The organism is Bradyrhizobium sp. 61 (assembly GCF_023073075.1).
GTDB classification, from domain to species: Bacteria; Pseudomonadota; Alphaproteobacteria; order Rhizobiales; family Xanthobacteraceae; genus Bradyrhizobium; species Bradyrhizobium barranii.
Window position 1 is genome coordinate 166,878 of sequence record NZ_JADPIU010000008.1, and the last position, 55,726, is coordinate 222,603.

Genomic DNA, 55,726 nt, shown 5'->3' on the forward strand with positions numbered 1-55,726 from the left:
GCGCGCTGGCTGATGCCGCCGACCGGCTTCGAAGCCGTCGAAGGCAAGGCCTTCACCTTCCAGACAACGCCGGGCGGCAACTGGGACGGCGTCATCCATTGCCGCGTTCTCGAAGTGATACCGAACCGGCGCCTCGTCTATGCCTGGAAGGGCGGCGACGAACGCAACACCGGCTACGGCGCGCCGCTCGATACCGTCGTGACGTGGTCCCTCACCCCGGTCGAAGCCGGCACGCGGATCCGCCTGGTGCATGCGGGCTTCGTCATGCCGAGGAACGAGTCCGCCTACACGGTCATGAGCGGCGGCTGGAAGAAGGTCGTGCGTCAGCTCGACGAGATCAGTGGCGAGAAGTGAGTGGGAGATCTTTCGATGACCAAGCCTTTTACCGGCGGCTGCGCCTGCGGCGCGATCCGCTATTCGATTCTCGGTGAGCCGCTGTTCAGCAATCACTGCCAGTGCCGGGATTGCCAGCGCGAAAGCGGTAGCGGCCACGGCTCGTACATGACCTTCGCACGCGCCGGCGTCACGGTGACGGGCGAGGCGAAGCATTGGGACATGGTCGGCGACAGCGGCAACGTGAAGACGCGCGGTTTCTGCACGCAGTGCGGCTTGCCGGTCTACATGACCTTCGCCGCAATGCCCGACATCTTCACCATCCGCGCCGCAAGCCTCGACGAGCCCGCCCGCTACAAGCCGCAGGTGGTGACCTACGCAGCACGTGGACATGGCTGGGACCACCTCGATCCGGACCTGCCGAAATTCGAGACCATGCCGCCAGCGTGAGGCACTAGAGCCACTTCCGTTCCGATGGAAGTTCCGATGGAATCGGAACGGGGCTCTAGATTCTTGTCTTGACGCGTTTTCCTTACGCGAACCGGTATCCACTTCGCTCGAAAACGCTCTAGCCAAAGTCGAGCACCATGCGGCCGTCGATCTTGCCGGCCTTCATCCGGTCGAAGACGTTATTGATCTCCGCGAGCGGCACCTTGGCTACTTCGGCCTTGACCTTGCCGTCCGCGGCGAATGCGATGGCTTCGTCGAGATCCCTGCGGGTGCCGACGATGGAGCCACGCACGGTGATACGCTTGAGCACGACATCGAAGATCGGCGTCGGGAATTCGCCCGGCGGCAGGCCGACCAAGCTGACGGTGCCCTTGCGACGCACCATCTTCAGCGCCTGCGCGAACGCCGAGGTCGAGACCGCCGTCACCAGCACACCGTGGGCCCCGCCCCCGGTTGCTGCCACAACCTTGTCCACCGCATCGGCCTCCAGCGCGTTGACCGCGAGATCGGCGCCGGTCTCGCGTGCGAGCTTGAGCTTGTCCTCGGCGATGTCGACGGCCGCGACCTTGAACCCCATCGCCTTGGCGTACTGGATCGCGACATGGCCGAGCCCGCCGACGCCGGAGATCGCGACCCACTCGCCGGGCCGAGCGTCGGTCTCCTTCAATCCCTTGTAGGTGGTGACGCCGGCACACAGGATCGGCGCGACGGCGGCGAAATCGATCGTTGCCGGGAGCTTTGCGGCGAAGGCGGCCGAGGCGATGACATATTCGGCAAAGCCGCCGTTCACGCTGTAGCCGGTGTTGTGCTGGTGCTCGCACAGCGTTTCCCAGCCGGTCTCGCAATATTCGCAAGCCATGCACGCGTCGTGCAGCCAGGCGACGCCGACGGCATCGCCGACCTTCAGATTTTTCACACCTGGCCCGAGTGCAGCGACGGTTCCCGCCACCTCATGCCCGGGAATGAAGGGCGGAACCGGCTTCACCGGCCAGTCGCCGGAAGCTGCGTGCAGATCGGTGTGGCAGACGCCGCACGCTTTCACCTTGACCAAAACCTCGCCGAGACCGGGCTGCGGCACCGGCACGTCCTCGATCACCAGCGGCTTGCCGAATTGTTTGACGATGGCGGCTTTCATGGTCGGCATGTGTCTGCTCCATTGCAATACAGAGGGCAGACTAGCGATGCCGGGCGGCGCACCCTTGATTGGAGTCAAAGAACGCAAGTTTATCCGTCGCAGGAACCATCACGACACCGCGAAGACGAGGCTGCTTGAAGTACCGCTAGCTATGGAACTTCAGACTGTCGACGATCTTGTCGATCACCTTGCGCTCGGCGCGCATCGCGATGCCGACGAGATTGAGATCGGTGCGCTCAACCGCCCTCACCGCTTCGCGGTTGGCGGCATCGCGCGTGGTCTTGAACATGTCCTCGGTGTAAAGGGCCGCCGTCACATTGCGCGAGAGCGCACGGTCGAGCGCGCGTGACAGCGCGGCACCATCGGCACCGTAGATCAGGATCGGCTGGCCGATCAGCGCGTGGTACTTCGTGCCCGAACCGTCCTCATAGGGCTCGCCGATACAGTCCGGAAAGGCCGCGGCAATTCCGCTGGTGAGAAACGACGCGACGTTGAGCTTCTGCCAGGCCTGAAGATCGGTACGGATCACGACCGCGATCTTGGTGTCGAGCTGCATGCATACCTCGAACTGTCATTCCGGGGCGCGCCGAAGGCGCGAGCCCGGAATCCATCGGGCCACAGAGTCGGTGGACGAATGGATTCCCGGTTCGATGCTACGCATCGCCCCGGAATGACAGCAAGAGAAATTCAACCCTTGGCGTCGCAGGCCCAGGCGCGGATCACGCATTCCTTGCCGCCGTATTTGTAGCATTCGCGCGTGGCGGCGTTGAGCGAGGCCGATATCTTCGGCTTGACGGCATAGCCATACGCGCCGCACGGGTTGGCCATATCGACCGACATCGCCGCGCAGGCACGCTTCATGGTCACGGTCGTGCAGTCGCCCTTGCACTGCTTCTGTGCCGCTGCACGGGCCTCGCGCTCGGCGCCGTAATCGAAGGCTTGGCCATAGGCGCCGCACTTGCCGACCGCAAACGCACCGGCAGCATGCGCATCCGTGATATAGCGAGCGCCGGCGACACAAACCGACAGCGCAAAGAAAAACATCGCGCAACGGCGCGCGACGACATTCGAAGCCATGGAAAAACCCCTCCCCCCAAGGCAGGTGGAGAGGACTCTAGGCGGTGGACGTTTCCAGATGGTGAACGAGGGGTGAAATCGAACGAATGAGAGTGCCGTAGGATGGGCAAAGGCGCAAAGCGCCGTGCCCACCATCCATCCACACCATCATTCAAAATTGGTGGGCACGCTTCCGCCTTCGCTCTACGAGCTACGGAAAAGTCGCTTTGCCCACCCTACGGCACTATCCCCGCCGTGCCGCTTCCAGCGCCTGCGGCGTGTCGATGTCGAGGAAGGCGCTCTCGCCATCCACGGGCACTTCGGCCACCGCTTCGGTGTGCTTGGCGATCAGATGGCGCGCGCCGACGTCGCCGTCGAGCGTCATCAATTCCCTAAAGAAGCGGCGCGACCACAGCACGGGATTGCCCCGGCGCCCGTCACTGACGGGCACGACGATGAGGTTGCCGCGGTCCGGCGCAAAGCCGTCGATGAGACGGTCGATCAGGCCGGCATCGATCAGTGGCATGTCGCCCAAACAGACCACGGCGCCGTCGCAAGCCTCAGGCACGGCCGCGATGCCGGCCTTGACCGAGCTCGCGATGCCGCCGGCGAAATCCGGATTGCGGACGAACTTCACCTTCAAGCCTTGCAGCGCCTGCTCGACCAGCTCGGTCTGATGGCCGGTGACGACGATCACCTCGGAGGCCTTGGAGGCCAGCGCCTGCTCGGTCGCGATCCGCACCAGCTTCTTGCCGTCGAGCTCGGCGAGCAGCTTGTTCGGTCCGCCCATCCGGGTCGAGCGGCCAGCCGCGAGCACGATGGCCGCGACCTGGCTGTTGCCCTCAATCGCGGGTTCTGCGCGCGGCTGCGGCCGCGTGACGATCTCCATCAGGAGGCCGCCGACGCCCATGCCCATCAACTCGGAACGCGTCACCTTGATGCCGGCGAGCAGCCGCATCAGCACCCAGTCAAAACCGTTCTCGACCGGCGAGCGTGCGCAGCCCGGCGCGCCCAGCACCGGCACCCCGCCGGCCCGCGCGATCAGCAGCAAATTGCCGGGATCGACCGGCATACCGAAATGCTCGATCTCGCCGCCGATCCCGGTGACGGCCGCCGGAATCACGTCGCGGCGGTCGGCGATCGCGGACGCCCCGAACACGATCACGAGCTCGGCGCCAAGCCCGAGCAATTCCTTGATCGCGGCCGACAGCGCCCGTTCCTCATGTTGCACGCGCCGCTCGGCAATGATGCTGGCGCCAGCCGGCGCGAGCCGCTCGGCGGTGACGCGCAGCGTCTTGTCGATCACCTTCGACGAGAGGCCCGGCAGCAGCGTCGAGACCACGCCGACGCGCTTGATGACGTAGGGCGCGATCTTCAGCACGTCCCTGCCCGCCGCCTTCACCGCGGCATCGCGCAAATTGCCTTCGACGCCGAACGGGATGATCTTGACGGTGCCGACCATCTCGCCCTCGACCACCGGCTTGTAGGCGGAGAGCGTCGCAAAGGTGATGGCCTCGTCGATATTGTTGATGCGGTCGACCGCGGCGCGGTCGATCACCAGCACGCCCGGGCTTGCGGCGAACAAATTGGCGCGGCCGGTGAAGGCGCGCTCGACATGAATGCCCTCGCCGCCGACGGCCAGCGCGATGCTGGCGGCGGCGACATCCTCGGAGACGTCGCCCTCCTCCATGCGCACCACCACGACGTCCTTGATGCCAGCGCGCTCCAGCGCCTCGACCTCGGCCGGGCCGATCGTCGTGCCTTTCTTCAGCACCAGCGGACCCTGGCGCAGGGTGTGGACGGTCACCCCGCCGATCGCATCCTTGGGGCTCGCCGGTCCGAATTTCATGCCGCTTCTTCTTTTTCTTTTGGAGGCAGGCGCAGCACCGCCGTGATCTCGGCCATGATCGACACCGCGATCTCGGACGGCGAGACAGCGCCGATCGCCAGCCCGATGGGGGCGTGGATGCGCGCGATGTCGCTGTCCTTGGCGCCCTGCGCGCGCAGCCGGTCGCCGCGCTTGGCATGCGTCTTCCGTGAGCCGAGCGCGCCGATATAGAAGCAGTTGCGCTCAAAGGCGTGCAGCAGCGCGGGATCGTCGATCTTCGGATCGTGCGTCACCGCGACGAAAGCCGTGTAGGCATCGACATCGAGCGGCGGCAGCGCCGTGTCGGGCCATTCGGCGACCAGGGGAATGTCAGGGAAGCGCTCCGCGCTCGCAAACGCCGTGCGGGGATCGACCACGGTGACGTCGTAGCCGAGCGAGCGCGCCAGCGGCGCCAAGGCCTGGCTGATATGGACTGCGCCAACGATGACGAGCTTTGCGGTCGGCGCATAGACGTTGAGGAACAGCTTTTTGCCGCCGGCTTCGACACTGGCGCTCTTGCCCATGCGAAGCTGCTTGTCCAGCTCAGTGCGCAGCGGGTCGTTTGCAAAATCCGCAGCTTTCACCAGGCGCTGCTCGCCGCTCTCGGTGTCGGTCACCAAAATCGCCGGCCGGCGCGCGGCGCGCTCGGCATTGAGTTCGTGCAGGATTGCGAGCTTCACGGCTAGCCGACCTTCTCGACGAAGACGCGGATGGTGCCGCCGCAGGACAGCCCGACATTCCAGGCCGTCTCATCGGCAACGCCGAACTCCAGCATCCTGGGCTTGCCGCTCTGGATCACGTCCATAGCCTCGGTGACCACGGCGCCCTCGACGCAGCCGCCGGAGACCGACCCCAGAAACGTGCCCTCATCGTTGATGACGAGGCTCGAACCCGCCGGGCGCGGCGCCGAGCCCCAGGTCTCGACAACAGTGGCCAGCGCGACGCCCCGGCCGGCCTTCTGCCAATCCTCCGCCGCCTTCAGAATATCCTCGTCGCGATCGAGCATGGCTTAACCTCTCAAGCTGCGGAACGGATCAGGCTGCGGTGATGCGGCGGCAGCGGCCGGGAGAGCGTCGTGATCAGCTCCTGGATCGAACTCAAATTATGTACCGGGCGGAATTCGTCAACGTGCGGGAGCATCATTTTGATGCCCTGGGCCTTGGCCTCGAAGCCGCCGAACCGCAGAAGCGGGTTGAGCCAGATCAGCCGCCGGCAGGACCGGTGCAGCCGGTCCATCTCGAAGGCGAGCCTGGAATCGGCCTCCCGCTCCAGCCCGTCGGAGATCAGCAGCACGATGGCGCCCTGGCTCAGCACCCGCCGCGCCCACAATTTGTTGAAGTTGTGCAGCGAGGCCGAAATCCGGGTGCCGCCGGCCCAGTCCTCGACCGAGGCCGAGCAGCTCGCCAGCGCCTCATCAGGGTCGCGCTGGCGCAGCGCCCGGGTGACGTTGGTCAGCCGGGTGCCGAACAAGAACACCGAGACGCGCTTGCGGGCGTCGCCGATGGCGTGCAGGAAATGCAGGAACAGGCGGGTGTACTCGCTCATCGAGCCCGAGATATCGAGCAGCGCGACGATCGGCGCCGGCTTCTCGATGCGCCCGAGGCGATGGATGTCGATGATGTCACCGCCGGTGCGCAAGGACGCGCGCAGCGTGCGGCGCAAATCGAGACGAAGCCCGCGGGGATCCGGCCGGTGCCGGCGCGTCAGAAGCTCGGCCTGCGGCAACCGCATCCGCTCGACGGCGCGGAGTGCTTCGGTGATCTCAGCCGCGCTCATCTGCGCAAAATCCTTCTTCTGAAGGATCTCCTTGTCAGAGACCGACAGGCGCAAATCTTGCTCCTGGTGCTGCGGCGTCTCCGTCATCCGCGGCTGCGACATCGCCTCCTGCACGCGGCGGGAGCCGGCCTGCGGCTTCTTCTTGGCCTGCTCCGGCAACGGCACCGAATCCAGCATGTGCTTCCACTCTTCCGAGGCGCGGAAGAACAGGTTGAAGGCCTGCCTGAAGATCAGCGCATGCTCGTGGCGCTTGACGAAGATCGCCTCCAGCGTGGTGAAGACGTCGGCGCGGTTGCCGATGTCGATCACCTGGAGCGCGCTCATGGCATCGATGACGGCGCCCGGCCCGACCGGCATGCTGGCTGCACGCAACGCGCGGGCGAAGCCGACGATGTTGTCGGCGAACTGCTCGGTCTGGTCGGGCGCAAGGTGGTTGATGGCCATGGTCTCGTATCCATCCCCTCGTCATTCCGGGGCGCGCCACTTGGCGCGAGCCCGGAATCCATACTCCCGATCGTGGTTATGGATTCCGGGCTCGACGCTGCGCGTCGCCCCGGAATGACCGGAGTACTAGTGGCGCAAGATCAATTCTCGCTCGTCGCTTCCTTCAGCACCTTTTGCAGGGCGTCGCCCTGCATCCGGGTGATATCGTCCTGGTACTTGAGCAGCGCGCCCAGCGTGTCGCCAACCACTTGCGGGGTCAGCGAGCGGGCGTCGAGCTCCGACAGCGCGGTGGCCCAGTCGATGGTCTCGGCGACACCCGGCGACTTGTAGAAATCCTGGTTGCGCAGCGCCTGGACGAAACGCACGACCTGCTGCGACAGCTTGGCCGAGATGCCGGGCACGCGCGTCTTGACGATCGCGAGTTCGCGTTCGGCTTCGGGATAGTCGACCCAGTGATAGAGACAGCGCCGCTTCAGCGCATCGTGGATCTCGCGGGTGCGGTTGGAGGTGATGATGACGATCGGCGGATGCGGCGCCTTCACGGTGCCGAATTCGGGAATGGTCACCTGGAAGTCGCTGAGGATTTCGAGCAGGTATGCCTCGAACGCCTCGTCGGCGCGGTCGAGTTCGTCGATCAGCAGCACCGGCGGCCCGGCGACGTCGGGCTCCAGCGCCTGAAGCAACGGCCGCTTGATCATGTAGCGGTCGGCGAAGATGTCGGACGAGAGCTGATCGCGGTCGGTGTCGCCGGCGGCTTCCGCCATCCGGATCGCGATCATCTGCGCGGCGCTGTTCCACTCGTAGACGGCGGAGGAGACGTCGAGGCCCTCGTAGCACTGCAGGCGGATCAGCTTCCGCCCCAGCGCCGCCGAGAGCACCTTGGCGATCTCGGTCTTGCCGACGCCGGCTTCGCCCTCCAGGAACAGCGGCCGGCCCATACGCAGCGACAGATAGGTCACCGTCGCCAGCGACCGCTCCGCGAGATAACCGCGCGAAGTCAAGAGTTCGAGCATCGCATCGACCGATGCCGGCAGGGCCGTGAGAGTCATGAAAAAGCCAGTCTCGCTACGCCCTCACCGGGGACAAGTTTGGGCCGAGGCGTGAGGTTCACTCACTCCTTGGCGTTGGCGGCATCGAGGGCACGCCGCGTCAGCACCCCGATGAGATGCGCACGGTATTCGGCGCTGCCGTGGATGTCGCTGTTGAGGCCTTCCGCCGGCACCTCGATGCCATCGAGCGCCTTCGCGGCGAAGCGCTTCTTCAGGGCTTCCTCGAACGCGGTGACGCGGAACACGCCTTCGGAGCCGGCACCGGTGACGGCAACGCGCACGTCCGAAGGACGCCGCGCCACGAACACGCCGACCAGCGCATAACGCGAAGCCTGATTGCGGAACTTGATGTAGGCCGCCTTCTTCGGCAGCGGGAACATCACCTTGGTGATGATCTCGTCGGCTTCGAGCGCCGTCGTGAACAGGCCCTGGAAATACTCTTCCGCCTTGAGGCGGCGCTTGTTGGTGACGATGGTGGCGCCGAGCGCGAGCACCGCGGCCGGATAGTCCGCGGTCGGATCGTTGTTGGCGAGCGAGCCGCCGATCGTGCCCTTGTGGCGCACGGCCGGGTCGCCGATCTGGCTGGCAAGATTGGCCAGCGCTGGGATCGCCTCACCGACGATCGCGGAGCTTGCGACCTCGGCATGCCTGGCGGTGGCGCCGATCACGAGCGCGCGGCCCTTCATCTCGATCGTGTTGAGCCCCTCGATATGGGAGAGGTCGACCAGATGGGGCGGGCTCGCGAGACGCTGCTTCATGACGGGAATCAGCGTGTGGCCGCCGGCGATCACCTTGGCGTCCTCGTTCTTCACCAGGAGGTTGGCCGCCTGGCGAACGGTCCCAGGGCGATGGTATTTGAATTCGTACATCTGAATGTCCTGATCGCAGAATGCGCGCGCGGTTAGGCGAGATCGGATTTCGCCATCGCCTTGGCGCCGGCGGAGATCGAAGCGACGATGTTCTGGTAGCCGGTGCAACGGCAGAGATTGCCTTCCAGCTCCTCGCGGATGGTGTGGTCGTCGAGCTCGTGGCCCTTGCGATGGACGATGTCGATCGCGGTCATGATCATGCCCGGCGTGCAGAAGCCGCACTGCAGGCCATGGTGCTCGCGGAAGGCCTCCTGCATCGGATGCAGCGGAGCGCCGTCGGCGGCCAGTCCCTCGATCGTCTTGACCTCGTGGCCGTCGGCCATCACGGCCAGCGTGGTGCAGGACTTCACGGCCTTGCCGTCGAGATGCACGACACAGGCGCCGCACTGCGAGGTGTCGCAGCCGACATGGGTGCCGGTCAGGCGCAGATTCTCGCGCAGGAACTGCACCAGAAGCGTGCGGGGATCGACGTTGGCCGTGACAGGATTGCCGTTCACGATGAGGGAGATTTTTGCCATAAGCACTCTCTATCAGCGCCCCGACGGGTCCCGTCGAAGCGGTTCTTATAATTATTCCAACCCATCATATGGGCCATTATGCCCCGGGGCAACATCGCCCCGGACGCAAGGCGCCATGCCGAAAGGCGATAGCCTTCAGCCCTGTACCGCTAGCCCTGTACCGCTTTGGCGAAGTTCGCGAAAAATTCGTCGGCCAGCTTCTTGGCGGCGCCGTTGATGAGGCGCTGGCCGAGCTGCGCCAACTTGCCGCCGATCTGCGCCTCGACCTCGTAGGCGAGCAGCGTACCGCCGTCCTTCTCCGCGAGCTTGACCACGGCGCCGCCCTTGGCGAAGCCGGCCACCCCACCCTCGCCTTCGCCAGAGATCTTGTAGCCGTTCGGCGGGTCGAGATCACTCAGTGTCACCTTGCCCTTGAAGCGCGCCGACACCGGCCCGACCTTCATTTTCGCCGTCGCGCGAAAGCCGCCGTCGTCGGTCTTCTCCAGCTCCTCGCAGCCGGGGATGCAGGCCTTCAGCACCTCGGGATTGTTGAGCTTCTCCCACACGGCCTCGCGCGGCGCCGCAAGCTGGACTTCGCCGTTCATCGTCATGGCCATGGGGTACCTCCCGGATGCTTCGCTATAATGTGCTCAAGTAACGCACGGAGGCCGCAAAGGAAAGGGCAGCCCCCGGCCACGTGCAATGCATATTCGCAACTGCAAAAAGCTTTCCGCCGATGGTTTGGGATTGGCAGAGCCGGGGCATGGTGATTAGGTCCCGCGCAACATGAGCACAGCCCTCTCCCCCCTGCTCGCGCCGATGCTGTCGAGCGCAGCCATGCGCGCGGTCTGCGACGACCGGTCGACCCTCCAGAACATGCTCGATTTCGAGGCAGCCCTGGCACGCTCCGAGGCCGCCACGGATGTGATTCCCGCATCCGCGGTCGGCCCGATCGAAGCCGCGTGCAAGGCTGATAGCTTTGACATGGCCGCCCTGGGCGAGGCCGCGACGCGATCCGGCAATCTCGCGATTCCCCTGGTCAAGGCGCTCACGGCCAATGTCGGCAAGGCCGATGCGGAGGCCGCGCGCTACGTGCATTGGGGTGCGACGAGCCAGGATGTCATCGACACCGCGACCATGCTCACGCTTCGCGCCGGCATCGATGCGCTCGATGCCGATCTCAGCCGCGCCATCAAGGGCTTTGCCGCCCTGGCACGGAGCCATCGCAACACGGCCATGGTGGCGCGGACCTGGCTCCAGCACGCCCTGCCGATGCCGTTCGGGCTCAAGGCCGCGGAATACGCATCAAGCCTCGCCCGCGCCCGCTGCCGCCTGCGGCGGCTCTCCCGCGAGGGTCTTGCGCTGCAATTCGGCGGCGCGGCCGGCACGCTCGCGGCCCTCGGCGACAAGGGGCTCGTCGTTGCAGAGCGATTGGCGCAGGAGCTCAACCTGCCGCTGCCGGAAGCGCCCTGGCACACCCATCGCGACCGGATCGCGGAAGCCGCATCATGCTTTGCGATTCTCGCCGGAAGCTGCGGCAAGATCGCGCGCGACGTCTCGCTGATGATGCAGACCGATGTTGGCGAAGCGTTCGAGCCTGCCGGCGAAGGCCGCGGTGGCTCCTCGACCATGCCGCACAAGCGCAACCCGGTCGCGGCCGCGAGCGCGCTGGGCTGCGCGACCATGGCGCCGCAGCTCGCCGCGACGATCTTTGCAGCCCAGGTGCAGGACCATGAGCGCAGCGCCGGCCCCTGGCACGCGGAATGGCCGACGCTGCCGCAATTGATGCTGGTCACCTCGGGCGCGCTCGCCGCCATCCTCGACATCGCCGAGGGCCTCGACGTCGATGCCGCGCGCATGCGCAGCAATCTCGATACGACGCATGGGCTCATCATGGCGGAAGCCGTTACGTTTGCGCTGGCCGACAAGATCGGCAAGAGCGATGCGCATCATCTGATCGAGGCCGCGAGCAAGCGCGCGGTCGCCGAAAAGAAGCATTTGCGCGAGGTTCTCGCGGCCGATTCGCAGGTCACCGCGCATCTGCCGCCGGAAAAAATTGCGGCATTGTTCGAGCCGATGGCCTATCAAGGGGCTTCCCAAGCCCTGATCGACCGGCTGCTCGACAGCCTCGAGCGAGATTAATTGTTTGAGCATGATCTTTTTCGGAAAACCGCCCCACACTTTTCCGGATCGTGCTCCAGAACGGAGACGCCCAGCATGCCCATGATCGATGCCGACGGTTGCCTGATCAACGTCTCCGTCGAGGGCCGCGACGGCGGGCCGACCCTGATGCTGTCCAATTCGCTCGGCTGCACGTTGCAGATGTGGGAGCCCCAGATGAAGGCGTTGACGCAGGTGTTCCGCGTCATCCGCTACGACCGCCGCGGCCACGGCAAGTCCAACGTTCCGCCCGCCCCCTACACGATGGAGCGCTTCGGCCGCGACGTGCTGGCGATCCTCGACGACCTCAACATCGAGAAGGTGCATTGGTGCGGCCTCTCGATGGGCGGCATGGTCGGGCAGTGGCTAGGGGCCAATGCGCCGGAGCGGTTCGGCAAGCTCATCCTCGCCAACACCTCCTGCTACTACGCCGAGCCGACCAAATGGCTGGAGCGCATCGACGCGGTGAAGAAGGGCGGCATCGCCGTGGTGGCCGATGCCGTCATCGCGGGCTGGCTGACGCAGGATTTCCGCGAGCGCGAGCCGCAGATCACGGCGAAGATGAAGTCGATGCTGCTCGCCTCCCCCATCGAAGGCTATCTCGCCTGCTGCGAGGCGCTGTCGACGCTCGACCAGCGCGAGATGCTCGCCAAGATCAAGAGCCCGACACTGGTGATCGCCGGCCGCCACGACATGGCGACGCCGATCTCGGCGGGTGAATTGATCCGCTCCAACATTCCCGGCGCAAGCATGACCATCATCGACGCCGCGCACATTTCCAATGTCGAGCAGCCGCACGCGTTCACCGACGCGGTGGTGGGCTTCTTGACGCAGCGCTAACCACGGCCGTCATTGCGAGGAGCGTAGCGACGAAGCAATCCAGACTATCGCCGCGGAGTGATACTGGATTGCTTCGCTACGCTCGCAATGACGGAGAGGAGGAAAAAAACATGGACGACCAGAAGCGCCGCGATGCCGGCATGAATGTGCGCCGAAAAGTGCTCGGCAATGCCTGGGTCGACAAGTCGATCGCGGGCCGCAACGCCTTCAACACCGACTTCCAGGACATGATCACGCGCTACGCCTGGGGCGAGATCTGGACGCGGCCGCATTTCGACGAGCGCACGCGGCGCGTGCTCGTGATCGGCACCATGGTCGCGCTGGGGCAATGGGACGAATTCCGCCTGCATGTGCGCGCGGCGCTCGCCGAGGGCGGCTTCACCCCCGACGACATCAAGGAAATCCTGCTTCAGCAGGCAATCTATTGTGGCGTGCCGGCGGCGAACCACGCCGTCAAGGAAGCCTCAGCCATTGTGCAGGAGCTCGGCCTGCTCAAGAGCTAGCGGCGCGGCGGTCTCGACGGTCTCCCGAACGTCCTTGGGCGCCGGCGCGGGCCGCTCGATCACCACCACGATGGCAGCGCCGAGCAGCAGCAGGAGCTCGGTGGCATGCAGCCGGAGCGCGGCCATCTCGCCGACCTTCGAGGCCATCAACATGCTCGTAAACGAAATGAGGCTGCCGATCGCAAGCGCAATGCCGAGCGCCTCGTCGCTGCCGCCATTCTTGCGGACGCGGGGAATGCACAGAAGCGCAAGATAGATGGCAAAGAACGCCACCACCGTCAGCCGGCCCAGCGCCAGCAGCCAGGCGGCACGCACCGTGCTCATCCCCGCCATCTGAAGATGGTCGCTGAGGAACAGCGCCACCGCGACACTCGGCCGCTCGTAGAGGCCGTGCACCGGTGCCACCATGATGTTGAAGGCCACAAGCGTCCAGGCCGGGATGAAATAGGCCGCCAGCAGGGCGCCGTTGACCGAACCGATCCGCCAATTCCTGAACATGCCGCTTCCCGCTTCGCTCGCTGCGCGCCTTCCATGGGAAGGCTTTGCCGGGGAGCTAACTCGCATCAGACCATGGCGGCAATTTAAACCCTTTGTTTACCTTAACCGGCCCGCCGGGCGTCGCGCCCACGGAAAAAGGCCCCGCCTCCGGGCGGGGCCCTCTTCACGTCTAGGCTCCGAAACTACTTGTCCTGACCGTGCTGGCCGCCCTGTTGCTGGCCGGGCTTCTCGCCCTGGCGCTGCGGATCCTGCTGCTGCTGTCCGGGTTTCTGCCCGCCACCCTGCTGCTGCCCGGGTTTCTGAGTCTGCTGGCCCGGATTCTGATCTTGCTGCTTCGACATTTGGGGGAACTCCCTAGTTGGACCTCAGAGGAGAGACAACGGCCGGGATTCAGTTTGGTTGCTTTGCGGAACCCGGTTCCTCGCACCTGCGGAACCGAAATGACATCCGTAGCGAAATGACCTCTGTACAAGCCTTTGTGTCGAGGCATGGCCAGTTGCAGCCACCAGTTCCCTCCTGTTACAAAACGGGAAGAATGCTTAGGGGCTGCCGGGGCCCGAGAAGAAACTCAATCACACTTTCTCTCGAAGAGCTCCCTTTGAGCCGCGTCAGGTTTGGTAACGGCAGCCCATGGATTATTTCGCCCAGCAGCTCATCAACGGTCTCGTTCTGGGCTCGATCTACGGCCTGATCGCCATCGGCTATACGATGGTCTACGGCATCGTCGGCATGATCAATTTCGCCCATGGCGATGTCTTCATGATCGGCGGCTTCATCGCCCTGATCACCTTCCTGATCCTGATCTCGCTCGGCCTGACCGCGATCCCGGTGATCCTGCTGGTGGTGCTGCTGGTGTCGATGGCGATCACCGCGCTCTATGGCTGGACCATCGAACGCATCGCCTACCGGCCCCTGCGCCATTCCTTCCGCCTCGCCCCGATGCTGTCGGCGATCGGCATGTCCTTCGTGCTGACCAATTACTCGCAGGTCGCGCAGGGCGCCCGCGTCAAGCCGATTCCACCCTTCATCACCGGCGGCTATACGCTGCACGAAAGCGCGGACGGCTTTGTGATCCAGCTCTCCAACATCCAGATCATGGTGGTTCTCACCACCATCGTGCTGCTTGGGATCTTCACCTGGCTGGTCTCGCGCACCCGGCTCGGCCGCGACATGCGGGCCTGCGAGCAGGACCAGACCATGGCGGCGCTGCTCGGCGTCAACGTCGACCGCACCATCTCCATGACCTTCGTGATCGGCGCCGCACTCGCCGCGGTCGCGGGCCTGATGTACCTGCTCTATTACGGCCTGGTGGATTTCTTCATGGGCTTCGTCGCCGGCATCAAGGCGTTCACCGCGGCGGTGCTCGGCGGCATCGGCTCGCTGCCTGGCGCCATGCTGGGCGGTCTCGCGATCGGCCTGATCGAGACGTTCTGGTCGGCCTATTTCTCGGTCGAGTACAAGGACGTCGCGGCGTTCTCGATCCTGATCGTCGTGCTGATCTTCATGCCGACCGGCCTGCTTGGCCGTCCCGAAGTCGAAAAAGTCTGACGGTCGCCGCGTGACAATTCTCTCGAGCAACACGACCAAACCTGCAACGGACATCCCCGCTCTGCTGAAGACGGCCTTCGTCAACGCCCTGATCGCGCTGGTGCTGTTCTCGCTGATGGTCGGCGTCCGCACCGAAGCGGGTTCCGACGGCCAGCTCACCTATTGGACCCGCTTCGGCGAGGTCGCCTCCCTCGTTGCCGCCGTGTTCGGCGGCTCGATCGTGCTCGGGCTGTTGCGACAGTGGATCGGTTCCAGCGGCACCGACAAGCTGGTGCCGCCGGCTATACGCAGCGGCATGTCGTTTCTGGGCCGTTACTTGGCGCCCGCACTTCTGATCTTCACGGTGCTTGTGCCGGTGATCTTCTATGATCAGCGCTATATCCTCGACCTCGCGATCCTCGTGCTCACCTATGTCATGCTCGGCTGGGGGCTGAACGTCGTGGTCGGCCTCGCCGGCCTGCTCGACCTCGGCTACGTCGCCTTCTATGCGGTCGGCGCCTATTCCTACGCGCTGCTCGCCACCAATTTCGGCTGGTCGTTCTGGGTCTGCCTGCCGCTCGCCGGCATCCTCGCCGCGTTCTGGGGCGTGCTGCTCGGCTTCCCCGTGCTGCGCCTGCGCGGCGACTACCTCGCCATCGTGACGCTCGCCTTCGGCGAGATCATCCGCCTCGTCATCATCAACTGGCAGAGCCTCACCGGCGGCCCTAACGGCGTCTCCAGCATTCCCCGCCCCTCGTTCTTCGGCATCCCGCTGGACAACAGCGACAACGGGCTCGCCGCCAGGCTCGGCATCGAATATTCGCCGACCCAGCGCATCGTCTTCCTGTTCTACGTGATCCTGGCGCTTGCGCTGCTCACCAACTGGGTGACGATCCGGCTGCGCCGTCTGCCGATCGGCCGCGCCTGGGAGGCCTTGCGCGAGGACGAGGTCGCCTGCCGCGCGCTCGGCATCAACACCACGACCACCAAGCTCACGGCGTTCGCGACCGGCGCCATGTTCGGCGGCTTTGCCGGTGCGTTCTTCGCGACGCGCCAGGGCTTCATCAGCCCGGAATCCTTCACCTTCCAGGAATCGGCGCTGGTGCTCGCCATCGTCGTGCTCGGCGGCATGGGCTCGCAGCTCGGCGTCGCGCTCGCCGCCCTCGCCATGATCGGCGGCTTCGAGCTGTTCCGCAGCCTCGAGACCTACCGCATGCTGGTGTTCGGCATGGCCATGGTGCTGATCATGATCTGGCGGCCGCGCGGCCTGATCGGCCATCGCGCGCCGACCGTGTATCTGACCAAGGCGCAGGCGATCTCCTCCGACCTCGTCAAGGAAGGGCACGGATGAGCGGCGACAAGATTAGCGACAAGATTCTTGGCGTCGACCGGCTGACCATGCGCTTCGGCGGCATCGTCGCCGTGCAGGACCTGTCGTTTGCGGCCGAACGGAAGAAGATCACCGCGCTGATCGGACCGAACGGCGCCGGCAAGACCACCGTGTTCAACTGCATCACCGGCTTCTACAAGCCGAGCGGCGGCGCCATTCGCCTCACCCATGACGACGGCAAGGTGATTGCGCTGGAGCGGCTCAACGATTTCCGCATCGCCAAGCAGGCCAAGGTGGCGCGCACCTTCCAGAACATCCGCCTGTTTCCCGGTATGACCGCGCTGGAAAACCTGATGGTGGCGCAGCACAACGCGTTGATGCGCGCCTCCGGCTTCACCTTTCTCGGCCTCATCGGCGCGCCCGGCTACCGCGACGCCGAAAAGCGCGCGATCGACCTCGCCACCGACTGGCTGAAGCGGGTCAATCTGCTCGACCGCGCCGACGATGCCGCCGGCAATTTCGCCTATGGCGACCAGCGCAGGCTCGAGATTGCGCGCGCGATGTGCACCGAGCCCGCGCTTTTGTGCCTGGACGAGCCCGCCGCGGGTCTCAACGCGCGCGAGAGCGCCGCCCTGAGCGAGCTCCTGCTCTCGATCCGCAACGAGCTCGGCACCTCGATCCTGCTGATCGAGCACGACATGTCGGTCGTGATGGAGATCTCCGACCACATCGTGGTGATGGACCATGGCGTCAAGATCGCGGAAGGCTCTCCGCGCGAGATCCGCGACGATCCCAAGGTGATCGCCGCCTATCTCGGCACCGACGAGGAAGAGGCCGTCGCCGTGATGGAGAGCGGGTCGTGACGTCGGCGTCCACTCCCCTGCTCTCGATCCGGGGCCTTCGCGCCGCCTACGGCAAGATCGAGGCGCTGAAGGGCGTCGATGTCGAGATCAGCGCCGGCGAGATCGTCGCGCTGATCGGCGCCAACGGCGCCGGCAAGTCGACGCTGATGATGACGATCTTCGGCAAGCCGCGCGCCCGCGCCGGCCAGATCCTGTACGAAGGCCGTGACATCACCGACGTTCCCACCCATGAGATCGCCCATTTGCGCATCGCGCAATCGCCGGAAGGCCGCCGCATCTTCCCGCGCATGAGCGTGGCGGAAAACCTCCAGATGGGGGCGGACGCCACCGGATGCACCGACGCCGAACGCGAGGCCACGCTGCAACGCGTGTTCACGCTGTTCCCACGGCTGAAGGAGCGCTACGCCCAGCGCGGCGGAACGCTGTCCGGCGGCGAGCAGCAGATGCTGGCAATCGGCCGCGCCCTGATGAGCCGCCCCCGCCTGCTTCTGCTCGACGAGCCCTCGCTCGGGCTGGCGCCGCTGATCGCGCGCCAGATTTTCGATGCGATCCGCACCCTGAACCGCCAGGACGGCCTGACGGTCCTGATCGTCGAGCAGAACGCCAACCATGCGCTGAAGCTCGCCCATCGCGGTTACGTCATGGTCAACGGCCTGATCACGCTGGCCGGGACCGGCGCCGAGTTGTTGCAGCGCCCCGAGATTCGCGCCGCCTACCTGGAAGGCGGCCGGCACGGCTGAGGTTGCCCGACGGCGGAGCCCGTGCGGCCTAATGTGGCGAGATATCTCCGCCAATGCCCGTATTTTGCCGGTGACTTCTCCCGAGATTCATTCGAGAATGGCGCCGGTTTGGACCGGGCGTATCCGGCAACTTCCACAGGCGACCACCCGCGAGGTATCTCATGAAATCACTGAAGCTCATCGGTCTGGCATTCGGCGCGTCGATCGCGCTATCGAGCGCGGCGTTCGCGCAGGATGTCACCGTCGCAGTCGCAGGCCCGATGACCGGCGGAGAATCCGCCTTCGGCCGCCAGATGAAGAACGGCGCCGAGATGGCCGTGGCTGACATCAACGCCGCCGGCGGCGTCAACGGCAAGAAGCTCGCGCTCAACGTCGAGGACGACGCCTGCGACCCGAAGCAGGCGCGCTCGATCGCCGAAAAGATCGCCGGCGCGAAAATCCCGTTCGTGGCCGGGCACTATTGCTCGTCGTCGTCGATCCCCGCCTCCGAAGCCTATGCCGACGGCAACGTGCTCCAGATTACCCCCGCCTCGACCAATCCGAAGTTCACCGATAGCGGACTCTGGAACGTGGCGCGCGTCTGCGGCCGTGACGACCAGCAGGGCCTGGTCGCGGCGCAGTACATCGCCAAGAACTACAAGGGCAAGAACATCGCGATCCTCAACGACAAGACCACCTACGGCAAGGGTCTCGCCGACGAGACCAAGAAGGCGCTCAACAAGGCCGGCATCACCGAGAAGATGTACGAGTCCTACAACAAGGGCGACAAGGACTTCAACGCGATCGTCTCGCGCCTGAAGCGCGACAACATCGACCTCGTCTATGTCGGCGGCTATCATCAGGAGAGCGGCCTGATCCTGCGCCAGATGCGTGACCAGGGCCTCAAGACGATCCTGATGGCCGGCGACGCGCTCGCCGACAAGGAGTACGCCTCCATCACCGGTCCGGCCGGCGAAGGCACGCTGTTCACCTTCGGCCCCGATCCGCGCAACAAGCCGACCGCGAAGAAGATCGTCGACGCCTTCAAGGCCAAGAACATCGACCCCGAGGGCTATACGCTCTACACCTACGCGGCGATGCAGGTCTGGTCGCAGGCGGCAAAGAAGGCCGGCACCACGGATGCCAAGAAGGTCATGGCGGCGATCAAGGCCGGCAAGTGGGACACCGTGATCGGCCCGATCGAGTATGACGCCAAGGGCGACATCAAGCAGCTCGACTATGTCGTCTACAAGTGGGACGCCAAGGGCGGCTACGCCGAGATCAAGGGCAACGGCACCTGAGACAGGATGCCTGACCTTTTAATCAGATCAATCCAACGCCCCGGTTCGCCGGGGCGTTTTCTTTCGCCGTGCGGTCACACGGCTGCGGAGAGTTCGCCGCCCGCCGCAGCCTGGGCCTTGTGGAGCGCTTGCAGGAGATCGTTCGGCCGAAATGGCTTTTGCAGGCATACCACGTCGGCCAGACCAGGCGCCTCGCCCATGAAATCCAGCGCGGTCATGCCGGAGACCGCGACGATCGGGAACCCGGGAACTCGCTCGCGAATGGCCGCCATGACGTCAACGCCGCTGGTGTCGGCCAGGAAAATATCGACGATCGCGGCATCGAAAGCGCCCTCGCTGAAGGCTTTCAGGCCCGCTGCGCCGCTCTCGGCTTCGACGACGTCAAAGCGGTTGACCCGAAGCACGATCGCGACCATGGCGCGGACCTCCTTCTGGTCGTCGACAACGAGAACACGGCGCATGGGAACAACTCCCGGATACGTATCATTATTTGGTTCAATTCACCGCAAGTGCCCGGCAAGGCAGTATGGGTCTGTCCCGGTAAATCACCTCTTACCAGCTACCTGTTCCAAGTCCCACCCCAAGTTAAATAAGCTGTAACCTTCGGTTGAGTCGCATGCGCTTTCTGTCAGGATGCGCGCCCGGAGCGGGCTACCATGCGGGTAGCGGCTTCCCGGCCGGAAGAGATTGACGTAGGAGGTCATCATGCCGGCTTACGAGAGATCGACGTGCTAGCGCCTAACGACCGAAGCACATTCCTGTCGACCTTGCCGGCTACGCGAAGCGATCGCAGGGCTGCGTTGGCGATCGTCGGCATCTCCGCGATCCTGTTCGCACTGGCGGTACCGTTTGCGGGCTTGCCGCTCGCACAGGTGCCGGCCTTCGTGGCGAGCTACCAGTCGGCGCTCGCGGTCAGCGACATCATCACCGCCGTTTTGCTGCTGTCGCAGTTCGCCGTGCTGCGCAGCCGCGCGCTGCTGCTGCTGTCGATCGGCTATCTGTTCACGGCGGGCGCCGCGGTGACCCACGCCCTCACCTTCCCCGGGCTGTTCGCCCCGGCCGGATTGTTCGGTGCAGGCTCACAGACCACCGTCTGGCTCTACATGATCTGGCACGCCGGTTTCCCGCTGTTCGTGCTGGCCTATGCCTGGCTCAAGGACGGCAACGGCGGCAACAGGGTTGCGGGCGCGACGGCTCCCGCGATCGCACTTTCCGTCGCCGGCGTGGTCGTCGCGTTGACCGTCTTCGCCTGGCTGGTGACTGCGCAGCACGGCCTGCTGCCGGTCCTGCTCAAGGACGGCCACTACACCCCCACCATGATCGGCGTGGTGTCGTTCGTGTGGTCCCTGAGCTTCGCGGCGCTGGTCACGCTGTGGTTTCGCAAGCCGCACACGGTGATCGACATCTGGCTCATGGTCACGATGTGCGCCTGGCTGTTCGACATCGCGCTGTCGGCGATCGTCAACGTCGCGCGTTTCGACCTCGGCTTCTATGCCGGCCGGCTCTACGGCCTCTTTGCGTCGAGTTTCGTGCTCGCGGTGCTGCTCATCGAGAACGTGCGGCTCCAGGCCAACACGGCAGGCATGGTCGGCGCGCTGCAGCGGCAGTCGAGCTCGGAGCGGAACTATTATGCCGAGCGCGAGCGGCTGTTCAGCGCCGTCGTCGAGTCCTCCAACGACGCCATCATCACGAAGTCGCTCGACGGCACCATCACGTCCTGGAACAAGGCGGCAGAGCACGTCTTCGGCTACTCCGCCAGCGAGGCGATCGGCCGCCAGGTCGATATCATCATGCCCGAGGGGCAGCGCGAGGAAGTCGCCGAAATGCTGGCCCGCACCCGCAACGGCGAGGTCATCGACCAGCACGAGACCGTGCGGCTGCACAAGAGTGGCCAGCCGATCGACGTCCTGCTGAGCCAGGTCCCGCTGCGATCGACCGACGGCAAGATCATCGGCGCCTCCAAGGTCGCCCGCGACATCACCGAGCGGAAGCGGGCGGAATCCGCTCTCAACCGCGAGATCGAGGAGCGCCAGCGCATCTTCGAGACCTCGCAGGACCTGATCCTCGTGACGGACGGTTACGGCAATTTCATCCAGATCAGCCCGAGCGTGAAGGACATCCTCGGGTACAAGCCGGAGGACATGATCGGGCACAGCGCCATCGAGTTCATTCACCCCGATGACCTCGACAACACCCGCAGCGAGATGCGCGCGGCGCGGCGTGGCGCGGTCAAGCGCAGCTTCGAGGCGCGCTACTACCACTACGACGGTCACGAGGTGACGCTGAACTGGATGGGGACCTGGTCGGAGCCGGTGAAGCGCCATTTCTTCATCGGCCGCGACCTCACCGAGAAGCAGGCCGCGGAAGCCCAGCTCAGGCAGGTCCAGAAAATGGACTCCATCGGCCAGCTGACCGGCGGCGTCGCCCACGATTTCAACAACGTGCTGACCGTCATCACCGGCACGATCGGCATCCTCGCGGATGCGGTGGCCGACCGTCCCGAGCTCGCCGCCATCACCAAGCTGATCGACGACGCCGCCGAGCGCGGCGCGCAACTAACCAAGCACCTGCTCGCCTTTGCCCGCAAGCAGCCGCTCCAGCCGCGCGAGATCGACGTCAATGCGTTGGCGCTCGAGGCCGCCAAGCTGCTGCACCCGACCCTCGGCGAGCAGATCACCATCATGCCGCAGCTCACCGAGGATGCCTGGCCGGCGCTGGTCGACCCGGGCCAGCTTTCCACCGCGATCCTCAATCTCGCGCTGAACGCGCGCGACGCCATGCCGGACGGCGGCACGCTGGTGCTGGAGACCCGCAACATCTTCCTCGACGACGGCTATGCCAGCATGAATCCCGACGTCGTCGCCGGCAGCTATGTGATGATCGCGGTCAGCGACACCGGCACCGGCATTCCGCCGGACCTGATGGAGCGGGTGTTCGACCCGTTCTTCACCACCAAGGAGGTCGGCAAGGGCACCGGGCTCGGGCTCAGCATGGTGTTCGGCTTCGTCAAGCAGTCCGGCGGACACATCAAGATCTACAGCGAGGAAGGCCACGGCACGAGCGTGAAGATCTACCTGCCGCGCTCGAGCGGCGTGCAGGAGAGCGAGTACGAGTCGCTCCAGAACGTGCCCATCGCCGGCGGCGACGAGAAGATCCTGATCGTCGAGGACGACGCGCTGGTACGGCAATATGTCGTGACCCAGATCAAGAGCCTCGGCTATGCCGCGCTCGAAGCCGCCAATGCGGCCGAAGCCCTCACCATCATCGATGCCGACAAGGGCATCGACCTGCTCTTCACCGACATTATCATGCCCGGCCACATGAACGGCCGCCAGCTCGCGGACGAGGCGGTACGGCGGCGTCCCGACCTGAAGACGCTGTTCACCTCGGGCTACACCGAGAACGCCATCGTCCATCACGGCCGGCTCGATTCCGGCGTGCTGCTGCTGGCCAAGCCCTATCGCAAATCCGAGCTTGCCAAGATGCTCAGGACCGCGCTGGCGAGTTGAGCGCGCGGCATCGGTGCGCTATCGCTGATGCCTGAAGCGCATGGAGTGCCGGCCTTGAAAAACCTGCTTACCGATATCGCCGGCGTCCGCGTCGGCCATGCCGAGGATGCGAAAGTCGCCTCTGGCACGACAGCGATCATCTTCGATGCCCCGGCGGTCGCGGCGATCGACGTGCGCGGCGGCGGGCCCGGCACGCGCGAGGATGCGCTGCTCGATCTTGCCAGCACGGTCGAGCGCATCGACGCGATCGCGCTGTCCGGCGGCTCCGCCTTTGGCATCGAGACCGGCGGCGGCGTCCAGGCCTGGCTTGCCGAACAGGGCCGCGGTTTCCGGATTCGCGAGGCGGTGATCCCGATCGTGCCGGGCGCCATCGTGTTCGACCTGCTCAACGGCGGCGACAAGGCCTGGGGTCGCTTCGCGCCCTATCGCGATCTCGGTTACGCGGCAGCTGTGGCCGCGGGCCACGACTTCGCGCTGGGCAGCGTCGGCGCAGGCCTCGGCTGTACCACCGCGACCTTCAAGGGCGGGCTCGGCTCGGCTTCAGCGGTCCTGCCCAACGGCATCAAGGTGGCCGCCATCATGGTCGTCAACGCGGTCGGCAGCGCAACCGTCGGCGAGGGACCGTGGTTCTGGGCGGCGCCGTTCGAGGAGAACGGCGAGTTCGGCGGGCGCGGCCTACCATCCAAATTCACGCCTGACATGCTGGCGATGCGCATCAAGGGCGGCCCGGCCGCGAGCGCGCGCGAGAACACCACGATCGGCCTCGTCGTCACCGATGCCACGCTGACCAAGGCCCAGGCCAAGCGGCTTGCGATGATCGCGCACACCGGATTTGCCCGCGCCATCTATCCCGTGCATGCCCCGACCGACGGCGACGTGCTGTTTGCGGCTGCGACCTGTGAGAAGCCGATCGAGCCGCTGGTCGGCCTCACCGAGCTCGGCACGGTCGCCGCCAACGTGGTCGCGCGCGCGATCGCGCGCGGCGTGTACAGCGCAACCGCGCTGCCGTTTGCGGGAGCATTACCGGCGTGGAAGGACCGCTTCGGCGCGTAAGGGGCACGCGCCTCTCACCGTATATCGCGCGTCATCGGCCGGCGAAGACCGGGCGATCCAGTATCCCAGAGACAGTTGTGATTGAACCGAGAAGCCGCGGCGTACCGGATGCCCCGGTCCCGGCTCCGCCAAGGCTACGCCGGGGCCACAAGGGTGCTCGGCCGCCGAAGCTTTAGCGAAGGCGGCAAGCCGGGGCATGACAGCGAGTGGGCGTCAGACGCTCATCGACATCGACGAGCCGGCGGTCGCTGAGGCGCCTTGGCCCTGCCCGCCTTGCCGCTGCATCAACTGCGCGAACAGATCGTAGGCCGAATTGCGAGAGGAGCTGGAGGCGCCCGGGACGGTCGTCGACATCTTGAAGCCGTCGGCATAGGTGACGGTGGTGGTGGTCGAGCCGTCGGCAGCGGTCGTCGTGGTCGAGGTCGACCCGCCGCTCGACTTCGAGGCGGAATCCGATCCATCGCCGGAGCCGCTGGCACCGTGGGCATGGCCGTGATGGCCGCTCTTCAGCGCCTTCGACATCTCATCCAGGCTGACGCTGCCGTCGGAATTCGTATCCATCTTCGAGAACACGTCATCGGCCTGCGCGAGGTTGGTGCCGCCGGCCCCGAGCGCGTTCTCGAATTCGGACTTGGTGATCTTGCCGTCGCCGTCCCCGTCGATCTGGGAGAACAAGTCCTTCAGCGCGGCGTCGCGGCTCGTCGAGGTCGAAGACGTCGAGCTCGACGAGGTCGAGCTGGCCGTGCTGCCGGTGCCGCTGGACGACTGGCTCTGCGCGGCGAACAGCGCGTTCATGGTCTCCGGCGAGATTTGCGGAGTTTTGCCGGCATTGACCGGCGAGGTCGCGCCGCTGGTCGTGCTGCTGCCGCTGTCGATCGCGAACGGATTGATCGGCGCGTTCTGCGAAGACCCCGTGTTCTGGGTCGACGAGGACGATTTCGACTTCGTCAGCGACTGGATCGCGTCGAGCGCGCTCGATACGGCACCAAGGGCAAACAACATTGCACAACTCCAACCGATGCGGCACGCCGCAGCCAATGTTCTGGCGGTGATGTCAGCAAGCGTCGTGCCAGCGCAAAAAGCTCAATGAAATCCGCCTTCGCGACGCCTGGCGCGGCTCCGGAACACCGGCAATTCATGCCGGTCGCGGCAGAAATTTCCGCCCACAGGAAGCACGCCACCCCTGCATTGCCCGGCTGAGAGGCCCATGTTAGGCGAGCATCATCTTTCACGGCCGCCACGGGACACCGCGCCATGACCCAAGCCTTCACTCCCCGCCCCCTGGCCATCGCGCCCTCGATCCTGGCCTCGGACTTCTCCAGGCTCGGCGAAGAGGTGCGCGCGGTGGACGCGGCCGGCGCCGATTGGATCCATCTCGACGTGATGGACGGTCATTTCGTTCCCAACATCTCCTACGGCCCCGACGTCATCAAGGCGATGCGCCCGCACACCAAGAAGATCTTCGACGCGCATCTGATGATCTCGCCCTGCGACCCCTATCTCGAGGCCTTCGCCAAAGCCGGCTGTGACCACATCACCGTGCATGCGGAAGCAGGTCCCCATCTGCACCGCTCGCTCCAGGCGATCCGCGCGCTCGGCAAGAAGGCCGGCGTCTCGCTCAACCCGGGCACGCCGATCAGCGTGCTCGAATACGTCATCGACCTCGTCGACCTCGTGCTGGTGATGTCGGTCAATCCCGGCTTCGGCGGCCAGGCCTTCATCCCCTCTGCGATCGGCAAGATCCGCGACATCCGCGCGATGACGGCGGGACGTCCGATCGACATCGAGGTCGATGGCGGCGTCGGTCCCGATGTCGCGGGTCCCCTGGCCGCGGCGGGCGCCAACGCCTTCGTCGCCGGCACCTCCGTGTTCAAGGGCGGCACGCAGGAAGCGTACAAGACCAACATCGCCGCGATCCGTAACGCCGCCGCAGGCGCACGCGGCGAAGCGATCTGAAGCACAAGCAACATATTTGCTGAAAAGCTGCGGGTCTTACGGGCGTTGCGACGCGCAATGCCTAAATTGCACCTTGATCCGTACTCCTCCGGGCTTCCCTGATTCGTGCAAATCACCGCTAGTGATTCTTGCCTGTTTTCGCGGGAGCACATCATGACGACGACCCTGGTTTGGACTGGCGTGGCGTTGTGGCTTGGTTTCAGTGCGTTTGTTGTGTTTGGCCCATCGGCCGGACCGGCGAGGGTGCCGGCACGTTCGGCCCGCATCGTCCGTCGCGACTGGTATCGGGCCTGAGCCCATGCAGATCGCGCTCGTGAAGCGTCAAGCGAAGCGCAGGTGCCGCATCCCGCGGCGCCCGCATCCTGACCTCGACTATTTCTTCGGTCGGCTCGAACGCACCGAAGGCGAGAGGCGCGACGACACCGGGCCCGAGATGGCGGACCCGGATCACCCGCTCCGGTCACCGCGCCGGCATTGAATTCTATTCTGGACCACGCCCGATGAAACCGCACTGCCCGAACTGCCTGAAGGAAATGACCAAGGCATCCGCGTCGCGTAACCTCTTCAATTGCGAGCCCTGCCGCGAGATCATCCAGTATTTCGGCGGCGGCGCGGATCACGGCGAGCCCGGCCCGCAATTCTGCTGGCCGATCCGCCGCAAGCGCTCCGTCCACGCCGCCCACGCGGCGTGATCTTTCCTAGCCCCACACGACGCCGGCGTCCGGTTTCGCAGCAGCCATCCGCGGCGGCCGCACCACAGTGACGGTGCAGGCCGCCTCCGAGGCCACCTTGGCCGAGACGCTGCCGAGCAGCGCGCGGCGGAACGAGCTCTGCCGCGCGCCGATGATGACGTGGTCAACCTGATTGACCTCGGCGAATTCCAGCAGCGCCGCGGCGGGATCAACGGCTTCCAGCACGTGAACCGACAGCCGGCTCTCATCCAGCTTAAGCGGCATCGCCCAATGCCGGAGCGCGACCAGGCGGTCGATATGCTTGTTGGAGCCCTGCTCGTCGAGCGTCCGGTCGATCGCGATGCGGTTGAGCTTGAGCACGTTGACGCAGGCAAGCCGCGCCGACGGCAGCGTCGCGAGAATGCGCTCGGTCGTCACGCGCAGCGCCTCGTTCAGCTCGCCCGCGCCTTCCACCGTGTCGAGCGCGACCGCGAGGATCGGGCTGGAGGCGATTTGCGCGGCCACGTCCGATTTCGCGCGCGGCGCCATGACACCCAGGTTGAAGCGCCGCCGCCAGGCGACGCTCAAGGGGTCGCGCTTCAGCCGTTCCGAACGCGCGGTGAGCCTGACCTGATCCGGATGAGCGAGATCGAAGGCGAGCTGGGACGCGGTCGGATAGCGCCGCACCGGCTCGATCTCGAGACAGCGCAGCACCACCTCCTGAAGCCAGGGCGGATAGTCCGCGCGCAATTCGCGCGGCGGATGCGGATCGCGCCACAGCCGGCGACGCATCGCGCGCAGCGTCTCGCCCTCTCCGAAGGGACGCTCGCCGGTGGTGAAGAAATAGAGCAGCACGCCCAGCGAAAACAGATCGCTGCGCGGATCGTCGCGCACCCCCAACAGCCGCTCGGGCGCCATGTAGGGCGCGGTGCCGTAAGGCAGGCGGAATTCTTCCTGCAACAGGTCCGGCAGATGGTTGTGGTGCGACAAGCCGTAATCGATCAGGACCGCCTCGCCGCTATCGCGGAACATGATGCTGCTCGGCTTGATGTCGTGATGGATCACGTTCTGCCGGTGCAGATCGGCCAGCGCGGCGGCGATCTTCGCGACGAGCTGCCGCGCCTCCTCGTACGGGAGCGGCAGGTCGGGCAGCCGCTTGTAGAGCGTGGTCCCGGGAATGCGCTCGATCACGGCGTAGGCCTGGTGCGCGAAGTCACCGGTGCCGAAACACGAGGGCACGTGCGGGCCGGCGAGCCGCGGCAAGATCATCATCTCCATCTCGAACGAGACGATTGCGGCGGGGTCCTCGCCCTCCGACACCCGCGGAATCTTCATCAGCAGCGGCACGTCGATGCCGGGATGGGTGACGGTCCACAGCGTCGCCATGCCGCCGGCATGGACGCATTCGCCGATGGTGTAGCCGTCGATCTCGGCGCCTGATTTGACCAGGGATTGCGGCATCGGCCTCTAGCGTCCCTGCGACAGCCGGTCGGCGAGCCAGGGCGGCAGGCCGTTCTCGCGAATCTTGTTCGCCGCGCTCGCGATGTCATAGGGCGCGCGGCAATAGGTGATCTGGCACGACACGGTCTCGAACAGCACGAAGGCCGCGGATGGATCGCCATCGCGGGGCTGGCCCACCGAGCCGAGCACGGCCAGCCATTGCCGCCCGCGCAGCAGCGGCACGGAAACGTCGGTCTTGGGCACGAGGCCCGTCATCTTCGCCGTCACCGACATCGAATAGAGCGCCGGGCGATGGATGTGGCCGCAGAAGGTGACATGGGCGGGCGTCGATATCAGGCTCTTGGCGGCATCCGCCGTCGAACGGACATAGTGCCAGCGCTGCGGGCTCGAGGCCTCCGAGTGGACGTAAAGGCGCTCCTTCTCATCCACCAGCATTGGCAGCTCGGCGAGGAACCGCCGCTGCGCGACGTCGAGCCGCCCGCGCGTCCATTCGATCGCGATCTGCGCCTCCGCATTCATGGCTTCGGTCGTGGTGTTGACCGCCTCGTCATGATTGCCGCGGACGGCGATGGCGCCCTCCCGGACCAGACCCATCGCGGTATCCACGACCCATTCCGGATCGGCGCCATAGCCGACGAAATCGCCGAGCAGGACGAACCGCTCCGCGCCCTTCGCGCGGGCAACCTTCAGGCAGGCCTCGAACGCCTGCCGGTTGCCGTGGATATCCGAGAAGACAGCGAGAAGCACGCACCCTCCACCCCAAAGGCCTTATCGGAAGCCGATAAGGCCAAATTGAGGGACGTCAAGAAGATGCGCCAGTGCGGGTCCGTTTTCCAGCGTGCCCCTGTCGCGATGGTGAAGAGCCTATTGCTCGTCCTTCGGCGGCATCCGAGGCGGCGGAATCGGGGTGAACACCGCGCCTTGCGCGCCGGCCGGAGGTGCGAGGAATTCGCCGGTCGAGGAATCGCCGCCGGTGGTCTCCAAAATGGTCTTCGGCGTCACATATTCCCGGACCATGTCAATGAGACTGCCATCGCCGCCACCGAAATCGGCGGCACGGCCTCCCTGCGGATGTCCCAGCGCGATCTCGTTCTCCGCCGCATGGGTCTTGTCGGCCAGCCTGTCATTGTAGGGCACACGAAAGGCGCGCGGGATGCCGCTCGGGCGATTGTCGTCATCCAGCTGCTCGACCCAGAGATAGATCGAGCCGGGATCGCCTTCCAGCGAATGCGGCTCGACGATGCGGGCCTTCAGCAGCTTGAAGGTCGCCGGCAGCCGGTCGGCGCTGGCCCAGCCGAGCAGTCCGCGCATCTCGGTGAAGCTGACGACATAGAAGGCGCTGGTCACGACCACTGCCACCGCCTTGAACGACCAGTGCAGCCGCGCATAGACCAGCACGACCAGCAACAACGCGCCGATGACGGCGTAGGCGACCGACAGCGTGAGGATGACCGTTTGCAGGCTAGTCACGGCGCACCCTCACAGCGTTCTTGCTCACCCCCGTCCGCGGGTCGAGATCGGCGCCGTTGCGCCAACTGCTGCGGAACGTCTCCAGCAGCGATTTCGGCCGCTGGTCCACATTGACGACCTTTCCCTCCGCATCGAGCCGGAACCGCACCGCGGTCTTCTCGTCGCCGGTGTGATCGAGCGTGAATTTGTTGTCGAAGACCACCTGCGCGGTCGGATTGAGCTTCTGCACCTTCACATTGGCCTGGACCGGTTCGCCGGTCGTCGCCACGAAATGTGAGACGTTGACGGTGTATTCGCCGGCGAGGATGCCGCGCACCGTGACGATCTCCTCGCGGATCGGCGAGGCGATCTTCTTGCCGTTGACCATGATGAAGTCGTTGGCCCCGCCCCGGTCGTCCCGGTCGAGCGTGAGGAAGCCGGCTTCGCGGTGGCGATACCAAGCGATGTTGCCGGCGGGATCCTGCACGAACAGGTCGAGATCGTCTGGATGGCTGTCCGGCCAGTCCAGCGTGATCATGAACTCGGCCTTGGAATCGATCTTGCCGTCCTTGGCATCGGGCGACACCGCGAGGAGCGCGAGAAAGAACAGGAAGGCGATCACCTGGAGCGCCTTGAACAGCATCACGCCCAGCGGATCGAACGGCTCCTCGCGCGGATAGAGACCAAAGTCATCCATCATGACGCGGTTCCAGCGCCTTTGCGCTCCAGCACCGGCGTCACATAGGTCTCGGTCAGCACCACCGCGTCCGAGAACACCCGCTGGGTCGCGGCATCCAGCATGTAATACTGGATGCGGACCAGGATCGAGCCGACGAGGCCCGCCAGCGTCGTGTACATCGCGACCGCCATGCCGTCGCTCATCAGCCCCATCGAGGAACGCATCGCGACCTTGTCGGCGGCATCCAGCCCCGCGATCGGCGCCAGCATGATGATGAAGCCGATGATGGTGCCGAGCAGGCCAAGCTTCATCAGCGTGTCCGAGACAAAAGCACCGAAGCCGTTGGAGCCGCGCAGCCGGTCGGCCAGCGTCCGCAGCAGCAGCGTCTGGTCGACCGCCCGGTAGTCCTGCGCGGACGCTTTCGTCACGAGGCTCTCGATATGGTCCCGCACCAGCCCGCGTGGCAGCGCGGCCGCGCTGCCGTCGAGCACCTTGCTGCCCCCGGGCGCCGCGAGCACCGCCCGGCAGCGCCGCGCCGCCGCGCCTTCACGGGCGATCGCCCGTGTCCGCAGGAAGCAGTGGCCGCAGGTAAGGACATAGAGCAGCGCGATCACGCTGGAAATGTAGGTGCGGTCCGAGGTCAGCATCAGGCGGATCAGGCCGAAGCGCCACAGCAGCACGACGGCGAAGATCGACAGCCCGGTGAAGATCATCCAGAACAGCAGCGCACTGCGCTCGGATCGGTCGGCAGCAGACCCCGCGATCGGTCCAATCGTCATCGAACTCATGCTGCACTGCTCCTGGCTTGCAGGGATTGGCCTGCAACGATTCCACCCCGATTAGATCAAAGCCGCCGCGCGCGGTCCAAAGAGCCATGCCCAATCCGGCTTGGGAAATTTGCCCGAGCTGCAATCCGGCCCAAACCCCGCAATTGGCAAGGCGCGGCGGCGTTGTTAGGCTGACCTTACCAAACGTTGAGGGTGATCGCATGCGCCTCGTGCTTCAGCTTGTCGCCCGTCTGCTTCTCATCGTCGCGCTCTGCCTTGGCGCTGCGACCGTCTGGGCCACGTTCGACGCCTATCGCAGCGTCGACCGGGCGACCGCGGCCTCGGCGCAGCGGGTCGCGCAGGCGCTTCAGGCGCTGTACTGGCACGAGTTCTTGTTGCGCAGCAGCAGAACGCGCGAGCAGCTCTTGCCGGTTCCGGAGTGGCGCACCCTGGAGACGATGAAGCTGATCTCGCCCGGCGTCTGCGTCGAGTTCCAGCCGGCCATCGCATTCGAAAGGCCGCTGTGCGGCCAGAGCGTGGGGCTAGGCAAGACGCCGCCGCACTGGTTCACCGCGATCGTACCCATCTTCCTCGGCAGCCACGCCGAAGTGATAAGGCCCGTCAGTCCCCGCGCGGCAGCCGCCGGAACGGTCGTCGCGACGCCGGATGCCGCAGCGGCCATCTCGCTTGCCTGGGAGTATCTCCTCAACGTGGTCGATGTCGCGCTTCTGATGGCGGCGGCGATCGCGCTTTTGGCGTCGCTTGCCATCGCGCACGCGCTGGCGCCGGCGCGCACCATCGTCGCCGCGCTCCAGCGCATGGCGCGGGGCCAGTATCGCACGAAACTGCCGCGCTTCCGCTCCATGGAGCTGGCGATGATCGGCAGCGCCGTCGGCGAGCTCGGCGGCCGGCTGGAGGAAGCCACCGAACAGCGCGCGGCGCTGACAAGGCGGCTGATCGAGATCCGTGACGACGAACGCCGCGCGCTCGCCCGCGAGCTGCACGACGAGTTCGGCCAAAATCTCTCCGCCATCCTCGCCTTTGCCAACACGATCGAGACCGCAAGCGCGAAGGAGAGCAAGGATAACGCAATCGCGCAGGACGCGCGCATGATCTCGCAGGCCACCCATCATCTGATGGCCTCGCTGCGCGATGCGCTCAAACGCCTGCGCAATCCCCTGCCCGAGGAGCTCGGGCTCGAGGCCAGCCTGGTCAATTTGGTGGACAGCTGGCGCTCGCAAAGCGCAGCGCAGCCGACCATCCGGCTCGATCTCAGGGGCGACCTCACCGACATCAGCGGCCCGGCCGCCACCACCGCCTATCGCGTGGCGCAGGAATGCCTGACCAACGCACTGCGCCACAGCTCGGCGCGCGAAATCTCCTTGCGCATCGAGCGGCGCGCCGGTGACGACGACGCGTTACTGATCCGTGTCGAGGACGACGGCGGCGGCGACGCGGCACGCGTGGCGCAGTCGACCGGCTTCGGTCTCACCGGCATCCGCGAGCGGGTCGCGGCGGCCGGCGGATCGCTCTCGATCCTGCCTGCGCGAGGAGGCCTCAGCGTCGCCGCCACCATCCCGCTCGCCGCGTGAGGCCGACATGAGCGATGTCGCGGCAACAGGCATCTCCGTGCTGTTGGTCGACGACCATCCGATCGTCCGGCAAGGCTACCGGCGCGTGCTGGAGAGCCAGGGCGATCTCCATGTCGTGGCGGAGGCCGACAACGCGGCCGACGCCTACGGCGCCTTCAAGGCGCACGACCCTGATGTCGTCCTGCTGGATATCTCGATGCCCGGCGCGAGCGGGCTGGAGGCGATCCGCAACATTCGCGCGCGCAGCCCGCGGGCGCGCATCCTCGTCTTCACCATGCACAACGAAGCCGTGCTGGTGAAAGCCGCCTTCAGCGCCGGCGCCAGCGGCTTCGTCACCAAGAGCAGCGAACCCTCCGCGGTCGTCACCGCGATCCGCAGCGTTGCGCGCGGCGAGCGCGCCATGAGCGACGACATCGCACATATCCTGGCCGAGGACAGCCTGTCGGCGGGCTCGGCGCTGGACCAACTGGGTGAGCGCGAGATCGAGATCCTGCGCCAATTCGCCGGCGGCGCGACGACCGAGCAGATTGCTGCGCATCTCAATCTCAGCGTCAAGACGGTGCAGAACTATCACTATTTGATCAAGACCAAGACCGGCGCGCGCACCGACGCGCAGCTCGTGCGGCTGGCAGCGAGCTGCGGGCTGACAAGGATCTAGAGCCTGGCGGCTGGACGCCTATCTGGTTCCGGCCGCCACAACGAAGGTCTCCAGTCGCTCTCGGATTGTGCTAGGCTCAATCGCAGCCACGGCATCCGGCACGAGACCGCCGGTGGATGTCTGTTGGGCTCCGATCTTGACGCGAGCCTTTTGGCCCGGCTCTTTCGAAGCCGCCCTCGTTCCCGTTGTATGTTTCGCACGACAACAGGAGACGCTTCCATGAAGATCAGGGACAGTCTTCTTGCCGCACTGATCGCCTTCAACGTTTTCGCGATCGGAACCGCCGAGTGCGCAGCAGCCGAGGCGAAAGACCAGATCACCATTCTTTATGACGCCTTCGGCACAAATGACGCGATGACAAAGGACTGGGGTTTTTCCGCCCTTGTCGAAGTCGCGGGAAAACGCATCTTGTTCGACACGGGTAACGACCCCGAGATCTTCGCGGCAAACGTGAAGGCCAGGGGCGTCAACCTCTCGGACCTCGACTTTGTCGTTCTTTCGCACCGCCACTCCGATCATATGGCGGGCTTGTCCTACGTCCTGAGCGTCAATCCGACCGTCAAGATCTACGCGCCGAAGGAAGGATTTGGCATCTACGGCTCTTCGCTGCCTTCCGCCTTCTTCCGGAAAGACGAGGCCCTGCCACCGGAGATGCGGTACTACGGAGGCAAGCCCCCAGCGGTGATGAAGTTCGGCTCGGCATGGGCCAATGCAAACTTCGAACTGATCGATCAGACGACCGAGATTGCTCCTGGGATTACGCTGATTTCGCTGATCTCCGACGCGCCCGGGACAAGAGAGCTCAAGGAGCTGTCTCTGGCCGTCAACACCGCAGAAGGCGTAGTCCTTCTGGTCGGTTGTTCGCACCCCGGGATCGAGCGCATTGTCGAAGCGGCGACCGGGATCAATCCCAAGATTCATCTCATCGTGGGCGGATTTCATCTGGTCGTGGCGCCTGACGAGGCAATCGCGAAAGTCGTTACCGCTCTGAAGGACAGGTTCAAGGTCGACGCCGTAGCACCGGGACATTGCACCGGTGAACCGACTTTTGCCGCGCTCAAGAAGGCGTTCGGCGACAGCTATCTCTATGCCGGCCTCGGCACGTCGATTCCGGTTGGAACGAGTGGGAATGTCCGACGCGGAGAAGGTCCGACGCTTGACGACCTTGCGACATATCGGAAACTGGCCGGGCGTGAAGACCCGTTCGGCATCTTGCGGTCGCGCGGCCTGCGGTCGGGATCCGCGCTCTAGCGCGCGCAGTTCGCGCCTTTATCCAGCGCGTGAGGCGAGCGGAATGGAACCGACACCGTCGCGCTTTGGTTAGCAGCAGAGTGAAGGAGTTGCGCCATGAGTAAGGCCATGCACCGAACGGTCGTCGATCCTCCGCTCCTCACCGTGGGCGAGCTCATCGACGAACTCTGCCGCTTGCCGGATACGGCCGTCGTCCACTTCCGCTGCCCCGCACTCGATCAGGAGCTTACATTCTACCGCATTCGGAAGCGGTCGAAGGACGCTGTCGAAATCGCGGTGAACACATATCCGGAGAGCCCGCCGGTAGTCCCATCCGCCAACGGAAGGCAATCGACCCACTCGCCTGCCCTTCGCGAGGAGGCCCTTTTGCACAAGGCGAAAGGCTGAATCGACAGTTACACGCTTTGGCGGGACCGTGTCGGTCTAGGCCGCCTTCAATCCGCGCAGCACCAGCGCCAGGGTCGCATCGACACGAGCGGGCAGATCGGCGTCCTTCCACTCGTCGGCATGTGCCGGGTGGTGGAAGCGGACGGTGGCATCGAAGATGGCGCGGGCGGTGACCTTGACGTCGCCCACCTCGAACACGCCCTGCTTCACGCCGTCGGTCAGGATCGACGCGATCTGGTCGATCATGGTGTCCTTGTGGCACTTGACGGCGGCGCAAGCCTCGCGCGCCAGCGTCAGATAGGTGTCGAACATCTCGGGATCGTCGAGCACACGCGAGCGCTTGGCGGCGAACAGCGTACGCAGCCAGCGGTCGAGTCGCGCCGGCGCCGGCCCCTGCTCCTCTGCGATCGCCAGCAACGGCGCGTCGATGCGATCCAGCCAGCGTTTGGCGACGGCCTCGCGCAGCGAGGCCTTGCTCGGGAAATGGCGATAGACGCTGCCGTGGCTCACATCGAGCGCACGGGCAACGTCAACCACGGTGGCCTTGGCGAGTCCGTAGCGCCGCAGAACGTCCTCGGTGACTTCGAGGATCCGCTCCGGCGTCAAGATCACGGCTTCATTCATGCCAGCACCATGTTCCCGTTGAGGGCTCAGTTACCCGGCGATGGAGCTGCTTCCGAAGCGCCCGTGCCGGTCGTTTCGGAAAGCTCTCGCCTTAATGAGGCAGTTTTGCAGCCTGCGCCGCGATCTGGCGCGCAACCAGTAAATTGAGCCAATGCCCAATCGTTCCGGTGAAGTTGATGATTTCGGTCGTCATTGTCTTAAGTCTCCATTCGTCCGCGGTCCCAACCTCCTTATGTCCCGCGATCCGCAACTGTTTCGGACCTCGGGCTCCCCGGGCGGGTCGCCGCGGGACGCCCAATCGGAGCGTCCGAGAACGGATATACACGTCCCGCTGACAGATTTCAATATCTGTCAGTCAATGATCCGTGATTGACAGTTAACTTTTGTGGGCGGCGTCTCCTCAGCTTGGGCTGGTCCAGGGGCGGTGGATAGCTCGCCGATCCCCCTCGCCTGGGGTCCAGATCGTTTGTTTCGCCCTGCCCGCTCTGCTAAATCACGGCGTAAAAAACATTTTGGCCGGTCGCCGCCCCCTTGGGCCGCCCGCCCACCTTCCTGGAGCAGTCTGATGATCCCCCGCTATACCCGCCCGGAAATGGCCTCGATCTGGGAGCCGCAGACCCGGTTCAAGATCTGGTTCGAGATCGAGGCGCACGCGGCGGACGCTCTCGCCGAGCTCGGAACGATCCCCAAGGAGGCCGCGAAGACGGTCTGGGCCAAGGCCAAGGACGCCACTTTCGACGTCGCCCGCATCGATGAGATCGAGCGCGAGACCAAGCACGACGTCATCGCCTTCCTGACCCACCTTGCCGAAATCGTCGGCCCCGAAGCGCGCTTCGTGCACCAGGGCATGACCTCCTCCGACGTGCTCGACACCTGCCTCAACGTCCAGCTCACCCGCGCCGCCGACCTCCTGCTCGCCGATCTCGACAAGGTGCTGGCCGCGCTGAAGAAGCGTGCCTTCGAGCACAAGATGACGCCGACTATCGGCCGCAGCCACGGCATCCACGCCGAGCCTGTGACCTTCGGCCTCAAGCTCGCTTATGCCTATGCCGAATTCTCGCGCGCCAAGGAGCGCCTGATCGCGGCGCGCAAGGAAGTCGCGACCTGCGCCATCTCCGGCGCCGTCGGCACCTTCGCCCAGATCGACCCGCGCGTCGAAGAGCACGTCGCCAAGGCGATGGGCCTCGTCCCCGAGCCGATCTCCACTCAGGTCATCCCGCGCGACCGCCATGCGATGTATTTCTCGACGCTTGGCGTGATCGCCTCCTCGGTCGAGCGCATTGCCGTGGAGATCCGCCACATGCAGCGCACTGAGGTGCTGGAGGCCGAAGAGTTCTTCTCCGAAGGGCAGAAGGGCTCGTCCGCGATGCCGCACAAGCGCAACCCGGTGCTGTCGGAAAACCTCACCGGCCTCTCCCGCATGGTCCGCGCCTATGTGACGCCGGCCCTGGAAAACGTCGTGCTCTGGCACGAGCGCGACATCTCGCACTCCTCCGCAGAGCGCATGATGGGCCCGGATGCCACCGTGACGCTCGACTTTGCGCTGGTGCGCCTCGCCGGCCTGATCGACAAGCTGCTGGTGTATCCCGCCAACATGCAGAAGAACCTCGACCGCCTCGGCGGCCTCGTGCATTCGCAGCGCGTGCTGCTGGCGCTGACCCAGAAGGGCGCAAGCCGCGAGGATGCCTACAAGCTGGTGCAGCGCAACGCGATGCCGGTCTGGCGCGGCGAAGGCGACTTCCTCCAGCTCCTGAAGAAGGACACTGAAGTGAAGAAGTATCTCACCGACGCCGAGATCGAGGAGCAGTTCGACCTCGGCTATCACCTCAAGCATGTCGACACGATCTTCAAGCGCGTGTTCGGCGAGAGCTGAGCGCGCGTCCGTAGAAACTGCCGGGTGGTTAGCCGCAGGCATCACCCACCATTCCTCGTGACACGGCGGTGGGTTACGCTACGCTAACCTACCCCACGAACAAGAAACGGATCCCCTCATGCCCATCGTCAACCGCGTTGCCGCCCTCTCCGACGAAATGGCCGCCTGGCGCCATGACTTCCATGAGAACCCGGAGCTGCTCTACGAGGTCCATCGCACCGCCGGCATCGTCGCCGATCGCTTGCGCGAATTCGGCTGCGACGAGGTGGTGACGGGCATCGGCCGGACCGGTGTCGTCGGCGTGATCCGCGGCCGCAAGTCGGCCTCCGGCAAGACCATCGGGCTGCGTGCCGACATGGACGCGCTGCCGATCATGGAGACGTCGGGCGTCGCCTACGCCTCCAAGGTTCCCGGCAAGATGCACGCCTGCGGCCATGACGGCCACACCGCCATGCTGCTCGGTGCCGCCAAATATCTCGCCGAGACGCGCAATTTCGACGGCACCGCGATCATGATCTTCCAGCCTGCGGAGGAAGGCGGCGGCGGCGGCAAGGCGATGGTCGAGGACGGCTTGATGACGCGCTGGAACATCCAGGAGGTCTACGGCATGCACAACATGCCGGGCCTGCCCGAGGGCCATTTCGCGACCACGCCCGGCGCGATGCTGGCCTCCTCCGACAACATCCAGATCACCGTCCACGGCAAGGGCGGCCACGCCGGCGCCGGTCCGCACAAATCCGTCGACAGCGTGCTGATCGGCTCGCAGATCGTCAACGCGCTGCAGTCGATCGTCGCGCGCAACGTCGATCCGCTGAAGTCCGCCGTCATTTCGATCACGCAATTCCACTCCGGCACGGCCTTCAACATCATCCCTGAAGTCGCCGAGCTCGGCGGCACCGTCCGCACGCTCGATCCTGAAGTGCGCGATCTCGTCGAGCGCCGCATCGGCGAGGTCGCCGAAAGCGTCGCCCGCGCCTATGGCGGCTCGGCCGAGACCAAGTACACGCGGATGTATCCGGTGACGATGAACCATGCGCGCGAGGCCGGCCTTGCCGCCGACGTCGCCCGCGACATCGTCGGTGCCGAGCGCGTCAACGACAAGTTCATCCCGATGATGGGCGCCGAGGACTTCTCGTTCATGCTGGAAGCGCGTCCCGGCGCGATGATCCTGGTCGGCATGGGCGACGGCAACGAGTGCCACCACCCGGCCTATGTCTTCAACGACAACATCCTCGGCCACGGCGCCTCCTACTGGGCGCGCCTGGTGGAGACGCGGATGCCGGCGGGCTAGCGTCGCTTCGCGGCAGCCGTGGCCCGGGCGACATTGCCGCCAAAGGGCCACGCAACGCGGAGCCCGTCATCGAGCCGCAGAGCGTTGCCCCGTTGGCTCTTCCGTCTCCAGCGGGCTGGATGCGGTCTCGTCTGAGGCGAGAGGCAGGGTGAACTGAAAGAAGGCGCCCCGCGGCTCGTTTGCGCCGGCCCACATCCGCCCGCCATGCGCCTCGATGATCGAGCGGCAGATGGCGAGACCCATCCCCATGCCTGTGGGCTTGGTGGTGTAGAAGGCTTCGAACAGGCGATCCACGTTCTTCGGATCCAGCCCCGGACCGGAATCCCGCAAGGTGACGTGGACGCCGTCGGATGCATCCCGACCGGTGCTGATCAGCAACTCCCGTCCCCCCTCGCCGACCGCGGCCATCGCCTCGATCGCGTTGACGATCAGGTTGAGCACCACTTGCTGAACTTGAACCCGGTCGGCCTGAATCGGCGGCAAGCCCTCGGCAAATTGCATTCGCACCGAGACGCCGTTCTTGAACGCTTCGCTGCGTGTCAGCGCGATGACCTCAAGCACCGCCGGGTTGATCTCCAGGGTCTCTTTTTGCGGGGGCGCGTTCCTGATGAGCGCCCGGATCCGGCCGATGATGTCGCCGGCTCGCATACCATCACCGGTGATCCAGTCGAGGGTCTGTCGAACCCGCTCCAGGTTTGGCGGTCGCGCCTCCAGCCAATTCAGCCCGGCCTCGGCGTTCGCCACGATCGCGGCGATCGGCTGGTTGACTTCATGGGCGATCGAAGCGGTTAGCTGTCCCATCGTGGTGACGCGATTGGCGTGCGCGAGCTCCATCAGCGCTTCACGGTAGCGCCGCTCGTGTTCGCGGCCTTCGGCTTCCGCCCGCTTGAGAGCCGTCAGATCGAGGACGAAGCCGACGCCATGATCCGTACCTTCTCCGAACATGGTCCCACCGATCAGCACCGGAACGCGGCTTCCGTCCTTCCGCACATACTCCTTCTCGAATGGCTGGGCCGTCCCGACCCGCTTCAGTTCCGTCACGGTCTGCAAGTCGCGGTCGCGCCATTCCGGCGGCGTGAGGTCGGTCCGATGCAGGCGCCCTGCGGCGAGATCTTCCCGGTCGTATCCCACGATGCGCAGGAAGGCATCGTTGGCCTCGAGAATGCGCCCCTCGACTTCCCAGATGATGATGCCGATGATGTTGGCATCGAACAGGCGCCTGATCTTGATATCCCGTGCTGCAAGATCACTCTGGAGCTGGATGTTCTCCTCGGTCGCCTCCCGCCGCCGTTTCGCTTCGAGCCGCGCGAGCGCCAGCGCCGCTGCGGCCAGCGCGACGACGAGGACAACGGCGCCGGCGATCAGCCAGGTCCAGCGTTGCTCGAATGCTTCTGCGCGCGCCTCCCGGCCGGCGAGCCGAAAGCGCTCGTGATCCACCATCTGGTCGATTTGCGAGCGGATCTCGTCCATGCTGCGGATCATTGCCAGCGCGGCCAGCCCGGACGTGCCGGCCGTCTTCAGCAGCTCGTCGATCTCGCGCAGCGTGGCTGTAACGGTCAGCGCCAGATGTCCGGCCCGAAGGCCCTGCAACGGATCATCCGCCACCAACATCTGCAGCGCCTGAGCCTCGCGCCGTACGCTTTCGTCAGAGACGCCGTAGGCCTTGAGATAGGCGGGGTCGAGGGTCATGAGATACCCGCGCCTTTCAGTCTCCAGTTCCGCGACGATCGCCCGCAGCCGATCAAGCGTTTCGAGGACCTGGCGGCTATGCTCGATGAAGTGATGAGCTGCTTGCCGCTCCTGCCAATATTGCAGGCCGAGGAAGCTGGTCGCGGCAAACAGGGTCACAAGCACTGCGACCGCAAGGATCAGCGGACGAGCAAACCATCGCAGAGGCAGGGCCCGAACAGGAACGGACATTGGCCGTGGGTCTTCGATGCTCGTGTGACCGCGCGTGTTCTGGTGCCGACGCCAGAGCATGATGGGACAATAGCACGGATAAGGAGGTCGGGAACCCGACATTCATCGGATACGCCAGAGGTCGGGCCGTGATGTCGCAGGACTGCGGCACCGTGCGTGTGCTATGGATGAATGCCCTTGGTTGATTCAAGGAGCATCATCATGGCACAGGGTGAAAACTCATTGAGCCATCCGGCGAGCCGCCGCAGTTTCATCAAGGGACTGGGGGCGGCTGGCGCGGGCCTAACCGCGCTGCCGCGATGGGGCTTTGCCGAGGATTCCGCTGCGGCTAACGCCAACGCCGCGATCGACTGGAAGCAATTTGCGGGACAGACGATCGCACTTTCGGGTGCGATCCATCCGTGGTCGAACGCGATCGCGCCGCTGTTGCCGGAGTTCACCATCCTCACCGGCATCAACGTCACCATCGATTTCCAGCTGGAAACCACCTACCTCGGCGCGCTGCCGATCAGGCTCGCTCGCGGCAGTAGCACGCCCGACGTCTTCATGTTCACGACCTATGGCCAGGGCATCACGAACGGATGGGTGGAGCCACTGAACGGCTATTATTCCCTGAAGTCGCTGACCGACCCCGCCTGGTATGACGAGAGCGACCTGCTCAAGACGGCCCGCGCCTTCCCGCTATGGTCGGACGGCGAACGGTATGCGGTCCCGATTACCTCAGAGGCGACGACCCTGTTCATCAACAGCGATGCGCTGGCAGCCAAGGACCAGCCGGTACCCCAGACTTTCGACGAGCTGCTTGTCACCGCCAAGGCGGTCAAGAGCAACGGGATGTCGGGGATCGCGATGCGGGCCCAGGCGAGTGGCAATTCCTCCCCGCCAGCCATGGGCTTCCTGTTCTCCTACGGTGGGGCCATGGTCGAGCACAACAGGGTCGTTTTCGCGAGCCCGGAGGGGATCGCGGCCGTCGAGATGTACGGACAGTTGCTCGGTCAGGCCGGGCCTGCCGGCGTCGGCAGCTACGAATGGTACCACGTGCTGGACGACTTCCTGCAGGGGCGGACGGCCATGGCGATCGACAGCAGCAACTTCGCGACCGACATTTCCAATCCAGCGAAAAGCCGTGTCGCCAAGCAGGCCGGGTTTGCAACCTTTCCGCATCTCGCCGGTCGCGGCCCCGTCCCCTTCATGTCGCACTGGCAGGCGTGCATCAATTCCAAATCGCGAAACAAGCGCGCGGCTTTCCTGTTCCTGCTCTGGGCGACGAGCAAGGCGACCTCGCTGCAGACTGCTGCAGCAGGGCTGGCGACGACACGCGTGACGGCCTGGTCGAGCGAGGGCTTCAGGAAGGCGTTCGGTTCGCAGGCCGCCGAGGCGGCGCTGATCAATTTGCAGAATGCCGACGTCGACCGCGCCAAGGCGATTCTTTTCCATCCGCAATCGAGACTGATCCTGGACGCCTTCATGATCGGCGTGAATGAAGTGGTCAACGGGGCGAAATCGGCCAAGGATGCGATGACGGGCGCGGCCGAAAGGGCCAATGCAGCGATCCGCGGGTAGCGGCGAGGCGTCACCCAATCGGAAGAGGTGGCCACGGCGGACAAGTCGCCGCCCCCCGCTGCGCGGCGATTACCCCTGATATTGCAGCACGTGCATGCCAGCGTTCCAGTCGGAGACGAACATCAGCCCGTCGGGCCGCACATAGGAATCGCAGGTCTTGGCCGCGAGCGCGACGTTCGGGCGGGGGTCGACGAGTTTTTTCGGTGTCGGCGGCACCCAATACGCGATCTCCTTCGGCGCAAACTGATCCCTGACGTCAAACACCCTGACGCCGGCATTGTTGTAGGTCGCGAAAATCGTCTCCTCGCTCTGGAAGGAGCCGGGGCGGTTCTCGTGCAGATTATGCGGACCGAAGGTGCCCTTCGCACAGAAGTCGCGATCGCGTGGCGTCGGCAGCGTCGCGATCGGCACCGGATTTTGCGGCGCGCGCACGTCAAGCACGAATGTGTGAAACAGGCCCTTGGCGCATTGATCCGCATTGGCTTCATCCGCGACGATGGCGAGCTGGCGCTTGGGCAGCGGCAGCGGCGTATGCGTGCCGCCGGCGAAGGGCGGCGACCAGTTGATGTGCGAGAGCAGCTTCGGATTGGCGGGATCGCCGATGTCGTGGATGGTGAAGCCGCCGTCGCGCCAGGCGGCATAGCCGCGATCGCCCGCCGTGATCATGTGATGCAGCGCAAAGCGCTTGCCCTTGGGCGTCGCCGGCTCGCCGGCCGCGCGGTTCATGCCCGGCAGCCACCATTTCGCGACGATCTCCGGCTTGGTGATGGTCTTGAGATCGACCACGCAAAGAATGTGGTCGGTGAAGCCGTCGAAATGCGCCGACACATAGGCATAGCGGCCGCCGGGCCACCACAGCCGGTTGATGCCGAAGCCCGGCATTTCGAGGAACGCGACCTCGCGCATCTCGCCCGGTTTCGAGATGTCGTGGATCGACAGGCCGGAGCGGAATTTCTTGGCCTTGGTGATGCTGTCGGCAAGCGAATTCTCGAAATAGCCGCGCATGCTGTCGTAGGACTGCATCGCGACGATGTTGGCGCCGTTCGCAAGCAGCAGCAGGTCTTCCGCCACCTGCAGATGGTGGGTGCGGGTGTATTGCCCGGCAGTGAAGAAATTGACCGGTTTCAGTGCGCGCGGATCGGATGCGTCCAGGATCGTCACGCCGTCGCTGAACATGTGTCCGACATAGACGTGCTGCCGGTTGAACATCACCTGCACGGTGTCGGGCCGGCCGCCGACATCGCTGTACGAGATATGCTTGATGCCCTTGCCGATGCCCTCCGGCGGAATGTCCGGCTCTGACGCCCATACCGGCCCTGACAATCCGGACAGCGCAGCGGATCCGAACACGGCCGACAATTGTTGAAGGTGACGGCGGCGAGAGAGTTCAGGCATCGGCTTCCCCCCATTTTTTGAGAGGATGATGCGCGCTCGCGGCGAGGCGCGCAAGCCTCGCGTGCCCTTACCTACGCCTGCACCACCTCGTGCCGCATCACGAACGGATCGAGCAGCGTGTGCACCTCGCCAGCGACGAGTTCGCGCTGGTCTGCCGGCAGGCCCGCGAGCGTCACAGTGGCGATCGAGCCGTGGCTGCCATGCGCGCCGACCTTCACCTTGCAGTCGATGCCGCGCTCAGTGAGCGGCGACAGCACTTTGGCGAACACGCGCTGCGCGGCATCCCAGCGCAGCTGCGGCTTGAACACCTTGCCGACGCCGGTCACCGGCATCGGATCGATCGGAATGACCTGCACCGGAACGGCGGCGCGCTCCGGCGTCCGCTCGCGCACCCAGGACTCGAGCTCGCCCGGCTGAATGGTCGCGCCCGGCTTCAGTTGCACGTAACCGACCGGCAGCTCACCCGCATAGGCGTCGGGCTGGCCAACCACGGCGGCGAAGCCGACGGCGGGATGGCGAAACATGATCTCTTCGATCGGCGCCGGATCGATATTGTGGCCGCCACGGATCACGAGATCCTTGGCGCGGCCGGTGATCCAGAGGTAGCCGTCGGCATCGAGACGTCCGAGGTCGCCGGAGTTGACCCAGACCTCGTCGACGAACGCGCCCTTGTTGTGCTCGTCGTTGAGATAGCCGCCGAACACACCGGGCCCGGCCATGATGACGACGCCGATCTCGTCGGCTGCGCAGTCGCGGATCAGGCGGCCGTCGGCATCGAGCTGCACGATGCGCACGCGCGCGTAAGGCATGGGAAGACCGACCGAGCCGAGCCGGATCGGCCGGCTGGGATAAGCGAGCGTGTGCACGCTCGAGGTCTCGGTCATGCCGTAGACCTCGACCACCGGCAGCTCCAGCTTCTCCTGGATCGCCGAGCCGACGGCGACGGGAATCGCCGAGCCGCCGCCGGCGGCATATTTCAGGCTGGAAATGTCCGCATTGCCTGGCGGCACCGCAAGCGTCGCCGCCAGCACCGTCGGCACGCTCGACAGCGCCTCGGGCTTGAAGCGCTCCACCAGCCCCCAGATGTTCTTCACTGAATTCGGATTGCGCCAGCCGCTCGGCGACAGCACGACCAATGAGCCGCCGGCGGACAGCGTCAGCAGCACCTGCGTCAGCGATCCCCCGACATGGAATAGCGGCATGCCGAACAGCATGTTGGCGCCGGGCTTCGACTTCAGCAGCAGATTGAGCGCCCAGGCCTGATAGACCTGATTGGCGTGGGTGTGCCGCACGAGCTTCGGCGTGCCGGTGGTGCCGCCGGTGTGGAAATAGGCGGCGATGTCGCTCCCCAGGATCTTGCGCCCGCTGATCAGCCGGTCGGACGGCTGCTGCTTGATCAGGTCGTTGAAGGCGAAGATGCCCTTGTCCGGATCGCCTCCCCCGAACACCTGCACGACCGCCTTGAGGTGTTTGAGCTGCGGACGGATCTGCTCGACCTTTTGCCAGATGTCGGTGCCCGGCATCGGCCCGAGCGCAACCAGAACCTTGGTATTCGCGGCCTCAAGGATCTCCGCGATCTGGTGCGGCTCGAGCAGCGGATTGACGGGATTGGCGATGCCCGCGGCCTCGGCGCCGAACAGCGTCACGAAGGCATCGGGCACCAGCGGCAGCATGAAGCTGACGACGTCGCCCTTCTCGACGCCGAGCGCGAGAAACATGTTGGCGGCCTGCGTGACGCGCGCGACGAAATCGCGATAGGTGACCATCACAGGCGTATCGGCCGGATCGGCGTTTTGCAGGAACTGGATCGCGGCCCCGTCGGGGTTGCGCGCCGCACCGAGCCTGATGGCGTCATAGGTGCTCTCGGCCGCGACGCGATCGGCGTAAGGGACCTGCTCGAAGGCCCGGACCTCTGCGTCCGTCGCGAAGTCCGGATAGTCGTTGCCGATGAACCGATCGAGCGCGTGGATGCCCGCCATGGAATTCCGTCCTCCCTCAGATGCATTTCCCCGCCCCCTGTCTTTTGACATTTTGGTCGGCGAGGCCTCGGCCGATAGCCGGTCGAGCGCCGACAGAATGATGGATGATTGAGCGTTCGTCCATGGCCGAACGGCTACGGTCGTAGCACGCGTCTTCGAGGCCATTGAACCTCCCCGCCCGATCGGGGGACCAAGAACATGCATCGGACTCCGCTGCCAGCGTCCTGCCGCAAGACTTGAGGAAATCATGACCAAGCCCCCGCGGCACCGCATCACACGGCTGATTGTCGCGCTCGCCGTGACTTCGGCGATCATGACTTCAGCGATCATCCTGCCGCGCGCGGCGCGCGCCGAGGACGGCCAGTTCGACAAGATGCGTGCCAGGATCGCCGCCTTCGTCGCCGACAAGATGGAGAAGCTGGGCGGCTCGCGCATCGTCTACAAGGTCGATACCGACGGCTTGCGCGAAAGCGTCGTCACGGATTTGCGCGACGATGTCTACAAGACCCTGCGCGAGGGCAAGATCGCCTTCGCCGGTCTTGCGATCCGCGACGCCGGCGTAGAAGTGAAGATCGCGGATGCCAAGGGCCGCGAACAGCTCGCACGCAAGCTCGCGTCGGCCGCGGAGGGATTGCCGTCGCATGCGCTCAAGGTGACCGATAGCGGCGACGGACTGGTCAGGCTCGCGCCGACCGATGCCGCATCCGCGGCCCGGCTGCGCGATCTCGTCGAAGATTCCATCGCCATGATCGAGCAGCGCCTCAAGGATGCCGGCATCAACCTCGCCAGCGTCCTGCCGGATGGCACGGATCGCATCCGCATTTTCATCCCGGGCATGATGGAGCCCGCCCGCGTGACCGCGGTCTTCGCCAGGAAGGTCAAGGTCAGCTTCCGCCTGATCGACCTCTCGATGCCGGCGGAGCAGGCGCAATCCGGCACGCCGCCCACGGGCACCGAAGTCCTGCCCGGCTTCAAGGACGAGCGCCATTACCTGGTCGCCAGGGACAGCGCGCTCGACGGCGACGACATCAGCTATGCCGGCCCGGGATTTGCCAGCGGCACGAAAGACCCGATCGCCTCGTTCCGCTTCAACGGCCGCGGCACGCGGCGCTTTGCCCACGTCACCGAAGAGAACATCGGAAGGCCCTTCGCCATCGTGCTCGACGGCAAGGTGATCTCCGCCCCCGTGATCCGCGAGCCCATCACCGGCGGCTCGGGCCAGATCTCCGGCAATTTCACCCTGGAGGAAGCCAATAGCGTCGCGATGCTGCTGCGCGCCGGTTCGCTGCCGGGGCACCTCGACCTCGTCGAGCAGCAGGTCGTGCAACCCGCCGCCAAGCCGTAAGGCCGGTCGCGCTCCGCCCCCGCCCCGTCGGGGCGCAAGGGTCCACGACGCGGAAGCCCGCGCCCCCGGGGGCCCCGAATCACGGGCGCGCCATGGCCATGCGCACAACCAACGGGCAATTGCCGAAACGCCCGATCAGGCTAAAATTTGCCTCTTGCGGCATGGCGGCCGAAGGCTTCATTTCAAGCGGTCGTCATTCGATTTCGGCTATACGTGTCGAGCATACCGACCAGGACTGAAGGCCTTACGCGGGGTTAGTACATGCCGTCCGGCAGCGCAGACATTTCCTCGATCCTCGACCGCATTCTGGATGCGGCGACGGACAACCTCAGGATCGCAAAGATCCTGGTCCAGATGGGCCTCGATCCCAACAACGTCACCTACGACGCGATCTTCAACCGGTTGCTGGAGATCTTTGTCCAAAACATTACGCTGGCCAATCTATTCGCCGCGGTCGGCGCCGGCTTCTTCGTCGCCACCCTCCTGATGCGGACGATGGTGCCGCTGCGCGTCGCCAACATGGTCGGCTGTGCGTTCTTCGCCGTTTTCGGCGCGCTCTCGGCCAACGTCTCGACCTTCCTCCTCTATCTGCTGCTGCTTCCGATCAACGCCCTGCGCCTGCGGCAGATGCTCAAGCTGGTCAAGAAGGCGCGCCATGCGGCCGAAGGCGACATGTCGATCGAGTGGCTCAAGCCGTTCATGACCGAGCGCAGATATCGCAGTGGCGATACGCTCTTCAAACTGGGCGATCCCGCCAAGGAGATGCTCCTCACGGTCACCGGCAAGTTCCTGGTCAAGGAGATCAATGTGGAGATCGGGCCCGGAGCTCTCATGGGAGAGCTCGGCTTCCTCACGCCGGACAATCGGCGCACCGGAACCATCGAATGCGTCGAGGACGGACAGGTGCTGACGATCACCTATGACCGCTTGCTCGAGATCTATTTTCAGGACCCGCAGTTCGGCTATTACTTCCTGGTGCTGACCAGCCAGCGCCTGCTGCAAAACATCGATCGCTTGCAGAAGCAGCTGGCGAGCGAGCGGTCAACGACCACGAACCGGATCGCGTGAACGGCGCCGCGGCTCAGCTCAGCAGCAGCGCCATTCCCGGATCGCCCTTCTCCATCGCGCGCCGGTAGGCCGGGCGGGCACCGACGCGGCCGAGATATTTGATCACATTCGGGCAGCGCGACAGGTCATAGGGCTGGAAGTAGCGCATCGTGGTGAGCGAGAAGCCCATCATGATGTCGGCGGTGGTGAAGGTGTCGCCCGCCAGATATTCGGCGTCGCGAGCACGTGCATCGACCAGGTCGAAGGCGCGGTCGGTACGCCCTCTGCTCGCGACCAGCATCGGATTGTCCGCGGCGAGCTTGAGCCGGTTCAGGATCATCAGCCGGCCCATGCCGGCCTGCAGCGTGCCGTTGGCAAAGTGAAACCAGTACAGGAACTGCGCGAAATCAGGATGATCAGGGCGGAGCGCAAGGCGTCCATCGCCGTATTTGGCCATGATGTAATCGACGATGGCGCCGGACTCGGCGAGCACGAGATCGCCGTCGGTGATCACGGGCGCACTCCCGATCGGATGCAGCGCCTTGTAGTCGGGCGGAGCCAGCATGGTGACGGAATCGCGCACGTAGCGCTTCAGTTCGTAGGGAATTCCCAGTTCCTCGCAGAGCCAGACGATGCGCTCGGATTGCGACTTACCGAGATGGTGGACGGTGAGCATGGCGTCTCCTGCGACCGTGAGTTGGACCTGCCGTGATGTCCGCATCTTAACCCGTCATTGCGAGCGCAGCGAAGCAATCCAGACTGCGACCGCGGAAAGACTCTGGATTGCTTCGCTGCGCTCGCAATGACGACGTGGAGGGACCGCCCTACCCCGCCTCGTCCGCCACCATCCGCGCCACGACGCGGTCGCGGCGGATGAAGTGGTGCCAGAGGGCAGCGACCACGTGAATCGCGATCAGCGCGAGCAGCACATAGGCAAAGAGGATGTGGCGGTCCTCATACGCGCCCGCCGCCGCACGGTCGGGAGAGGTGAATTGCGGCACGTGAAACAGGCCGAAGAAGTCGGAATAGTCCGGCGTACGCGCGCCGGAATGCGCCCAGCCCAGCATCGCGACCAGGATGACCACGAGATAGAGCGCGCCGTGGCTGACATGGGCTGCGATCTTCTGCCAGCGCGAGGTTTCGGGCGGCATCGCCGGCGTCGGGTTGACGGCGCGCCAGACCAGGCGCAGCACGGTCAGCAGCAGGATCACATAGCCGATATCGGCGTGGATCGAGCGGTAGAAGAAGCGGTCGGGACGCGCCGGGATGTGGTTCATCCACCAGCCGAAGCCGATCATGGCGAGGATGGCCAGCGCCAAAATCCAGTGCAGCCACCGGGAAACGCTGCCCCAGCCGCTACTGGTATTTCTGATCATGTCGGCTCTCCGGAGTTTTGCGGATATGTCCCCGTCCGCAGCGCAGCTGCTGATAGCGGGAACTTGCGGCAACCGTGAAATTGAATCGTTCCAAATTGGTCCCAAACGGCCCCGCCGCAAAACCGCCCCAAAAACCGAATGGTAACCATGGTGCCCTTAAGGTAGCGACGTGACCTATTCCCCGACGATCCTGGTGTTCGATTCCGGCCTTGGCGGACTCACGGTGCTCCGCGAGGTCGTGGCTGCGCGCCCGGACGCGCATTTCGTCTATGTCGCCGACGATGCCTTCTTCCCCTATGGCCACCACAGCGAGGACGAGATCATCGCCCGCGTCGTGCCGCTGATGGGCGAACTGATTGGCACCCACGATCCTGACCTCATCGTCATCGCCTGCAACACGGCGTCCACCCTGGTCCTATCTCACTTGCGTGCCGCTTATTCCCTGCCCTTCGTCGGCACCGTGCCGGCGATCAAGCCCGCCTGCGCGCAGTCGAAGACCCGCCGCGTCTCGGTGCTCGGCACCAAGGGCACGGTGAAGCGCGAATACACCAAGGCGCTGATCCGCGATTTCGCTCTGGGTTGCGAGGTGACATTGGTCGGCTCGCCCGAGCTCGCCTCGCTGGCAGAAGCCGCGCTCAGCGGCCATCCGATCAGCGACGGCGACATCCTCGCCGAACTCGCCCCCTGCTTCGTCGGTGATCCCGCGGACGCGACATCGCGCACCGACACCGTGGTGCTCGCCTGCACGCACTATCCGCTGCTGCTCGACCGGATGAAGACGCTCGCGCCCTGGCCGGTCGAATGGATCGACCCCGCGCCGGCCATCGCCCGCCGCGTCTCCGACCTGCTCGGCACGCAAATCGGCGGCATCGCGCAGTCCGGCGCCGAGATGATCTTCACCTCGAACCGCGTGCATGGGCTTTCGGCCACGCTGACGCCGTTCTTCGGCGGACGCGGACTGGCCTGACCTTGCGCCTCGACGGCGCGCTGCTAGGTTTCGCCGTCGCCATCTTCGCAGGTTCATCCCCATGTCGGTCCCCGCAGCGCCGCTCAACCGTCTCCGCCAGCTCTGGAGCGAAGGGCGCCCCGCCTTCGGCGCGATCGCGACGATCCCGAGCGTGCAGACCGTACAGATCATGGCGCGCTCGCTCGACTGGATCATCGTCGACCTCGAGCATGGCCCGATTGGCTTGACCGAAGCGCATGCGATGATCGCCGCCACGACCGGCACGCCGTGCACGCCCCTGGTGCGGATCGCGGCGAACGAGCCGTGGCTTGCGAAAGCGCCGATGGACATCGGCGCCTTCGGCATCAATTTCCCGATGATCACCAATCGCGCCGAAGCCGAGAAGGCGGTGCGCAGCGTGCGCTATCCGCCGCGCGGCGATCGTCTCTGGGGTCCGTTCCACGCGCCGTTCCGCTGGGGCCAGTCGATGCCGGACTACATGGCCAGCGCCGACGACGAGATGATCTGCATGATCACCATCGAGCATGTCGAGGCCGTCAATCGCATCGACGAGATCATGGCGACGCCGGGCATCGACGTCGCGGTGATCGGCCCCGGCGATCTCGCGACGTCCATCAACAAGCGCGGGCAGATGGACGATCCGGAATTGCTGGAGCTGGTCGCCCGCGCCGAGGCCGGCATCCTCAAGAGCGGCGTGCCGATCGGCGGCGTCGCCCGCACCGCCGACCAGGCCAACGCCCTGGTCGATCGCGGCTATCGCGCGATCGCGCTCGGTTTCGACTGGTCGCTGTTCCAGCGCGGCATCATGGCGGCGTTCGAGGGGATCAAGCGCTGAACGCGCCGATCGCGGCCTTGCCGGGAACTGCGACGCTGCTAGGGTCGGCGGTTCCAGGGAGGAAGAACCATGCTCAAAAAGACTTTGCTCGCTCTCGCCTTCACCAGCCTCGCCGTTGCGGCCTTCGCCCAGCAGACCGGCATCAAGCGGACCCCACTGCAGAAGGTCGAATTTCCCGACGGCTATAACACCGTCACCGCCATCGCAGAGGTCCCGGCGGGCGGCGCGGCCGGACGCCATACCCATCCTGGGGTCGAAACCGGCTACGTGCTCGAAGGCGAGCTGAACCTCCTCATCGACGGCCAGCCGGAGAAAACCCTGAAAGCCGGGGATTCCTACCAGATCCCGGCGGGCGTCGTGCACGACGCCAAGGCTCATGGCGACAAGGCCATGAAAGTACTCGGGATTTACATCGTCGACAAGACCAAGCCGCTGGCCTCGCCGGCGCCCTGATGCGGCGAACCGACCGGCGCCAGGCGGGTTGGTTCGTGCTAGAGCACGCGGCGAGCGGGCCACCCGCTCGCTGCACATATTTTAGTCCGCAGGAACCGAAAGACCCATGCGCGGGACGTCCAAGACCATTTCGCTGCCGCGCCGCCTGATTTGCGACCTCATGCGGGCGTCGATGGACGTGCCATTCGTCTCGCTCTCCCGCCCCCTCAATATCCGCCCCCTGCTGGAGGCGCGTGCCGGAGCGATGGCGCCCGCCGGCTGGGCCGCGATATTCGTCAAGGCCTTTGCCCTGGTCGCCAGGGACGAGCCGGTCCTGCGCACCGTCTACGCCAAATGGCCTTGGCCGATGCTCTACGAGCTGCCCAATAGCGTGGCGTCGGTGGCGATCGCCCGGGTCCAAGACGGCGAGGAATGCGTGATGCCGCAGCGAATCGCGGCTCCCGAAGCCATGGCGCTGGCCGCGGTGGACGCCGAAATCCGGCGTGCCAAGACGGCCCCGGTCGAAGATGTTCCCATGTTCCGCAAGGTCATGCGAGCCACCCGCCTGCCGCTGCCGCTACGGCGGCTGAGCTGGGCGGTCGGGCTGAATTTCGGCCGGCAGCGCGGCAATTGGTTCGGCAGTTTTGCCGTGAGCTCGGTGGCCGCCTATGGCGGCGGCGAGCTCCATCCCATCACGCCCGGTCCGTTCATCGTCAGCTATGGGGTGGTCGAGGGCGACCAGACCATCCATGTCGTGATCCGCTGGGACCACCGGGTCACCGACGCCGCCCCCATTGCCCGGGTCCTGACCCGGCTGGAACAGGTCCTGAACACTGAAATCGCTGCCGAATTGCGCGCGGCCGGGCCGAAGCCGATCCGGGCGGTCCGGACATGATTTCGGGGCTATTCGCATTGACAGAACGGCCCAAACTCACCTAAAAGCCGCCTGCTCGCGGGCCGATTTCGGCCCGCGAAGCGTTTCGCGACCCGTGGTCCTCTCCCTTAAGCTTTGGGGATCGGACCTGTCAGTGCCGGGCCCAGCCCGTCACACAGGAGGGCGCGTTTCCTCAAACCATGTACCTGAAGAGGACGCGATGACTAAGCGCAGTGAGGCGAAGTACAAACTCGATCGCCGTATGGGCCAGAACATCTGGGGCCGCCCGAAGAGCCCCGTCAATCGCCGCGAGTACGGCCCCGGCCAGCACGGCCAGCGCCGCAAGGGCAAGCTCTCCGACTTCGGCGTGCAGCTGCGCGCCAAGCAGAAGCTGAAGGGCTACTACGCCAACATTTCCGAGCGTCAGTTCCACGGCATCTATGTCGAGGCGAGCCGCCTCAAGGGTGACACCGGCGAGAACCTGATCGGTCTCCTGGAGCGTCGTCTCGACGCGGTCGTGTACCGCGCCAAGTTCGTCTCCACGATCTTCGCCGCGCGCCAGTTCATCAACCACGGCCACGTGAAGGTGAACGGCCGCAAGGTCAACATCTCGAGCTACCAGCTCAAGATCGGCGACGTGATCGAGGTCAAAGAAGCCTCCAAGCAGCTCGCCCACGTGCTCGAAGCCAGCCAGCTCCCCGAGCGCGACACCCCCGACTATCTCGAAGTCGACCACGGCAAGATGACCGCCAAGTATGTGCGCATCCCCGGCCTCTCCGACGTGCCGTTCCCGGTGCAGATGGAGCCGCATCTGGTCGTCGAATTCTATTCGCGCTAAGATCTGAATATCGAAAGGCCCCGGTTCGCCGGGGCCTTTTTGCTTAAGAGCCACACTTCAGTGGCCGCACTGCTTGAGGAGCCTTCGTATGCTCTACACCCCTCCCCCGATCGATCCCAAGGCGCCGCCGGTGCGCATCAATCTGCTCTCGGACACGCAGACCAAGCCGACGGCTGCGATGCGCGAGGCGATGGCGCGGGCGGAGGTCGGCGACGAGCAGGTCGGCGACGATCCGACCGTGAACGCACTGTGCGAGCGCGTTGCCGCGCTGCTCGGCAAGGAAGCCGCGGTCTACATGCCCTCAGGCACGATGTGCAACGTCACCGCGACGCTGGTGCATTGCCGTCCCGGCGACGAGATCCTCGCCCACGAGAGCGCACATATCATCGCCCGTGAAGGCGGCGCGCATGCTGCGATCGGCGGCTTCCAGGTCACCCAGCTCAAGGGACCCGACGGCCAGTTCACGCCGGAGACCTTTCGCAAGGCACTGCATCCGCGGACGCGCTACCAGCCGCCGCAGACCGTCGTCAGCGTCGAGCAGACCGCCAATATCGGCGGCGGCACGATCTGGAAAAAGGCAGCGCTCGACGAGATCGTCGCGATCGCCAAGCAGCACGGCCTCGTCACCCACATGGACGGTGCGCGCCTGCTCAACGCCACGGTAGCAAGCGGCATCTCCCCGCGCGACATGACGGCGGGGTGGGATTCGGCCTGGATCGATTTCTCCAAGGGCCTGGGCGCGCCGATCGGCGGCGTGCTCGCGGGCACCCGCGCCTTCATCGACGCAGTCTGGCAGTGGAAGCAGCGCCTCGGCGGTTCGATGCGGCAGGCCGGTGTCTGTGCCGCCGCCTGCATCTACGCGCTCGACCATCACGTCGATCGCCTTGCCGACGACCACGCCAATGCGCGCGCGCTCGCCCGCGGGCTGTCGCAGATCGCGGGCGTCGAGGTGCAGGAGCCCGAGACCAATCTCGTGTTCTTCAAGCCTGATGGCGCCGGAATTGCCGGCGACAAGATGGTCGCCGCACTACGCCTGCGCGGCGTGACGCTCGCGATGATGGACGGCCGTATCCGCGCCTGCACCCATCTCGACGTCAATGCGGCCCAGGTCGAGGAAACGATCGGGTACGTCAGAGAGATCGTGCGCGGGGCGTAAGTCCGTAGCCCAGATGGAGCGCAGCGAAATCCGGGGTCCTCGCCTCGCGGAAAGATTTTCCCGGATTGCGCAGAGCCTGTCATCGGGCGGCGCTTCGCGCCGACCCGTTGGCTCCATCCGGGCTACGAAGGCGGCCAGCTACCGCCCCATCGCCTGATAGATCAGCGTCTTCAGCGCCAATTGAATCCGGCCGCGCTGCGACGGGGTCTGCACCATGAAGATCCCGAACAGATCGTCTTCGGGATCGATGAAGAAGAAGGTGCCGCCGACGCCGTCCCAGCGATATTCGCCAAGCGGCCACGATGTCCCTGATGGCACCGAGGTGCGCACCGCGAAACCGAGGCCGAAGCCGGAGCTTCCGCCCGGATAGTAATTCTGATCGCGCGCGATCTTCGTCCCGGGGCCGATATGATCCGACGCCATCAGCGCGATGGTCTCGGGCTTGAGATAGCGCCGGCCTTCATAACTGCCGCCGTTGAGCAGCATCTGCGAGAAGCGCGCGTAGTCACCGACCGTACCGACAAGGCCGCCGCCGCCCGACTCCCACCTCAGCGGTTTCCTGGGATCGCGGATCTGCGTCATCGGGCTAATCGCGCGATCCTGCGGCATCGGCTCGGCGATGCGCGGCCACTTGGCAGGATCGGCGACATAGTATGCAGTGTCCGTCATCCCGAGCGGATCGAGCAGCCGCTCCTTCTCGAACCCGAACAGCGATTTCCCCGATATGACCTCGACGATGCGGCCGAGCACGTCCGTGGAGTGGCCATAGTCCCAGTTCGTGCCGGGCTGTTCCGCGAGCGGAAGCGTGGTGATCTTCGCGACGAGTTCGGCGTTGGTCAAAGCCTTGTTGTCGAAGAGACCGGCGTCGGCATAGAGCTTGTTCACCAAGCCCCCGCCATAATAGCCGTAGGGCAGCCCGGCAGTGTGGCGCATCAAATCCTTGATCGTCACGGGGCGACTGAGCGGCTCCAGGGCCAGCGCAACCTTGCCGTCCTCGGCCTTCGTCTCGACACCGACCTTCATCGCGCCAAAGGCCGGAATGTACTTTGCGACAGGATCATCGAGCGAGAGCTTGCCCTGCTCGACCAGCATCATCGCCATGACTGTCGTGACCGGCTTCGACATCGAATAGAGCCGGAAGATCGTGTCCGCGCTCATCGAGATCTCGGTGGCGACATCGCGGACGCCGAAATTCTCGTAATAGACCGACTTGCCGTGCTGCTGGAGCAGCAGGATCGCGCCCGGAAAGGTGCCGGCTGCGACCTCGCTCCTGATGTAGTCGGAAACCTTTGCCAGACCTTCTGGCGAGAAAGTGTGGGCGCGCCCCTCGGAGCCCGCCTGCGCACCACCTGCACCGAACAAAAGAACGAGCGCCGCGATCAGCGCGCGGCGCCCGAACATGTCACTTCTCCATCGCTTCATAAACCAACTGCTTCAATGTCCGCTGCACGCGCTGGCGCTCGGTCGGGGTCTGTTCCAGCAGCACGAAGAACATGTCCTGCTTGGGGTCGATGACGAAATAGCAACCGGAGGCGCCGTCCCACTTCAATTCCCCGAGATC

The 55,726-nt window shown here is 65.2% G+C and carries 58 protein-coding genes (2 of these 58 only partly in view); 30 read left to right on the forward strand and 28 right to left on the reverse strand.

What is annotated here, in order from left to right:
* Together IVB46_RS03560 and IVB46_RS03565 are read left to right on the forward strand one after the other, a co-directional pair.
* Positions 1-354, forward strand: the 3' portion of a protein-coding gene (locus tag IVB46_RS03560; RefSeq protein ID WP_247309408.1) for an SRPBCC domain-containing protein. It extends 120 nt beyond the left edge of the window; 354 of the gene's 474 nt are visible here — the last part of the coding sequence; its start codon lies beyond the left edge, outside the window; the stop codon is at positions 352-354.
* A 15-nt stretch (positions 355-369) separates the two neighbouring features.
* Positions 370-783, forward strand: coding sequence for a GFA family protein (locus tag IVB46_RS03565; protein WP_247309406.1), 414 nt, complete (start codon positions 370-372; stop codon positions 781-783).
* 118 nt (positions 784-901) lie between these two features.
* Here IVB46_RS03565 and adhP read toward each other — a convergent pair whose 3' ends face one another.
* The 11 genes from adhP to IVB46_RS03620 all read right to left on the reverse strand — a co-directional run bounded on the left by adhP (position 902) and on the right by IVB46_RS03620 (position 10,093).
* Positions 902-1,927 (reverse strand): alcohol dehydrogenase AdhP, encoded by a 1,026-nt coding sequence (gene adhP, locus IVB46_RS03570; protein WP_247309404.1) that lies wholly within the window; start codon positions 1,925-1,927, stop codon positions 902-904.
* Positions 1,928-2,063: 136 nt separating this feature from the next.
* Positions 2,064-2,474, reverse strand: coding sequence for a DUF2000 family protein (locus tag IVB46_RS03575; protein ID WP_247309401.1), 411 nt, complete (start codon positions 2,472-2,474; stop codon positions 2,064-2,066).
* Positions 2,475-2,605: 131 nt separating this feature from the next.
* Positions 2,606-2,995: a DUF4189 domain-containing protein gene (locus IVB46_RS03580; RefSeq protein ID WP_028158473.1), complete on the reverse strand. Its 390-nt coding sequence runs from the start codon at positions 2,993-2,995 to the stop codon at positions 2,606-2,608.
* A gap of 223 nt (positions 2,996-3,218) precedes the next feature.
* A complete protein-coding gene (locus tag IVB46_RS03585) occupies positions 3,219-4,823 on the reverse strand; it encodes a molybdopterin-binding/glycosyltransferase family 2 protein (RefSeq protein ID WP_247309399.1) in 1,605 nt (534 codons plus the stop codon).
* Positions 4,820-5,521, reverse strand: a complete 702-nt coding sequence (locus IVB46_RS03590) for an XdhC family protein (protein ID WP_247309397.1) — start codon at positions 5,519-5,521, stop codon at positions 4,820-4,822. The genes IVB46_RS03585 and IVB46_RS03590 overlap by 4 nt, the downstream gene beginning before the upstream one ends.
* Before the next feature lie 2 nt (positions 5,522-5,523).
* Entirely contained in the window at positions 5,524-5,847 is a 324-nt protein-coding gene (locus tag IVB46_RS03595) for an XdhC family protein (protein WP_007602422.1), read from the reverse strand.
* A gap of 11 nt (positions 5,848-5,858) precedes the next feature.
* Positions 5,859-7,061 carry a VWA domain-containing protein gene (locus tag IVB46_RS03600; protein WP_071912469.1) on the reverse strand — a complete coding sequence of 401 codons (1,203 nt, stop codon included), beginning with the start codon at positions 7,059-7,061 and terminating at the stop codon, positions 5,859-5,861.
* Between the two features lie 140 nt (positions 7,062-7,201).
* Positions 7,202-8,110 (reverse strand): MoxR family ATPase, encoded by a 909-nt coding sequence (locus IVB46_RS03605; protein ID WP_028147443.1) that lies wholly within the window; start codon positions 8,108-8,110, stop codon positions 7,202-7,204.
* A gap of 62 nt (positions 8,111-8,172) precedes the next feature.
* Entirely contained in the window at positions 8,173-8,979 is an 807-nt protein-coding gene (locus IVB46_RS03610) for a xanthine dehydrogenase family protein subunit M (protein ID WP_014494195.1), read from the reverse strand.
* A 32-nt stretch (positions 8,980-9,011) separates the two neighbouring features.
* The gene (locus IVB46_RS03615; protein ID WP_014494194.1) at positions 9,012-9,497 is read right to left on the reverse strand and encodes a (2Fe-2S)-binding protein; all 486 of its coding nucleotides are present in this window, start codon (positions 9,495-9,497) and stop codon (positions 9,012-9,014) included.
* 149 nt (positions 9,498-9,646) lie between these two features.
* Positions 9,647-10,093: a carbon monoxide dehydrogenase subunit G gene (locus tag IVB46_RS03620; protein ID WP_247309395.1), complete on the reverse strand. Its 447-nt coding sequence runs from the start codon at positions 10,091-10,093 to the stop codon at positions 9,647-9,649.
* Between the two features lie 169 nt (positions 10,094-10,262).
* Here IVB46_RS03620 and IVB46_RS03625 point away from each other — a divergent pair, with 169 nt between their 5' ends.
* The 3 genes from IVB46_RS03625 to IVB46_RS03635 all read left to right on the forward strand — a co-directional run bounded on the left by IVB46_RS03625 (position 10,263) and on the right by IVB46_RS03635 (position 12,979).
* Complete coding sequence (locus IVB46_RS03625; RefSeq protein WP_247309393.1) at positions 10,263-11,618, forward strand: 3-carboxy-cis,cis-muconate cycloisomerase; 1,356 nt, start codon at positions 10,263-10,265, stop codon at positions 11,616-11,618.
* Between the two features lie 75 nt (positions 11,619-11,693).
* Entirely contained in the window at positions 11,694-12,476 is a 783-nt protein-coding gene (gene pcaD, locus IVB46_RS03630) for a 3-oxoadipate enol-lactonase (protein WP_247309391.1), read from the forward strand.
* A 110-nt stretch (positions 12,477-12,586) separates the two neighbouring features.
* On the forward strand, positions 12,587-12,979 hold the full coding sequence (locus IVB46_RS03635) for a carboxymuconolactone decarboxylase family protein (protein ID WP_039152041.1): 393 nt from the start codon (positions 12,587-12,589) through the stop codon (positions 12,977-12,979).
* On the opposite strand, the gene IVB46_RS03640 is transcribed toward IVB46_RS03635, so the two are convergent.
* Together IVB46_RS03640 and IVB46_RS03645 are read right to left on the reverse strand one after the other, a co-directional pair.
* Entirely contained in the window at positions 12,941-13,477 is a 537-nt protein-coding gene (locus IVB46_RS03640) for a hypothetical protein (RefSeq protein WP_166091451.1), read from the reverse strand. The genes IVB46_RS03635 and IVB46_RS03640 overlap by 39 nt on opposite strands.
* Before the next feature lie 182 nt (positions 13,478-13,659).
* A complete protein-coding gene (locus IVB46_RS03645) occupies positions 13,660-13,818 on the reverse strand; it encodes a hypothetical protein (protein ID WP_166091448.1) in 159 nt (52 codons plus the stop codon).
* Positions 13,819-14,107: 289 nt separating this feature from the next.
* Between IVB46_RS03645 and IVB46_RS03650 the strand changes: the two genes are divergently transcribed.
* From IVB46_RS03650 to IVB46_RS03670, 5 genes are all read left to right on the forward strand, one after another.
* On the forward strand, positions 14,108-15,025 hold the full coding sequence (locus IVB46_RS03650; protein WP_028147449.1) for a branched-chain amino acid ABC transporter permease: 918 nt from the start codon (positions 14,108-14,110) through the stop codon (positions 15,023-15,025).
* 10 nt (positions 15,026-15,035) lie between these two features.
* The gene (livM, locus tag IVB46_RS03655) at positions 15,036-16,355 is read left to right on the forward strand and encodes a high-affinity branched-chain amino acid ABC transporter permease LivM (RefSeq protein ID WP_346016110.1); all 1,320 of its coding nucleotides are present in this window, start codon (positions 15,036-15,038) and stop codon (positions 16,353-16,355) included.
* A complete protein-coding gene (locus IVB46_RS03660) occupies positions 16,352-17,197 on the forward strand; it encodes an ATP-binding cassette domain-containing protein (RefSeq protein WP_063982403.1) in 846 nt (281 codons plus the stop codon). The genes livM and IVB46_RS03660 overlap by 4 nt, the downstream gene beginning before the upstream one ends.
* A complete protein-coding gene (locus IVB46_RS03665) occupies positions 17,194-17,937 on the forward strand; it encodes an ABC transporter ATP-binding protein (RefSeq protein ID WP_247309389.1) in 744 nt (247 codons plus the stop codon). The genes IVB46_RS03660 and IVB46_RS03665 overlap by 4 nt, the downstream gene beginning before the upstream one ends.
* A 161-nt stretch (positions 17,938-18,098) precedes the next feature.
* Positions 18,099-19,217 (forward strand): branched-chain amino acid ABC transporter substrate-binding protein, encoded by a 1,119-nt coding sequence (locus IVB46_RS03670; protein WP_028147453.1) that lies wholly within the window; start codon positions 18,099-18,101, stop codon positions 19,215-19,217.
* Between the two features lie 74 nt (positions 19,218-19,291).
* Here the strand turns inward: IVB46_RS03670 and IVB46_RS03675 are convergent, their stop codons facing one another.
* Positions 19,292-19,678: a response regulator gene (locus tag IVB46_RS03675; RefSeq protein ID WP_071912455.1), complete on the reverse strand. Its 387-nt coding sequence runs from the start codon at positions 19,676-19,678 to the stop codon at positions 19,292-19,294.
* Positions 19,679-19,873: 195 nt separating this feature from the next.
* On the opposite strand from IVB46_RS03675, the gene IVB46_RS03680 reads away from it, so the two are divergent.
* Together IVB46_RS03680 and IVB46_RS03685 are read left to right on the forward strand one after the other, a co-directional pair.
* A complete protein-coding gene (locus tag IVB46_RS03680; protein WP_247309380.1) occupies positions 19,874-22,726 on the forward strand; it encodes a PAS domain S-box protein in 2,853 nt (950 codons plus the stop codon).
* Between the two features lie 54 nt (positions 22,727-22,780).
* Positions 22,781-23,779 (forward strand): P1 family peptidase, encoded by a 999-nt coding sequence (locus IVB46_RS03685; protein ID WP_247309377.1) that lies wholly within the window; start codon positions 22,781-22,783, stop codon positions 23,777-23,779.
* A 213-nt stretch (positions 23,780-23,992) separates the two neighbouring features.
* Here the strand turns inward: IVB46_RS03685 and IVB46_RS03690 are convergent, their stop codons facing one another.
* A complete protein-coding gene (locus IVB46_RS03690; RefSeq protein WP_247341995.1) occupies positions 23,993-24,781 on the reverse strand; it encodes an EF-hand domain-containing protein in 789 nt (262 codons plus the stop codon).
* Positions 24,782-25,033: 252 nt separating this feature from the next.
* Between IVB46_RS03690 and rpe the strand changes: the two genes are divergently transcribed.
* The 3 genes from rpe to IVB46_RS03705 all read left to right on the forward strand — a co-directional run bounded on the left by rpe (position 25,034) and on the right by IVB46_RS03705 (position 26,427).
* Positions 25,034-25,735 (forward strand): ribulose-phosphate 3-epimerase, encoded by a 702-nt coding sequence (rpe, locus tag IVB46_RS03695; RefSeq protein ID WP_028158459.1) that lies wholly within the window; start codon positions 25,034-25,036, stop codon positions 25,733-25,735.
* A 298-nt stretch (positions 25,736-26,033) separates the two neighbouring features.
* Positions 26,034-26,213, forward strand: a complete 180-nt coding sequence (locus IVB46_RS03700) for a hypothetical protein (RefSeq protein WP_028147458.1) — start codon at positions 26,034-26,036, stop codon at positions 26,211-26,213.
* A gap of 22 nt (positions 26,214-26,235) precedes the next feature.
* Positions 26,236-26,427 (forward strand): hypothetical protein, encoded by a 192-nt coding sequence (locus IVB46_RS03705; RefSeq protein ID WP_014494175.1) that lies wholly within the window; start codon positions 26,236-26,238, stop codon positions 26,425-26,427.
* 6 nt (positions 26,428-26,433) lie between these two features.
* On the opposite strand, the gene IVB46_RS03710 is transcribed toward IVB46_RS03705, so the two are convergent.
* From IVB46_RS03710 to IVB46_RS03730, 5 genes are all read right to left on the reverse strand, one after another.
* Positions 26,434-27,867, reverse strand: a complete 1,434-nt coding sequence (locus tag IVB46_RS03710; RefSeq protein ID WP_247309374.1) for a bifunctional serine/threonine-protein kinase/universal stress protein — start codon at positions 27,865-27,867, stop codon at positions 26,434-26,436.
* Between the two features lie 6 nt (positions 27,868-27,873).
* Complete coding sequence (locus tag IVB46_RS03715; protein WP_247309372.1) at positions 27,874-28,614, reverse strand: metallophosphoesterase family protein; 741 nt, start codon at positions 28,612-28,614, stop codon at positions 27,874-27,876.
* Between the two features lie 117 nt (positions 28,615-28,731).
* The gene (locus IVB46_RS03720) at positions 28,732-29,337 is read right to left on the reverse strand and encodes a hypothetical protein (protein WP_231142282.1); all 606 of its coding nucleotides are present in this window, start codon (positions 29,335-29,337) and stop codon (positions 28,732-28,734) included.
* The gene (locus tag IVB46_RS03725) at positions 29,330-30,016 is read right to left on the reverse strand and encodes a hypothetical protein (protein WP_028147462.1); all 687 of its coding nucleotides are present in this window, start codon (positions 30,014-30,016) and stop codon (positions 29,330-29,332) included. Before IVB46_RS03725 ends, IVB46_RS03720 begins: the two co-directional genes overlap by 8 nt.
* Positions 30,013-30,783: a MotA/TolQ/ExbB proton channel family protein gene (locus tag IVB46_RS03730; protein WP_247309370.1), complete on the reverse strand. Its 771-nt coding sequence runs from the start codon at positions 30,781-30,783 to the stop codon at positions 30,013-30,015. Before IVB46_RS03730 ends, IVB46_RS03725 begins: the two co-directional genes overlap by 4 nt.
* 200 nt (positions 30,784-30,983) lie before the next feature.
* Between IVB46_RS03730 and IVB46_RS03735 the strand changes: the two genes are divergently transcribed.
* The 4 genes from IVB46_RS03735 to IVB46_RS03750 all read left to right on the forward strand — a co-directional run bounded on the left by IVB46_RS03735 (position 30,984) and on the right by IVB46_RS03750 (position 34,650).
* Positions 30,984-32,354 (forward strand): histidine kinase, encoded by a 1,371-nt coding sequence (locus IVB46_RS03735; protein ID WP_247309368.1) that lies wholly within the window; start codon positions 30,984-30,986, stop codon positions 32,352-32,354.
* Between the two features lie 7 nt (positions 32,355-32,361).
* Positions 32,362-33,012 carry a response regulator transcription factor gene (locus tag IVB46_RS03740; RefSeq protein ID WP_014494168.1) on the forward strand — a complete coding sequence of 217 codons (651 nt, stop codon included), beginning with the start codon at positions 32,362-32,364 and terminating at the stop codon, positions 33,010-33,012.
* A 219-nt stretch (positions 33,013-33,231) separates the two neighbouring features.
* Positions 33,232-34,263: an MBL fold metallo-hydrolase gene (locus IVB46_RS03745; RefSeq protein WP_247309609.1), complete on the forward strand. Its 1,032-nt coding sequence runs from the start codon at positions 33,232-33,234 to the stop codon at positions 34,261-34,263.
* Between the two features lie 96 nt (positions 34,264-34,359).
* Positions 34,360-34,650: a hypothetical protein gene (locus IVB46_RS03750; RefSeq protein WP_071912433.1), complete on the forward strand. Its 291-nt coding sequence runs from the start codon at positions 34,360-34,362 to the stop codon at positions 34,648-34,650.
* 36 nt (positions 34,651-34,686) lie between these two features.
* Here IVB46_RS03750 and IVB46_RS03755 read toward each other — a convergent pair whose 3' ends face one another.
* Positions 34,687-35,274 (reverse strand): TetR family transcriptional regulator, encoded by a 588-nt coding sequence (locus IVB46_RS03755; RefSeq protein ID WP_247309366.1) that lies wholly within the window; start codon positions 35,272-35,274, stop codon positions 34,687-34,689.
* A 565-nt stretch (positions 35,275-35,839) separates the two neighbouring features.
* On the opposite strand from IVB46_RS03755, the gene purB reads away from it, so the two are divergent.
* Positions 35,840-37,147, forward strand: a complete 1,308-nt coding sequence (purB, locus tag IVB46_RS03760; protein ID WP_014494164.1) for an adenylosuccinate lyase — start codon at positions 35,840-35,842, stop codon at positions 37,145-37,147.
* 118 nt (positions 37,148-37,265) lie between these two features.
* The gene (locus IVB46_RS03765; RefSeq protein ID WP_085404318.1) at positions 37,266-38,438 is read left to right on the forward strand and encodes a M20 aminoacylase family protein; all 1,173 of its coding nucleotides are present in this window, start codon (positions 37,266-37,268) and stop codon (positions 38,436-38,438) included.
* 66 nt (positions 38,439-38,504) lie between these two features.
* Here IVB46_RS03765 and IVB46_RS03770 read toward each other — a convergent pair whose 3' ends face one another.
* Positions 38,505-40,358 carry an ATP-binding protein gene (locus IVB46_RS03770; RefSeq protein WP_166353247.1) on the reverse strand — a complete coding sequence of 618 codons (1,854 nt, stop codon included), beginning with the start codon at positions 40,356-40,358 and terminating at the stop codon, positions 38,505-38,507.
* A gap of 201 nt (positions 40,359-40,559) precedes the next feature.
* On the opposite strand from IVB46_RS03770, the gene IVB46_RS03780 reads away from it, so the two are divergent.
* On the forward strand, positions 40,560-41,921 hold the full coding sequence (locus IVB46_RS03780) for an extracellular solute-binding protein (RefSeq protein ID WP_247309364.1): 1,362 nt from the start codon (positions 40,560-40,562) through the stop codon (positions 41,919-41,921).
* A gap of 69 nt (positions 41,922-41,990) precedes the next feature.
* On the opposite strand, the gene IVB46_RS03785 is transcribed toward IVB46_RS03780, so the two are convergent.
* Positions 41,991-43,316 (reverse strand): hypothetical protein, encoded by a 1,326-nt coding sequence (locus tag IVB46_RS03785; protein ID WP_247309362.1) that lies wholly within the window; start codon positions 43,314-43,316, stop codon positions 41,991-41,993.
* A 71-nt stretch (positions 43,317-43,387) separates the two neighbouring features.
* Entirely contained in the window at positions 43,388-45,295 is a 1,908-nt protein-coding gene (locus tag IVB46_RS03790; protein WP_247309361.1) for an acyl-CoA synthetase, read from the reverse strand.
* Positions 45,296-45,542: 247 nt separating this feature from the next.
* Between IVB46_RS03790 and IVB46_RS03795 the strand changes: the two genes are divergently transcribed.
* Positions 45,543-46,640, forward strand: coding sequence for a preprotein translocase subunit SecD (locus IVB46_RS03795; protein WP_247309359.1), 1,098 nt, complete (start codon positions 45,543-45,545; stop codon positions 46,638-46,640).
* Positions 46,641-46,901: 261 nt separating this feature from the next.
* Complete coding sequence (locus tag IVB46_RS03800; protein ID WP_071912420.1) at positions 46,902-47,708, forward strand: cyclic nucleotide-binding domain-containing protein; 807 nt, start codon at positions 46,902-46,904, stop codon at positions 47,706-47,708.
* Between the two features lie 13 nt (positions 47,709-47,721).
* On the opposite strand, the gene IVB46_RS03805 is transcribed toward IVB46_RS03800, so the two are convergent.
* The gene (locus IVB46_RS03805) at positions 47,722-48,363 is read right to left on the reverse strand and encodes a glutathione S-transferase (protein ID WP_247309356.1); all 642 of its coding nucleotides are present in this window, start codon (positions 48,361-48,363) and stop codon (positions 47,722-47,724) included.
* Between the two features lie 148 nt (positions 48,364-48,511).
* Entirely contained in the window at positions 48,512-49,063 is a 552-nt protein-coding gene (locus IVB46_RS03810) for a cytochrome b (protein WP_085404311.1), read from the reverse strand.
* A 169-nt stretch (positions 49,064-49,232) separates the two neighbouring features.
* On the opposite strand from IVB46_RS03810, the gene murI reads away from it, so the two are divergent.
* The 6 genes from murI to IVB46_RS03840 all read left to right on the forward strand — a co-directional run bounded on the left by murI (position 49,233) and on the right by IVB46_RS03840 (position 54,165).
* Positions 49,233-50,030 (forward strand): glutamate racemase, encoded by a 798-nt coding sequence (murI, locus tag IVB46_RS03815; RefSeq protein WP_247341999.1) that lies wholly within the window; start codon positions 49,233-49,235, stop codon positions 50,028-50,030.
* 61 nt (positions 50,031-50,091) lie between these two features.
* Complete coding sequence (locus tag IVB46_RS03820) at positions 50,092-50,865, forward strand: aldolase/citrate lyase family protein (protein ID WP_247309353.1); 774 nt, start codon at positions 50,092-50,094, stop codon at positions 50,863-50,865.
* Positions 50,866-50,934: 69 nt separating this feature from the next.
* The gene (locus IVB46_RS03825) at positions 50,935-51,318 is read left to right on the forward strand and encodes a cupin domain-containing protein (protein WP_247309351.1); all 384 of its coding nucleotides are present in this window, start codon (positions 50,935-50,937) and stop codon (positions 51,316-51,318) included.
* A 106-nt stretch (positions 51,319-51,424) separates the two neighbouring features.
* Complete coding sequence (locus IVB46_RS03830) at positions 51,425-52,192, forward strand: acyltransferase (protein WP_247309348.1); 768 nt, start codon at positions 51,425-51,427, stop codon at positions 52,190-52,192.
* 199 nt (positions 52,193-52,391) lie between these two features.
* Complete coding sequence (gene rpsD, locus IVB46_RS03835) at positions 52,392-53,009, forward strand: 30S ribosomal protein S4 (protein ID WP_071912408.1); 618 nt, start codon at positions 52,392-52,394, stop codon at positions 53,007-53,009.
* 88 nt (positions 53,010-53,097) lie between these two features.
* Positions 53,098-54,165, forward strand: coding sequence for a threonine aldolase family protein (locus IVB46_RS03840; protein WP_247309347.1), 1,068 nt, complete (start codon positions 53,098-53,100; stop codon positions 54,163-54,165).
* Positions 54,166-54,303: 138 nt separating this feature from the next.
* Here the strand turns inward: IVB46_RS03840 and IVB46_RS03845 are convergent, their stop codons facing one another.
* Together IVB46_RS03845 and IVB46_RS03850 are read right to left on the reverse strand one after the other, a co-directional pair.
* Positions 54,304-55,566: a serine hydrolase domain-containing protein gene (locus tag IVB46_RS03845; protein WP_247309345.1), complete on the reverse strand. Its 1,263-nt coding sequence runs from the start codon at positions 55,564-55,566 to the stop codon at positions 54,304-54,306.
* A 1-nt stretch (position 55,567) separates the two neighbouring features.
* On the reverse strand, positions 55,568-55,726 hold the 3' end of the coding sequence (locus IVB46_RS03850; protein ID WP_166091259.1) for a serine hydrolase domain-containing protein. It continues 1,128 nt past the right edge of the window; only the last 159 of its 1,287 coding nucleotides appear in the window; its start codon lies off the right edge, out of view — the gene reads right to left on this strand; the stop codon is at positions 55,568-55,570.

Bases quoted from the DNA above. Each gene is read 5' to 3' on its own strand.
- IVB46_RS03565 (WP_247309406.1), top strand. From the start codon at position 370: ATGACCAAGCCTTTTACCGGCGGCTGCGCCTGCGGCGCGATCCGCTAT.
- adhP (WP_247309404.1), bottom strand. From the start codon at position 1,927: ATGCCGACCATGAAAGCCGCCATCGTCAAACAATTCGGCAAGCCGCTG.
- IVB46_RS03575 (WP_247309401.1), bottom strand. From the start codon at position 2,474: ATGCAGCTCGACACCAAGATCGCGGTCGTGATCCGTACCGATCTTCAG.
- IVB46_RS03580 (WP_028158473.1), bottom strand. From the start codon at position 2,995: ATGGCTTCGAATGTCGTCGCGCGCCGTTGCGCGATGTTTTTCTTTGCG.
- IVB46_RS03585 (WP_247309399.1), bottom strand. From the start codon at position 4,823: ATGAAATTCGGACCGGCGAGCCCCAAGGATGCGATCGGCGGGGTGACC.
- IVB46_RS03595 (WP_007602422.1), bottom strand. From the start codon at position 5,847: ATGCTCGATCGCGACGAGGATATTCTGAAGGCGGCGGAGGATTGGCAG.
- IVB46_RS03600 (WP_071912469.1), bottom strand. From the start codon at position 7,061: ATGGCCATCAACCACCTTGCGCCCGACCAGACCGAGCAGTTCGCCGAC.
- IVB46_RS03605 (WP_028147443.1), bottom strand. From the start codon at position 8,110: ATGACTCTCACGGCCCTGCCGGCATCGGTCGATGCGATGCTCGAACTC.
- IVB46_RS03610 (WP_014494195.1), bottom strand. From the start codon at position 8,979: ATGTACGAATTCAAATACCATCGCCCTGGGACCGTTCGCCAGGCGGCC.
- IVB46_RS03615 (WP_014494194.1), bottom strand. From the start codon at position 9,497: ATGGCAAAAATCTCCCTCATCGTGAACGGCAATCCTGTCACGGCCAAC.
- IVB46_RS03620 (WP_247309395.1), bottom strand. From the start codon at position 10,093: ATGGCCATGACGATGAACGGCGAAGTCCAGCTTGCGGCGCCGCGCGAG.
- IVB46_RS03625 (WP_247309393.1), top strand. From the start codon at position 10,263: ATGAGCACAGCCCTCTCCCCCCTGCTCGCGCCGATGCTGTCGAGCGCA.
- pcaD (WP_247309391.1), top strand. From the start codon at position 11,694: ATGCCCATGATCGATGCCGACGGTTGCCTGATCAACGTCTCCGTCGAG.
- IVB46_RS03635 (WP_039152041.1), top strand. From the start codon at position 12,587: ATGGACGACCAGAAGCGCCGCGATGCCGGCATGAATGTGCGCCGAAAA.
- IVB46_RS03640 (WP_166091451.1), bottom strand. From the start codon at position 13,477: ATGTTCAGGAATTGGCGGATCGGTTCGGTCAACGGCGCCCTGCTGGCG.
- IVB46_RS03645 (WP_166091448.1), bottom strand. From the start codon at position 13,818: ATGTCGAAGCAGCAAGATCAGAATCCGGGCCAGCAGACTCAGAAACCC.
- IVB46_RS03650 (WP_028147449.1), top strand. From the start codon at position 14,108: ATGGATTATTTCGCCCAGCAGCTCATCAACGGTCTCGTTCTGGGCTCG.
- IVB46_RS03660 (WP_063982403.1), top strand. From the start codon at position 16,352: ATGAGCGGCGACAAGATTAGCGACAAGATTCTTGGCGTCGACCGGCTG.
- IVB46_RS03670 (WP_028147453.1), top strand. From the start codon at position 18,099: ATGAAATCACTGAAGCTCATCGGTCTGGCATTCGGCGCGTCGATCGCG.
- IVB46_RS03675 (WP_071912455.1), bottom strand. From the start codon at position 19,678: ATGCGCCGTGTTCTCGTTGTCGACGACCAGAAGGAGGTCCGCGCCATG.
- IVB46_RS03680 (WP_247309380.1), top strand. From the start codon at position 19,874: ATGCGGGTAGCGGCTTCCCGGCCGGAAGAGATTGACGTAGGAGGTCAT.
- IVB46_RS03690 (WP_247341995.1), bottom strand. From the start codon at position 24,781: ATGTTGTTTGCCCTTGGTGCCGTATCGAGCGCGCTCGACGCGATCCAG.
- rpe (WP_028158459.1), top strand. From the start codon at position 25,034: ATGACCCAAGCCTTCACTCCCCGCCCCCTGGCCATCGCGCCCTCGATC.
- IVB46_RS03700 (WP_028147458.1), top strand. From the start codon at position 26,034: ATGCAGATCGCGCTCGTGAAGCGTCAAGCGAAGCGCAGGTGCCGCATC.
- IVB46_RS03705 (WP_014494175.1), top strand. From the start codon at position 26,236: ATGAAACCGCACTGCCCGAACTGCCTGAAGGAAATGACCAAGGCATCC.
- IVB46_RS03710 (WP_247309374.1), bottom strand. From the start codon at position 27,867: ATGCCGCAATCCCTGGTCAAATCAGGCGCCGAGATCGACGGCTACACC.
- IVB46_RS03725 (WP_028147462.1), bottom strand. From the start codon at position 30,016: ATGATGGATGACTTTGGTCTCTATCCGCGCGAGGAGCCGTTCGATCCG.
- IVB46_RS03730 (WP_247309370.1), bottom strand. From the start codon at position 30,783: ATGAGTTCGATGACGATTGGACCGATCGCGGGGTCTGCTGCCGACCGA.
- IVB46_RS03735 (WP_247309368.1), top strand. From the start codon at position 30,984: ATGCGCCTCGTGCTTCAGCTTGTCGCCCGTCTGCTTCTCATCGTCGCG.
- IVB46_RS03740 (WP_014494168.1), top strand. From the start codon at position 32,362: ATGAGCGATGTCGCGGCAACAGGCATCTCCGTGCTGTTGGTCGACGAC.
- IVB46_RS03745 (WP_247309609.1), top strand. From the start codon at position 33,232: ATGAAGATCAGGGACAGTCTTCTTGCCGCACTGATCGCCTTCAACGTT.
- IVB46_RS03750 (WP_071912433.1), top strand. From the start codon at position 34,360: ATGAGTAAGGCCATGCACCGAACGGTCGTCGATCCTCCGCTCCTCACC.
- IVB46_RS03755 (WP_247309366.1), bottom strand. From the start codon at position 35,274: ATGAATGAAGCCGTGATCTTGACGCCGGAGCGGATCCTCGAAGTCACC.
- purB (WP_014494164.1), top strand. From the start codon at position 35,840: ATGATCCCCCGCTATACCCGCCCGGAAATGGCCTCGATCTGGGAGCCG.
- IVB46_RS03765 (WP_085404318.1), top strand. From the start codon at position 37,266: ATGCCCATCGTCAACCGCGTTGCCGCCCTCTCCGACGAAATGGCCGCC.
- IVB46_RS03770 (WP_166353247.1), bottom strand. From the start codon at position 40,358: ATGTCCGTTCCTGTTCGGGCCCTGCCTCTGCGATGGTTTGCTCGTCCG.
- IVB46_RS03780 (WP_247309364.1), top strand. From the start codon at position 40,560: ATGGCACAGGGTGAAAACTCATTGAGCCATCCGGCGAGCCGCCGCAGT.
- IVB46_RS03785 (WP_247309362.1), bottom strand. From the start codon at position 43,316: ATGCCTGAACTCTCTCGCCGCCGTCACCTTCAACAATTGTCGGCCGTG.
- IVB46_RS03790 (WP_247309361.1), bottom strand. From the start codon at position 45,295: ATGGCGGGCATCCACGCGCTCGATCGGTTCATCGGCAACGACTATCCG.
- IVB46_RS03795 (WP_247309359.1), top strand. From the start codon at position 45,543: ATGACCAAGCCCCCGCGGCACCGCATCACACGGCTGATTGTCGCGCTC.
- IVB46_RS03800 (WP_071912420.1), top strand. From the start codon at position 46,902: ATGCCGTCCGGCAGCGCAGACATTTCCTCGATCCTCGACCGCATTCTG.
- IVB46_RS03805 (WP_247309356.1), bottom strand. From the start codon at position 48,363: ATGCTCACCGTCCACCATCTCGGTAAGTCGCAATCCGAGCGCATCGTC.
- IVB46_RS03810 (WP_085404311.1), bottom strand. From the start codon at position 49,063: ATGATCAGAAATACCAGTAGCGGCTGGGGCAGCGTTTCCCGGTGGCTG.
- IVB46_RS03820 (WP_247309353.1), top strand. From the start codon at position 50,092: ATGTCGGTCCCCGCAGCGCCGCTCAACCGTCTCCGCCAGCTCTGGAGC.
- IVB46_RS03825 (WP_247309351.1), top strand. From the start codon at position 50,935: ATGCTCAAAAAGACTTTGCTCGCTCTCGCCTTCACCAGCCTCGCCGTT.
- IVB46_RS03830 (WP_247309348.1), top strand. From the start codon at position 51,425: ATGCGCGGGACGTCCAAGACCATTTCGCTGCCGCGCCGCCTGATTTGC.
- rpsD (WP_071912408.1), top strand. From the start codon at position 52,392: ATGACTAAGCGCAGTGAGGCGAAGTACAAACTCGATCGCCGTATGGGC.
- IVB46_RS03840 (WP_247309347.1), top strand. From the start codon at position 53,098: ATGCTCTACACCCCTCCCCCGATCGATCCCAAGGCGCCGCCGGTGCGC.
- IVB46_RS03845 (WP_247309345.1), bottom strand. From the start codon at position 55,566: ATGTTCGGGCGCCGCGCGCTGATCGCGGCGCTCGTTCTTTTGTTCGGT.